At 73.1% G+C, this 56,871-nt stretch carries 44 protein-coding genes and 1 pseudogene; 23 read left to right on the forward strand and 22 right to left on the reverse strand.

Annotated features, from left to right (window positions below; translation table 11 throughout):
• Positions 1–164: 164 nt before the first annotated feature.
• On the reverse strand, positions 165–1,787 hold the full coding sequence (locus tag ACFWPT_RS00005; RefSeq protein ID WP_380478270.1) for an FAD-binding oxidoreductase: 1,623 nt from the start codon (positions 1,785–1,787) through the stop codon (positions 165–167).
• Positions 1,788–1,807: 20 nt separating this feature from the next.
• On the opposite strand from ACFWPT_RS00005, the gene ACFWPT_RS00010 reads away from it, so the two are divergent.
• Positions 1,808–2,422, forward strand: a complete 615-nt coding sequence (locus ACFWPT_RS00010; RefSeq protein WP_063349765.1) for a TetR/AcrR family transcriptional regulator — start codon at positions 1,808–1,810, stop codon at positions 2,420–2,422.
• Positions 2,419–3,984 (forward strand): glycerol-3-phosphate dehydrogenase/oxidase, encoded by a 1,566-nt coding sequence (locus ACFWPT_RS00015; RefSeq protein WP_380478272.1) that lies wholly within the window; start codon positions 2,419–2,421, stop codon positions 3,982–3,984. The genes ACFWPT_RS00010 and ACFWPT_RS00015 overlap by 4 nt, the downstream gene beginning before the upstream one ends.
• A 26-nt stretch (positions 3,985–4,010) precedes the next feature.
• On the opposite strand, the gene ACFWPT_RS00020 is transcribed toward ACFWPT_RS00015, so the two are convergent.
• Positions 4,011–4,304, reverse strand: a complete 294-nt coding sequence (locus tag ACFWPT_RS00020; RefSeq protein ID WP_063349769.1) for a hypothetical protein — start codon at positions 4,302–4,304, stop codon at positions 4,011–4,013.
• A gap of 226 nt (positions 4,305–4,530) precedes the next feature.
• On the opposite strand from ACFWPT_RS00020, the gene ACFWPT_RS00025 reads away from it, so the two are divergent.
• The gene (locus ACFWPT_RS00025) at positions 4,531–5,106 is read left to right on the forward strand and encodes a TerD family protein (RefSeq protein ID WP_063349770.1); all 576 of its coding nucleotides are present in this window, start codon (positions 4,531–4,533) and stop codon (positions 5,104–5,106) included.
• A 69-nt stretch (positions 5,107–5,175) separates the two neighbouring features.
• Here ACFWPT_RS00025 and ACFWPT_RS00030 read toward each other — a convergent pair whose 3' ends face one another.
• Complete coding sequence (locus ACFWPT_RS00030; protein ID WP_380478274.1) at positions 5,176–6,435, reverse strand: FAD-dependent monooxygenase; 1,260 nt, start codon at positions 6,433–6,435, stop codon at positions 5,176–5,178.
• 184 nt (positions 6,436–6,619) lie between these two features.
• Between ACFWPT_RS00030 and ACFWPT_RS00035 the strand changes: the two genes are divergently transcribed.
• The 3 genes and pseudogenes from ACFWPT_RS00035 (at position 6,620) to ACFWPT_RS00045 (ending at position 10,409) form a co-directional block, all read left to right on the forward strand.
• Complete coding sequence (locus tag ACFWPT_RS00035; protein WP_380478276.1) at positions 6,620–8,674, forward strand: FAD-dependent oxidoreductase; 2,055 nt, start codon at positions 6,620–6,622, stop codon at positions 8,672–8,674.
• A gap of 250 nt (positions 8,675–8,924) precedes the next feature.
• Positions 8,925–9,461: pseudogene (locus ACFWPT_RS00040) on the forward strand (PadR family transcriptional regulator); the annotation flags it as partial.
• Between the two features lie 195 nt (positions 9,462–9,656).
• A complete protein-coding gene (locus tag ACFWPT_RS00045; protein WP_380478279.1) occupies positions 9,657–10,409 on the forward strand; it encodes a hypothetical protein in 753 nt (250 codons plus the stop codon).
• Positions 10,410–10,541: 132 nt separating this feature from the next.
• On the opposite strand, the gene ACFWPT_RS00050 is transcribed toward ACFWPT_RS00045, so the two are convergent.
• A complete protein-coding gene (locus tag ACFWPT_RS00050) occupies positions 10,542–10,898 on the reverse strand; it encodes an HGxxPAAW family protein (protein WP_380478281.1) in 357 nt (118 codons plus the stop codon).
• Between the two features lie 92 nt (positions 10,899–10,990).
• On the opposite strand from ACFWPT_RS00050, the gene ACFWPT_RS00055 reads away from it, so the two are divergent.
• On the forward strand, positions 10,991–11,476 hold the full coding sequence (locus ACFWPT_RS00055) for a MarR family transcriptional regulator (RefSeq protein WP_380335800.1): 486 nt from the start codon (positions 10,991–10,993) through the stop codon (positions 11,474–11,476).
• 113 nt (positions 11,477–11,589) lie between these two features.
• Here ACFWPT_RS00055 and ACFWPT_RS00060 read toward each other — a convergent pair whose 3' ends face one another.
• A complete protein-coding gene (locus tag ACFWPT_RS00060; RefSeq protein WP_380478284.1) occupies positions 11,590–12,828 on the reverse strand; it encodes an alpha/beta hydrolase family protein in 1,239 nt (412 codons plus the stop codon).
• 446 nt (positions 12,829–13,274) lie between these two features.
• Between ACFWPT_RS00060 and ACFWPT_RS00065 the strand changes: the two genes are divergently transcribed.
• The 7 genes from ACFWPT_RS00065 to ACFWPT_RS00095 all read left to right on the forward strand — a co-directional run bounded on the left by ACFWPT_RS00065 (position 13,275) and on the right by ACFWPT_RS00095 (position 18,364).
• Positions 13,275–13,946, forward strand: coding sequence for a DUF4097 family beta strand repeat-containing protein (locus ACFWPT_RS00065; RefSeq protein ID WP_380335806.1), 672 nt, complete (start codon positions 13,275–13,277; stop codon positions 13,944–13,946).
• Positions 13,947–14,006: 60 nt separating this feature from the next.
• A complete protein-coding gene (locus ACFWPT_RS00070; protein WP_380478286.1) occupies positions 14,007–15,146 on the forward strand; it encodes a serine hydrolase domain-containing protein in 1,140 nt (379 codons plus the stop codon).
• Positions 15,147–15,587: 441 nt separating this feature from the next.
• Complete coding sequence (locus ACFWPT_RS00075; RefSeq protein ID WP_380478288.1) at positions 15,588–16,460, forward strand: Scr1 family TA system antitoxin-like transcriptional regulator; 873 nt, start codon at positions 15,588–15,590, stop codon at positions 16,458–16,460.
• Entirely contained in the window at positions 16,457–16,645 is a 189-nt protein-coding gene (locus ACFWPT_RS00080) for a DUF397 domain-containing protein (protein WP_380478290.1), read from the forward strand. The genes ACFWPT_RS00075 and ACFWPT_RS00080 overlap by 4 nt, the downstream gene beginning before the upstream one ends.
• A gap of 92 nt (positions 16,646–16,737) precedes the next feature.
• Positions 16,738–16,935 (forward strand): DUF397 domain-containing protein, encoded by a 198-nt coding sequence (locus ACFWPT_RS00085; RefSeq protein ID WP_380478292.1) that lies wholly within the window; start codon positions 16,738–16,740, stop codon positions 16,933–16,935.
• A 107-nt stretch (positions 16,936–17,042) separates the two neighbouring features.
• Positions 17,043–18,011, forward strand: a complete 969-nt coding sequence (locus ACFWPT_RS00090; RefSeq protein WP_063349778.1) for a DUF4331 family protein — start codon at positions 17,043–17,045, stop codon at positions 18,009–18,011.
• 116 nt (positions 18,012–18,127) lie between these two features.
• Positions 18,128–18,364, forward strand: a complete 237-nt coding sequence (locus tag ACFWPT_RS00095; protein ID WP_380368776.1) for a helix-turn-helix transcriptional regulator — start codon at positions 18,128–18,130, stop codon at positions 18,362–18,364.
• Positions 18,365–18,416: 52 nt separating this feature from the next.
• Here ACFWPT_RS00095 and ACFWPT_RS00100 read toward each other — a convergent pair whose 3' ends face one another.
• From ACFWPT_RS00100 to ACFWPT_RS00120, 5 genes are all read right to left on the reverse strand, one after another.
• Positions 18,417–18,791 carry a hypothetical protein gene (locus tag ACFWPT_RS00100; RefSeq protein WP_380335823.1) on the reverse strand — a complete coding sequence of 125 codons (375 nt, stop codon included), beginning with the start codon at positions 18,789–18,791 and terminating at the stop codon, positions 18,417–18,419.
• A gap of 176 nt (positions 18,792–18,967) precedes the next feature.
• Positions 18,968–19,366, reverse strand: coding sequence for a hypothetical protein (locus ACFWPT_RS00105; protein ID WP_380335826.1), 399 nt, complete (start codon positions 19,364–19,366; stop codon positions 18,968–18,970).
• Positions 19,363–27,381: a ricin-type beta-trefoil lectin domain protein gene (locus tag ACFWPT_RS00110; RefSeq protein WP_380478295.1), complete on the reverse strand. Its 8,019-nt coding sequence runs from the start codon at positions 27,379–27,381 to the stop codon at positions 19,363–19,365. The genes ACFWPT_RS00105 and ACFWPT_RS00110 overlap by 4 nt, the downstream gene beginning before the upstream one ends.
• Before the next feature lie 424 nt (positions 27,382–27,805).
• A complete protein-coding gene (locus tag ACFWPT_RS00115) occupies positions 27,806–28,666 on the reverse strand; it encodes a hypothetical protein (RefSeq protein ID WP_380478297.1) in 861 nt (286 codons plus the stop codon).
• A 4-nt stretch (positions 28,667–28,670) separates the two neighbouring features.
• Complete coding sequence (locus ACFWPT_RS00120) at positions 28,671–29,288, reverse strand: papain-like cysteine protease family protein (protein ID WP_063349784.1); 618 nt, start codon at positions 29,286–29,288, stop codon at positions 28,671–28,673.
• Between the two features lie 449 nt (positions 29,289–29,737).
• Here ACFWPT_RS00120 and ACFWPT_RS00125 point away from each other — a divergent pair, with 449 nt between their 5' ends.
• Complete coding sequence (locus tag ACFWPT_RS00125; RefSeq protein WP_363366734.1) at positions 29,738–30,697, forward strand: helix-turn-helix transcriptional regulator; 960 nt, start codon at positions 29,738–29,740, stop codon at positions 30,695–30,697.
• A gap of 61 nt (positions 30,698–30,758) precedes the next feature.
• Here ACFWPT_RS00125 and ACFWPT_RS00130 read toward each other — a convergent pair whose 3' ends face one another.
• Complete coding sequence (locus tag ACFWPT_RS00130; RefSeq protein WP_380478300.1) at positions 30,759–33,944, reverse strand: EAL domain-containing protein; 3,186 nt, start codon at positions 33,942–33,944, stop codon at positions 30,759–30,761.
• A 265-nt stretch (positions 33,945–34,209) separates the two neighbouring features.
• Between ACFWPT_RS00130 and ACFWPT_RS00135 the strand changes: the two genes are divergently transcribed.
• The 6 genes from ACFWPT_RS00135 (at position 34,210) to ACFWPT_RS00160 (ending at position 41,564) form a co-directional block, all read left to right on the forward strand.
• Positions 34,210–37,512, forward strand: coding sequence for an amino acid adenylation domain-containing protein (locus tag ACFWPT_RS00135; protein WP_380478540.1), 3,303 nt, complete (start codon positions 34,210–34,212; stop codon positions 37,510–37,512).
• Positions 37,509–38,264, forward strand: coding sequence for a leucyl/phenylalanyl-tRNA--protein transferase (locus tag ACFWPT_RS00140; RefSeq protein WP_380478302.1), 756 nt, complete (start codon positions 37,509–37,511; stop codon positions 38,262–38,264). Before ACFWPT_RS00135 ends, ACFWPT_RS00140 begins: the two co-directional genes overlap by 4 nt.
• A 67-nt stretch (positions 38,265–38,331) precedes the next feature.
• Positions 38,332–39,870: a hypothetical protein gene (locus ACFWPT_RS00145; RefSeq protein WP_380478304.1), complete on the forward strand. Its 1,539-nt coding sequence runs from the start codon at positions 38,332–38,334 to the stop codon at positions 39,868–39,870.
• A 207-nt stretch (positions 39,871–40,077) separates the two neighbouring features.
• Positions 40,078–40,677: a hypothetical protein gene (locus ACFWPT_RS00150; protein ID WP_380368803.1), complete on the forward strand. Its 600-nt coding sequence runs from the start codon at positions 40,078–40,080 to the stop codon at positions 40,675–40,677.
• Positions 40,674–40,733, forward strand: a complete 60-nt coding sequence (locus ACFWPT_RS00155) for a hypothetical protein (RefSeq protein WP_380369111.1) — start codon at positions 40,674–40,676, stop codon at positions 40,731–40,733. The genes ACFWPT_RS00150 and ACFWPT_RS00155 overlap by 4 nt, the downstream gene beginning before the upstream one ends.
• A 69-nt stretch (positions 40,734–40,802) precedes the next feature.
• The gene (locus ACFWPT_RS00160; protein ID WP_063349791.1) at positions 40,803–41,564 is read left to right on the forward strand and encodes a serine hydrolase; all 762 of its coding nucleotides are present in this window, start codon (positions 40,803–40,805) and stop codon (positions 41,562–41,564) included.
• Positions 41,565–41,639: 75 nt separating this feature from the next.
• Here ACFWPT_RS00160 and ACFWPT_RS00165 read toward each other — a convergent pair whose 3' ends face one another.
• The 6 genes from ACFWPT_RS00165 to ACFWPT_RS00190 all read right to left on the reverse strand — a co-directional run bounded on the left by ACFWPT_RS00165 (position 41,640) and on the right by ACFWPT_RS00190 (position 48,452).
• Positions 41,640–42,773, reverse strand: coding sequence for an FAD-dependent monooxygenase (locus ACFWPT_RS00165; protein WP_380478307.1), 1,134 nt, complete (start codon positions 42,771–42,773; stop codon positions 41,640–41,642).
• A gap of 39 nt (positions 42,774–42,812) precedes the next feature.
• On the reverse strand, positions 42,813–43,415 hold the full coding sequence (locus ACFWPT_RS00170; RefSeq protein ID WP_363366746.1) for an ATP/GTP-binding protein: 603 nt from the start codon (positions 43,413–43,415) through the stop codon (positions 42,813–42,815).
• A 3-nt stretch (positions 43,416–43,418) separates the two neighbouring features.
• Positions 43,419–43,901 carry a DUF742 domain-containing protein gene (locus ACFWPT_RS00175; RefSeq protein WP_380478309.1) on the reverse strand — a complete coding sequence of 161 codons (483 nt, stop codon included), beginning with the start codon at positions 43,899–43,901 and terminating at the stop codon, positions 43,419–43,421.
• A 5-nt stretch (positions 43,902–43,906) separates the two neighbouring features.
• On the reverse strand, positions 43,907–44,350 hold the full coding sequence (locus tag ACFWPT_RS00180) for a roadblock/LC7 domain-containing protein (RefSeq protein WP_380478311.1): 444 nt from the start codon (positions 44,348–44,350) through the stop codon (positions 43,907–43,909).
• On the reverse strand, positions 44,347–47,487 hold the full coding sequence (locus ACFWPT_RS00185) for a nitrate- and nitrite sensing domain-containing protein (RefSeq protein ID WP_380478313.1): 3,141 nt from the start codon (positions 47,485–47,487) through the stop codon (positions 44,347–44,349). The genes ACFWPT_RS00180 and ACFWPT_RS00185 overlap by 4 nt, the downstream gene beginning before the upstream one ends.
• Positions 47,488–47,759: 272 nt before the next feature.
• A complete protein-coding gene (locus tag ACFWPT_RS00190) occupies positions 47,760–48,452 on the reverse strand; it encodes a FadR/GntR family transcriptional regulator (RefSeq protein WP_380478315.1) in 693 nt (230 codons plus the stop codon).
• Between the two features lie 181 nt (positions 48,453–48,633).
• Here ACFWPT_RS00190 and ACFWPT_RS00195 point away from each other — a divergent pair, with 181 nt between their 5' ends.
• Positions 48,634–50,355 carry a 2-isopropylmalate synthase gene (locus tag ACFWPT_RS00195; RefSeq protein ID WP_380478317.1) on the forward strand — a complete coding sequence of 574 codons (1,722 nt, stop codon included), beginning with the start codon at positions 48,634–48,636 and terminating at the stop codon, positions 50,353–50,355.
• 116 nt (positions 50,356–50,471) lie between these two features.
• On the opposite strand, the gene ACFWPT_RS00200 is transcribed toward ACFWPT_RS00195, so the two are convergent.
• The 5 genes from ACFWPT_RS00200 to ACFWPT_RS00220 all read right to left on the reverse strand — a co-directional run bounded on the left by ACFWPT_RS00200 (position 50,472) and on the right by ACFWPT_RS00220 (position 54,379).
• Positions 50,472–51,251, reverse strand: a complete 780-nt coding sequence (locus ACFWPT_RS00200; protein ID WP_380478319.1) for a VOC family protein — start codon at positions 51,249–51,251, stop codon at positions 50,472–50,474.
• A gap of 349 nt (positions 51,252–51,600) precedes the next feature.
• Complete coding sequence (locus ACFWPT_RS00205) at positions 51,601–52,749, reverse strand: epoxide hydrolase family protein (RefSeq protein ID WP_380478321.1); 1,149 nt, start codon at positions 52,747–52,749, stop codon at positions 51,601–51,603.
• Positions 52,750–52,778: 29 nt separating this feature from the next.
• On the reverse strand, positions 52,779–53,366 hold the full coding sequence (locus tag ACFWPT_RS00210; protein WP_380368832.1) for a TetR/AcrR family transcriptional regulator: 588 nt from the start codon (positions 53,364–53,366) through the stop codon (positions 52,779–52,781).
• Between the two features lie 106 nt (positions 53,367–53,472).
• Entirely contained in the window at positions 53,473–53,910 is a 438-nt protein-coding gene (locus tag ACFWPT_RS00215; RefSeq protein ID WP_380478322.1) for a GNAT family N-acetyltransferase, read from the reverse strand.
• Positions 53,911–53,992: 82 nt separating this feature from the next.
• Positions 53,993–54,379 carry a nuclear transport factor 2 family protein gene (locus ACFWPT_RS00220; RefSeq protein ID WP_380368838.1) on the reverse strand — a complete coding sequence of 129 codons (387 nt, stop codon included), beginning with the start codon at positions 54,377–54,379 and terminating at the stop codon, positions 53,993–53,995.
• An 893-nt stretch (positions 54,380–55,272) separates the two neighbouring features.
• On the opposite strand from ACFWPT_RS00220, the gene ACFWPT_RS00225 reads away from it, so the two are divergent.
• Positions 55,273–56,820: an MFS transporter gene (locus ACFWPT_RS00225; protein ID WP_380478323.1), complete on the forward strand. Its 1,548-nt coding sequence runs from the start codon at positions 55,273–55,275 to the stop codon at positions 56,818–56,820.
• The last annotated feature ends 51 nt before the right edge of the window (positions 56,821–56,871 follow it).

Here is a 56,871-nt window from a genome sequence, read left to right on the forward strand (position 1 = left end):
GGGGTTGGGGGGGTGGGGGGGGTGGGGGCGGGGGGGGGTGTGGCGGGGGTGCGCGTGGGGGCGCGGGGGGGGGGGGGGGGGGGGGGGGGGGGGGGGGGGGGGGCGGGCCCCCGCCGCCGGGTTGCTGAGGACGGCCACTCGCCTGATGGCTCGCGGACCGCCGGTCACGGGATCAGCTTGCCGGGGTTGAGGATGCCCGCCGGGTCGAGTTCGGCCTTGACGGCGCGCAGGATGCGCACGCCGAGCTCGCCGATCTCGTCGCTCATCCAGGGCCGGTGGTCGGCGCCGACGGCGTGGTGGTGGGTGATGGTGCCGCCGGCGGTGACGATGGCGTCGCCGGCGGCGCGCTTGGCGGCGGCCCACCGGGTGAGCGGGTCCTCGCCGAGGGCGGCGACGACGGTGAAGTAGAGCGAGGCGCCGGTCGGGTAGACGTGCGAGATGTGGCAGAGGACGAGGGCGCCGGGCAGGGCGGTGGTGAGGGCCTCGGTGACGGCGGTCCGCAGCTGCGGGAGCCGGCTCCAACTGGTCGCGGTCTCCAGGGTTTCGCAGAGGGCGCCGGCGCCGAGCAGGGAGTCCCGCAGGTAGGGGGCGTTGAAGCGGCCGTGTTCCCAGGCCCGGGCGGGGGCCTCGCCGACAGAGGTGGCGCCGGCGGCGAGCAGGGTGTCGCGGGTGAGCCGGTGGCGGGTGGCGACCTGTTCGGCGGTGCCTTCGAAGACGGTGACGGCGAGGCAGCCGGTGATGGCGGGGGCGCCGCCGATCTGTTCGGTCGTGGCGAGGTTGACCATCGTCTCGGCCTCGTCGGAGAGCCGGATAACGGTGGGGCCGGTGCCGGCCTGTTCGACGGCGCGCAGGGCGGCGCTGCCGGTGGCGAAGTCGGGCAGGCTCCAGGCCTCGTAGGCCTTGACGGCGGGCAGCGGGTGAACACGCAGGCGGACGGCGGTGATGACGCCGAGGGTGCCTTCGGAGCCGAGGAAGAGCTCGCGCAGGTCGGGGCCGGCGGCGGAGGCGGGGGCGCGGCCGAGGTCGAGCACACCGGCGGGGGTGACGACGCGCAGACCGCGGACCATCTCGTCGAAGCGCCCGTGGCCGGCCGAGTCCTGGCCGGAGGAGCGGGTGGCGGCGAAGCCGCCGAGGGTGGCGTAGCGGAAGCTCTGCGGGTAGTGGCCGAGTTCGTAGCCGCGTTCGGCGAGCAGGGCCTCGGCGGCGGGGCCGGTGAGGCCGGCGCCGAGGACGGCCTCGCCGGAGGTCTCGTCGAGGTCGTGGAGCCGGTCGAGGCGGCGCAGGTCGAGCGAGATGACGGCGGTGAGGCCGCCGCGTTCGGGGTCGAGGCCGCCGACGACGCTGGTGCCGCCGCCGAACGGGACGACGGCGATGCGGCGTTCGGCGCAGAGCGCGAGGACGGCGGCGATCTCCTGCTCGTCGCCGGGCAGCACGACGGCGTCGGGCGCGTCCTGGGGGTCGCGGCTGCGGCGGCGCAGCAGGTCGGGGGTGGACTTGCCGCCGGCGCGGGGGAGCCGGTCGGCGTCGGCGGCGCTGACGTTGGTCTCGCCGACGGCGGCGGCGAGGGCCTTGAGGTCGTCGGCGGCGATCCGCGAGGGGTGCAGGACGACCTCGTCGGCGGCCGGTCCGGGGGTGGCGTCGCCGGTGACGCCGAGGGCGGCGGCGAGCAGTCCCTTGATGTCCGCGGACAGCTCCTTGGCGAGGGCCGGGTCGCCCCAGGCGTCCCACTTCATCGGGGGGAGCGGCAGCGCGGCGCCGGCCGGTCCCGCTTGCGTCTCAGATGCCATGCGTTACAGTTTCACACATCATGTCAAGTAGTAACGCCGAGCCCCCTGGCAGTCCCGCGCGCAGCACCGACGACGCGATCCTGGACGCCGCCGCCGACCTGATCGTCCATCTCGGCGTGCGCCGAACGCAGTTGGCGGAGATCGCCCGCCGCGCCGGGGTCAGCCGGCCGACCGTCTACCGGCGCTGGCCGGACGTCCGGGCGGTGATCGGCGCCCTGCTCACCCGGGAGATCCGGGCCACCCGGGAGGGCGTCGCCCTGACCCTCGGGGGCGACGGCGCCCCGATCGGCCGGGAGGCCTTCGTCGACGGGGTCGTCGAGGTGGCCGTCCGGCTGCGGGACCACCCGGTGCTCGGCGCGCTGCTGCGCTCCGCCGACTCCGACCTGCTGCTGGAGTACGTCGTCGAGCGGCTCGGCACCAGCCAGCGCGGCCTGCTGGAGGCGCTGCGGGCCGGCATCGAGCAGGGGCAGGCGCACGGTTCGATCCGGTCAGGGGAGCCGGTCGAACTGGCCGCCATGGTCCTGCTGATCGCCCAGTCCACCGTCCAGTCGCACCGCATGGTCGCCTCCCTGCTGCCGGAGGCCGCCTGGCGGCGCGAACTGACCAGAGCACTGAACGGATACCTCGCGCCATGACCTCGACGCCCGCCGGATCCTCCGCCACTCCTTACGCCGGCTCCAGCCGACTCGACGCCGGCCGGCGCCGGGCGGAACTCGAAGCGCTGGGGGACCGCCCGCGGGTCGACCTGCTGGTGATCGGCGGCGGCGTCACCGGCGCCGGGGTGGCCCTGGACGCCGCCTCACGCGGGCTGCGCACGGTGCTGGTCGAGTCCCGCGACCTGGCGTTCGGCACCAGCCGCTGGAGCTCCAAGCTGGTGCACGGCGGCCTGCGCTACCTCGCCTCCGGGCGGATCGGGGTGGCCCGGGAGAGCGCGATCGAGCGCGGCGTGCTGATGACCCGCACCGCCCCGCACCTGATCCGCGCGCTGCCCCAACTGGTGCCGCTGCTCCCGGGGTTGCTGCGCCCCGGGCAGGCCTCGCTGATCCGGGTGGGCTTCCACGCCGGGGACGCGCTGCGGCTCGGTGCCGGGACGCCGGGCGCGCTGCTGCCCCGGGTGCGCCGGATCGGCGCCGCGCGGACGCGGCAGCTGGTGCCGGGTGTGCGGACCGCCGGACTGTCCGGCGCGCTGGTCGCGCACGACGGCCAACTCGTGGACGACGCCCGGCTGGTGGTGGCGCTGGCGCGGACCGCGGCGCAGTACGGCGCCACCGTGCTGACCAGGGTGCGGGCGGAGTCCGTGACGGGCGGCTGCGCCCGGCTCACCGACACCGTCACCGGGCAGTCGCTGACCGTCGAGGCCGGCGCGGTGGTCAACGCCACCGGCGTCTGGGCGGGCGAGGTGGACCCGTCGATCAGGCTGCGCCCCAGCCGGGGCACCCACCTCCTGGTGGACGCCGCCGCGCTCGGCCACCCGACCGCGGCGCTCACCGTGCCGGTGCCCGGTTCGACCAGCCGCTTCGTCTTCGCGCTGCCCCAGCAGCTCGGCCGGGTGGCGATCGGGCTGACCGACGAGGACGCGCCCGGTCCGATCCCGGACGAGCCGCAGCCCGCCGAGGGGGAGCTCGCCTTCCTGCTCGACACCGTCAACGCCGCCCTGAGCACCGCGCTGACCAGGGCGGACGTGCGCGGCGCGTACGCGGGGCTGCGGCCGCTGATCGACACCGGGGGCGGCAGCACCGCCGACATCTCCCGGGAGCACGCGGTGCTGGAGTCGCCGTCCGGGCTGGTCACGGTGGTCGGCGGCAAGCTCACCACCTACCGGCGGATGGCCGAGGACGCGGTGGACGCCGCCGTCCGGCTGCGCGGCCTGCCGGCCCGGGCCTGCTGGACGGCCCGCCTGCCGCTGGTCGGGGCCCCGACCCACCGGGACAGCCGTCCGCTCCCGGCGGGCGCCGTGCCCGGCTCGCTGCTCGCCCGCTACGGCGGATCGTCCCAGGAGGTGGTGGCCGCCGGGGAGTTGACGCCGATCGCGGAAGGCCTGGACGTGACGCGCGCCGAGGTCGCCTACGCCGTCACGCACGAGGGCGCGCTGGACGTCGCCGACGTGCTCGACCGCCGGACCAGGATCGGTCTGGTCGCCGAGGACGCCGAGCGGGCCCGGAAGGCGATCGAGGAGATCGTGGCGCAGCGACTGTAGCGGGCAAGTCGCCCGGGAGGCGGCGCTCAGCGCGCCGCGCGCTCCGGCATCGGGTGCTCGGCTCCCGCGACCTCCAGGACGCAGGAGTACGGGTGCTCGGCCGCGCCCGTGCGGTCCAGCCGTACCGAGAGCGGCAGCGGCGGCTCCTCGGCGAGTTGGGCGGCGAGCGTCAGCGGGTAGACGCCGTGCCCGTGGACGCGGTGGAAGGCGCATTCCTTGCCGTCCACCAGCAGCTCGGTCTCGGTGATCCAGCCGGAGCGGACGTTGACGGTGACCGAGTGCCCGGCCTGGTCGAAGTGGAAGCTGTACCGCTGGCGCATGGGGAACCTCCCGCGCGGGGGCCGCCGGTCGGGGCGGACCAGGGGATCCACCGCCAGTCTAGGGTGGCCACCGGGTCTCGGCCCGGCGGGTGCGGCGGCCGGGGCGGCGGGTGGTTCCCGGTGGAGCCCCTGAGAAATCCCCGGGGTGGGCCCCGACCGCAGGTGGATTCCCGTGATCTCTACAGTGTTGTAGATTCGTCCGCAGGGAGAGATCGAGGAGGGCATTGTGGGAGTTTCGCTGGCCAAGGGCGGCAACGTCTCGCTGAGCAAGGAGGCGCCCGGTCTGAGCGCCGTGATCGTGGGTCTCGGCTGGGACGTGCGCACCACCACTGGCGCCGACTACGACCTGGACGCCAGCGCGCTGCTCTGCAACGCGCTCGGCAAGGTGGTCTCGGACCAGCACTTCGTCTTCTTCAACAACCTGCGCAGCCCCGATGGTTCGGTCGAGCACAGCGGCGACAACCTGACCGGTGGCGGCGACGGCGACGACGAGCAGATCAAGGTCGACCTGGCGCGGGTGCCGGCCGACGTGGCGAAGGTGGTCTTCCCGGTGTCGATCTACGACGCCGACGCCCGGCTGCAGAGCTTCGGGCAGGTCCGCAACGCGTTCATCCGGGTGCTGAACCAGGCCAACGGCCAGGAGATCGCCCGTTACGACCTCAGCGAGGACGCGTCCACCGAGACCGCGATGGTCTTCGGTGAGCTGTACCGCAACGGCGCGGAGTGGAAGTTCCGCGCCATAGGGCAGGGTTACGCCTCCGGTCTGCGCGGCATCGCGACCGACTACGGCGTCAACGTCTGATCGCAGCAGGTGGATCGCAGCAGGTGATCTGACGGGGTTTCGGCGGCCACGGGCCTGTGCGGCCCACGCTCACTCGGGACGCCCGAGGGCGTGGCCGCCGAAACCCCCGCTGCCGGTGAGCTGGCCGTGCCACCAGGCGACCATCCCCGGCTCGTCCATGGTCGACCAGTCCGGTGCGGCGGCGACCTGCTCCCGGCCGAGCCGTCGGCCCAGTTCCACCAGCTCCCGCCCGACCACGCCCCGCTCCTGGTCGTACGCGGCCAGCACGGACGGCCAGGAGTCGCCGTGCGCGGCGGCGGCCCGCCCGGCCTGCTCGAAGGCGTGCGCGTCCTGCAAGGCCTTCACCGCGCCGCTGGTGTTGTGCGGGCGGACGACGGTGGCCGCGTCCCCGCCGAGGAGAAGCCGGCCGGCCGTGCGGCGCGGGGTCTCCAGGTCGTAGACGGGCTGGAGGAAGGTCCGCTCGCGCGGGGTGAGGGTGACCAGGGCGGCCCAGTACGGCGGCAGGTGCCGTTCGGCGAGCCGGCGCAGGTCGTCCAGCTGCCCGTCGGTGAGGGTGCCCGCCGGGATGCTGGTCGGGCCGTCGAGGCGCAGCCAGGCGGGAGTGGGCGCGTAGAAGACCCAGTTCACCTGGGTGCTGCCGGGGGTGAGCCCGGGGATGCGGTAGATCACGACCTGGCCGCCGGGGTAGCAGACGGTGGCGCACTCGTCCTCCGGCCAGGCCGCGGACCCGCCGGGCAGCTCCGCCAGCAGTGCGGCGTCGTAGCTGCCGCGCCAGCACACGTACCCGGCGTATTCGGGCCGGGCCTGCGGGCAGACCGCCGCGCGGACCACCGAGCGGTAGCCGTCGGCGCCAATCACCAGGTCGTGCGGTTCGCGGGTGCCGTCGGGGCCGGCCGTCCAGGCGCCGTCCTGGTCGGTGCCGGCCGCGGTGACGGTGTGGCCTTGCCGGAACTCGATCCGGTCGGGGGTGCGTTCGCGCAGGGCCTGCCAGAGGACGGCCCAGTGGTGGGAGTGGAACGGCATCGGCTGGTTCCAGAGCACCCGCCCGCGCCCGTCCGGTCCGTCGCCGCCGCGGTCCTCGGCCGTCTCCCGGGTGACCCAGCGGCGGACGGTGAGGCGGTGGCGGCGGACGCCGTCGTGGAGGTGGCCGGCGCGGACCAGTTCGTCGAAGCGGTCGTCGTTGATGCAGATCCCGACGCCGCGGTCCTCCAGCTGGCCCTCGCTGCGTTCCAGGACCACGATCCGGTCCGCTCCCAGCCGGGCGGCGGCCCCGGCGAAGGCGCTTCCGGCGATGCTGCCGCCGATCACGGCTATCGAGCTATCCCGCATGGCGGTCCTCTCCCAGCTGCCCACACTATCGATCTGACAATACGCGGACCATGTCCGCGAGTTGGTGGGAACCGGCAGAGCGCGGGGCCCCGGCCCGCGACCCCGTTATGCAACTAGTTGCACATCGAGCCACCGTCCCCTACCCTGCGGTAACAACGACCCCCGCCGCCCCCAGGAGACGTCGATGAGCGCGTCGATGAGCACCACCCCCGGCAGCAGCCGCTACCCGCACCTGCTCAGCCCGCTCGACCTCGGCTTCACCACCCTGCCCAACCGCGTCGTCATGGGCTCCATGCACGTCGGCCTGGAGGAGGCCCCCGACGGCTACCGGCGGATGGCCGCCTTCTACGCCGAACGGGCCCGCGGCGGCGTCGGCCTCATCGTCACCGGCGGCATCGCCCCCAACGAGGCCGGGCGCCCCTGGGAGGGCGGCGCGATGCTCACCACCGAGGCCGAAGCCGACCGCCACCGCGTCGTCACCGACGCCGTGCACGCCGCCGGCGGGAAGATCGCCCTGCAGATCCTGCACTTCGGCCGCTACGCCTACCACCGCGACCTCGTCGCCCCCAGCGCCCTCCAGGCCCCGATCAGCCCCTTCGTCCCGCACGAGCTCACCGCCGCACAGGTCGAGCAGACCATCGAGGACTTCGTCCGCTGCGCCGAACTCGCCCGCCGCGCCGGGTACGACGGCGTCGAGGTCATGGGCTCCGAGGGCTACCTGATCAACGAGTTCGTCGTCGCCGCCACCAACCGGCGCGAGGACGAGTGGGGCGGCCCGTACGAGCGCCGGATGCGCTTCCCGGTGGAGATCGTCCGCCGCGTCCGCGAGCGGATCGGCGAGGACTTCATCATCGTCTACCGCCTCTCCATGCTCGACCTGGTGCCCGGCGGCTCCACCCTCGACGAGGTCGTCCGCCTCGCCCAGGCCGTCGAGGCCGCCGGGGCGACCATCATCAACACCGGCATCGGCTGGCACGAGGCCCGCATCCCCACCATCGCCACCTCCGTGCCGCGCGGCGCCTTCGCCTGGGCGACCAGGAAGGTGATGGGCACGGTCGGCATCCCGCTGGTCACCACCAACCGCATCAACACCCCGGAAATCGCCGAGCAGTTGCTCGCCGACGGCTGCGCCGACCTGGTCTCGCTGGCCCGCCCGCTGCTCGCCGACGCCGACTTCGTCGCCAAGGCGGAAGACGGCCGCGCCGACGCCATCAACACCTGCATCGGCTGCAACCAGGCCTGCCTCGACCACACCTTCAGCGGCCTGATCACCTCCTGCCTGGTCAACCCGCGCGCCTGCCACGAGACCGAACTCGTGCTCGCGCCCACCAGGTTGCGCAAGCGCATCGGCGTCGTCGGAGCCGGACCGGCCGGGCTCGCCTTCGCCGTCTCCGCCGCCGAACGCGGCCACGACGTCACCCTGTTCGACTCCGCCGCGGCGATCGGCGGGCAGCTGAACACCGCCCGACTCGTGCCCGGCAAGGAGGAGTTCGACGAGACGCTGCGCTACTACCGCACCCGGCTCGCCGAGTTGGCCGTCACCCAGCGCCTCGGCACCACCGCCACCGCCGAGCAGCTCGCCGCCGAGAACTTCGACGAACTCGTCCTCGCCACCGGCGTCACCCCGCGAACCCCCGCCGACCTCCCAGGAGTTGACCACCCCAGCGTGCTCGGCTACCTCGACGTCCTGCGCGGCGGCGCCCCCGTCGGCGAGCGGGTCGCCATCCTCGGCGCGGGCGGCATCGGCTTCGACGTGGCCGGCTTCCTCACCGACCCGGGCGACGCGGCCAGCCTCGACCCGGCCGTGTTCCAGGCCAAGTGGGGCATCGACCCGGAGTACCGCGAGCGCGGCGGACTGCGCCGCCCCGAGCGGCCCGCACCGCCGCGCGCCGTCCACCTGCTCCAGCGCAAGACCAGCAAGGTCGGGGCCGGGCTCGGCAAGACCACCGGCTGGATCCACCGCACCGAACTCCGGCACCGCGGCGTCACCATGGTCGCCGGCGCGACGTACGACCTGATCGACGACGCCGGCCTGCACTTCACCGTCGACGGCGAGCGCCAACTGCTGCCCGTGGACACCGTGGTGCTCTGCACCGGCCAGGAGCCGCGCCGCGACCTGTACGAGGCGCTGCGCGAGCGCGGCCTGGAGGCCCACCTGATCGGCGGCGCCGACGTCGCCGCCGAACTCGACGCCAAGCGGGCCATCAAGCAGGGCACCGAACTGGCCGCCGCGATCTGACCCTTCCTTGCGCGCTGGGTCCTGTTCGGCCGGACAGGACCTGGGCACGCCTTGGGCACGCCCTAGGGCGTGTCTTCAAACTCCCGTCGTCCGCCCGGAGGGCGGGCGTGGCGGCGTTGGGGTGCGTGCATCGCAAGGCGGAGGAGGGAGTCCATGCGGAGCATCGGCGACTGACGACAACGCGGCGAGGTGCGTGCCCCAACGCCGGCGCGCAGGCGGGAGTTTGAAGACGCGCCCTAGGATCGACGGCATGTCGCTGCCGCACGCCATCCTCACCGCCCTGCTGGAGAAACCGTCCTCGGGGCTGGAGCTGACCCGGCGCTTCGACAAGTCGATCGGCTTCTTCTGGCCCGCCACCCACCAGCAGATCTACCGCGAACTGGGCCGGCTGGAGGCCTCCGGACAGATCCGGGCCCTCCAGCCGTCCGGCCCCGTCCGCGGACAGAAGAAGGAGTACGAGGTCCTGCCCGAGGGCCGCGCCGAACTCGCCCGCTGGACGGCCGAGGGCGCCGCGCCGCGCGCCGTCCGCGAACCGCTGCTGCTACGGCTGCGCGCCGCCGCGGTGGTCGGTACGGACGGCCTGGCGGCCGAGGTGCGGCGGCACCTGGCGCTGCACCGCGCGCAGTTGGACGACTACCGGGAGATCGAGCGGCACGACTTCCCGGCCGAGACGACGGCCGGGGAGAACCGCCTTCAGCACGCCGTGCTGCGGGCGGGCATCGGACTGGAGGCCTTCTGGGTGCAGTGGCTCACCGAAACCCTCGAAACCCTCGAAACCCTCGAAGCGCTCGAAACCCCTGAAACCCCCGAAACCCCCGAAACCCTCGAAGCGCTCGAAGCGCTCGAAACCCCCGGACCGCTTCCGCCGGACCAGCCGGACCAGGGGGCCTGACCTGCGGTGATCCGCGCCCGCGAGCCCCGTAACAGGCCCGGTGGGACACTGGTGCCTGTCCCTGCCCGCACTCTCGACCGGGGGGCCCGCATGTCCCACCCGAAGCCGCTCCACGCCCTCGCCGCCGCCGCCCTCGCCGCGGCGGTCGCCTTGGGCCCGGCCCACCTCGCCGCGGCCGCGACGCCCGGCCAGCCCGCCCAGGGCCTGCCCACCTCCGAGCAACTCACCGCGGCCCTGCTCACCGTCGACGACATCGGCCCAGGCTTCACCCAGGTCCCCAGCACGGCCAGCCCCAGCGCCGGCCCCAGTACGATGCCGTCCCCGGCCAACGGCTGCGACGCCCTCAGCGACCTGATCAACATGCACACCGGCATCCCCGGCCCCGAGACCCCGCACGCCGAGGCCGAACTGGACGGTCCGGGCGGCAACCCGATGGTGACCGAGTCCCTGACCGCCGAGGACGCGGGAAAGCTCACCACCGACTTCGACGCCGCCACCGCGGCCCTCAAGAGCTGCCACACCATCACCTTCAGCGCCGGCACCAACGACTCGGTGACCTTCACCGTCACCCCGGTCACCCTCGGCGACCGCCAGGACGCGCCCGCCGTCCGCCTCGACGGCACCCTGGCCGGCGTCCAGCTGAACGCCTTCGTCGGCGTCGAGCGCTTCGGCACCGTCGGCATGGCCTTCGGCTTCTTCCAGCGCGGCGGCGACTCCTCCCAGCTGGCCTCCTTCCAGTACCGCGCCGCTGTCGCCAAGGTCCAGCGCGCCCTCGGCGCCACCGCCGGCAGCACCACCCCGCCCACCGCCACGGCCCCCGTCACCCAGGGCACCTCGGTCTGAGCCGGACGACGCGACGGCCCCCGTCGGGCAGGCAGCCCGACGGGGGCCGCGGCGTGCGGTGCGCGGGGAAGCGTTGCGGCCGGTGCTGGTGGGGCTGTATCGGGCGGGTGCGGAGCCGGCGGTGTCGGCCGGTCAGGCGCTGATGCGCCGCCGGTCCCGTGCGGGGGCCGGCGCCTGGATCGGGGCCGGGGTGCGGCCGGCGAGGCGGCAGCCGAGGCAGTGGGGGTGGCCCCGGCGGCCGGCCGGATCGGGGGTGCGCCAGTGCCGGTGGGCGGGCGGGCGCGGGCCGGTGGGCTTGCCCCAGCCGGCGAGGTGGAGCAGCCAGCCGGCGAGCGCGCCGAGGACGGTGAGGATCCCGCCGGCCCAGAGCCCGGCGGCAGAGCCGAGGGCGAGGGCCGTGCCCGCGACGGTGAAGCCGAGGATCGCGATGACGGAGCCGGTCCAGCCGGCGATGGTGTGCCCCATGTCGTGGTCGCCGTGTGCGCTCATTGCTCCTCGTTTGGTGTGATGGGCGGGTCGGGATGGACGGGTCGGCCGTTTATCTCACAAGCTAAGTAACTTAGATGCTAAGGAGATATCGAGTGAAGGGCAAGCCGCGCCCCCGGGCGACGCCCGAGCAGGCGCTCTACGCGATGGACCGGATGATCGCGCTGGCGCAGTTCGGTCAGCAGGACATCGCCGCCCGGCTCGGCCTCAACGTCACCGACCTGACCTGCCTCGGCTTCGTCATCGAGGCCGCGATGGCCGGGGAGCCGCTGGCCGCCGGCGACCTCGCCGAGCGCGCGCAGCTGACCACCGGCGCCGTGACCGGCGTGCTCAACCGACTGGAGAAGACCGGCTACGCCCGCCGCGAGGCCGACCCGGCCGACCGCCGGCGCGTCCGCGTGGTGATGGCGGAGGACGCGCAGCAGCGCATCCTCCAGGTCTACGGCCCGTTCTATGAGCGGATCGGCGCGCTGTTCGCCGACTACACGCCGGACGAGATCGCGGTGATCGCCGACTGGTTCACCCGGGCCAAGGGGGTGCTGGGGGAGTCGCTGGACGAGATCCGGGCCGACATGCCGTAGCGGCCGACCCCGGGGAGGGGCCGGCCGCCACGGTCTCGGAGCAGCGCCTCGGTGCAGCGTCGTGGAGCAGCGTCGCGGGGCGACGTCTTGGTGCAGCGCCTCTGGGCAGCGCCTCAGGGCAGGTACGTCACCTCGGGGAAGGCCGCGGACGGGCCGTCGAGGAGGCGGCTGGGGCGGCGGCGCAGGTGCAGGTCGAAGAAGGCCACCGGGTACGCCTGCTGGATCTTCACCGCGCGGACCGGGTCGAGGGTGCCGATCATGTCCCGGACCTGCTCGTCGGTCAGGCCGAGGAGCTTGGCGGCCTGCGGGATCAGCACCTGGTCGTCGCCGTACGAGACGTGCACGGCGCCCAGGGCCTGGACGTCGAGCCGCCAGCCGCGCAGGTGCGGCCAGAACTCGGCGACGGCCGGCTGGCCGGCCCGGGTGAACGCGGCGGTCATCATCATGAACGGCCGGTCCAGGTCGGTGGTGATGGTCGGCTGCATCGGGCCGTCCAGGCTCAGCCCGGCGCGGACGCGCCGGTCGGCGAGCATGGTGTAGGCGGTGGCCGTGCCGCCCTTGGACCAGCCGAACATGCCGATCCGGTCCGGGTCGAGGGCGTGCAGCAGGCCGGCGGGCAGCGGCCTGCCGTCGGTGTCGGGGTTGCGCCCGGCGGCGAGGGCGTCGACCTGGTCGAGGAGGAAGCGGATGTCCGCGGCGAAGTCCTTCGGCCCCATCGGGATGCTCCGGTCCGGGGTGAGGACCAGGCCGTCGGGGAACTCGGTGATCGCGTCGCGGGTGTGGTCGACGGTGACCACCACGTAGCCGTGGCTGGCGAGTTCCTGGACCATCACGGTGTGGTCGGCGCGGTGGCTGTGCGCGCCGTGCGAGTAGACGACGACGGGCAGGCGGCGGCCCGCGCGGTGGACCGGGGCGCCCACGCGGCCGGAGGTGAGCGGGGCGAGGGCGGGGTCGATGGCGAAGCCCGTGTCCGCGAGGAACGCCCGCAGTGCGCCGTCGGCCATCCAGGGCGCGAGCGGGTACTCCCCGGCCTCGCGGGCGGGGTACCAGACGCTCGCCATCAGCTCGCGGAACCGGCCCGGGCCGGCCAGCGGGTCCGGGCGGGAGGCGTCGAGCAGGTGCAGCGGGACGGTGCCCACGGGGTGCGGCCCGGTGGGCTCGGGCAGGGTGAGCCGCGCCGGGCCGCCGGCGGCGGTGGTGACGGTCCCGGGGGTGGCGGACCCGCCCGCCGCCCACGCGGGGCGGGCGAGGGCGAGCGGTGCGGCGGCCCCGGTGGCTCCGGCGGCCAGTGCGGCCCCCAGCAGGCGGCGGCGCGTCATGGCGTGTCGGCTCGTGAACGGCGTGGTGGTCATGGGCCCTCCCTGGGTGTGCTGGACAGGACCGGGCCGAGGCGCGCGGTCTTCGCAGGTGCGGCCGTCGTTCGACACCGGACGGCCGGGGAAGCGCCCCTGACGGACCGTCCGATGGATCTCCGTGCACCTGAACGGAAGGCTGTCATCGCGGCGTACCCGGCCACATCCGACCACCGGATGACGGTGCGGCCGCGCGCATTGGCCCGGGGGTTTACATCCGTGGGCTGATGCGGCGGCGTGCCGGGGCGGGGTGGCGCATAGCGTTCACGCTCAACCCAACGCAACGGATAGCGTGACTGACGTTGCGTTAAATCCGTAACTGTTGCAACGATAATGAGGCGCTGACCTGTGATAATGCTGATTGTGCGCAACGTGCCTGTTGCCGTGAAGCGTGAAGGCAACGTAGCGTTTCCGTTGTCAGAAAGAACGAGCCACAGGAGAGCATCATGCAGAAGTTCGCCACCCCCGCCCCGGTCTCCGCCGTCCTCGACATCCCCGCCGGGCGCATCCGGCTCATCGCCGCCGACCGGGCCGACACCACGGTCGAGGTCCTGCCCGCCGACGCCTCGAAGAGCCGCGACGTGAAGGCGGCGGAGCGGACCACCGTCGAATACGCCGACGGCGTCCTGCGGATCGAGGCGGCGGCGGCCGAGAACCGGATCCTCGGCCAGTCCGGCACCGTCGAGGTGACCGTCCAACTGCCCGCCGGCTCCCGCATCCAGGCGAAGACGGCCAGCGCCGAACTCCGGGGCGTCGGACGCCTCGGCGACGTCACCTTCGAAGGCGCGCAGGCCTCGGTCAAGCTCGACGAGACCGCCGGCGCCCACCTCGCAGTCCTCGCCGGCGACATCTCCGTCGGCCGCCTCGACGGCCCCGCCGAGATCACCACCGCCAAGGGCGACATCCACATCACCGAAGCCGTGCACGGCACGATCACGCTGCGCACCGAGGCCGGCGACGTGTCCGTCGGCGCCGCCCGCGGCGTCTCCGCCTCCCTGGACGCCGGCACCACCTACGGCCGGATCCACAACACGCTCAAGAACACCGACGGCGCCGCCGCCGGCCTGAGCATCCACGCGACCACCGCCTACGGCGACATCACCGCCCGCAGCCTCTGAAGCCCCAGCCCCGGCCCCAGCCCGCACCCGCACACTCCGATCGCGAGACAAGGAACAACCATGAGTGAATCCCGCCACGCCGCCGAGATCGCCGTCGAGGACGCCGCAGGTCAGGACCGCCCGGAGCTCCAGCAAGCCATCCAGGAGTTCGTCGACGCCGGTTTCGCCGGGATACAGCTGCGCGTGCACGACGAGCACGGGGAGTGGGTCGGCAGCGCCGGGGTGCGCAAGCTGGGCGAGGCCGCGAAGCCGTCGGTGGACGGGAAGTTCTGGGTGGGCAGCACCACCAAGACCTTCGTCGCGACCCTGGTGCTGCACCTGGTGGCCGACGGCGCGACCGGGCTGGACACCCCGGTGGCCGACCACCTGCCGCAGTTCGGGCTGGACCGGCGGATCACCGTGCGGATGCTGCTCCAGCACACCAGCGGCCTGGCCAGCTACACCGGCGACCTCGAACCCGACGGGACGTTCGTGCCGGGGATCCCCGCGATGGGCAAGGAGTGGGTGGACAACCGGTTCCACAGCTACCGGCCCGAGGAGCTCGTGCAGTTCGCCCTGTCCAAGCCGGCACGGTTCGAGCCGGGCACCGACCAGAGCTACTCCAACACCAACTACACGCTGGCCGTGCTCCTGATCGAGCAGGCCGCCGGCCGCCCGTACGCCGAGGAGATGCAGCGGCGGATCCTTCGGCCGCTCGGACTGCGGGACACCGTGGTGCCGGGCGACTCGCCGGAGCTCCCCGCGCCGCACGCCCACGGCTACTACCGCTACCAGGACGGCGACCAGTGGAAGCTGGTCGACGTCGCCCGCCAGAACCTCTCCCTCCTGGTCGGCGCCGGCGACCTGATCTCGACCACCCGGGACCTCCACACGTTCTTCGCCGTACTCCTGGGCGGCAAGCTCCTGCCCGCCCCCCTGCTGGACGAGATGCGCACGCCGCACGGGATGCTCGGTTACGGCCTGGGCCTGTTCATCCAGGACCTCGGCCCCGACGGCGGCACCATCGTCCACCACAACGGCGGCGCCCCCGGCGGCTACGGGGCACTGATGATCGGCACACCCGACGGCAGCAAGACCCTGACCGCCGGGCTCACCACCGGCGACTCCGCATCCGACCCGGCACAGGAGTTCCCCAAGGCGCTGGACCGGCTCATCACGGCGGTGTTCGGCGGCGGAGGCGGCGTGCGGGCCGAAAGCTGACGGCGTGCGGTTTCGGCGTAAGGAGTGGGAAGTCGGCGGGGCCGACTTCCCACTCCGTTCGTTGAAGGGGTGGTGCCCCGGCGCGCAGCGGTGGTGAGGTGGTGGTGAAGCGCGAAGTCGCGCTCCGGAAGGTGGTCGGCGTCGTCGCGTTAGCAGCGCGTTCCGCGATGGTGAAGCGGCGTGGCGTAATGCAGTTCCATGTCAGGCAAATTCCTTCCCCGAAGCGGGAGTTGGCTTCTGTTTACGCGCCGGAGGATTGTTGAGCTCCGGAGGTGGTGGTGCGGGCCGTCGAGGGGGACTTCGACTGGCGCGGGAAAACCCGCAGCGCCCTGGACGTACGCTGACCGTGGATTCGACGAGCACCGAGAGTGCTGGTTCGGATGCGGAGGGTTGGCCCGCAGGTCGGCCCGAATCAGTCGGTCGAACGGGTGGGTGATTATCGTGGGTGGCGTCGAGCGCACGGTCTTCGATGACGGCGAGACGGTGGAGAACTCCGACGGGGTCGCGGAGTTCTACGCTGCGGTGGGCAAGTTGATCAGGCTCTTCCGAGAGCGGGCCGGGATGACGCAGCGTGAGCTGGCCGACAGGCTCGGGTACAGCGAGGACCAGCTGGGGGCGGTCGAGCGCGGCAAGCGGACGCCGAGAATCGAGATCCTGACGAAGGCGGACGAAGTCCTCAACGCGGGTGGCGCGTTGAAGATCGTCGCGGACGACGTGATGAGGGCGAAAGTCCGGATCAGCACGCGGCACCCGGCGTTCTCCAAGGCCTTCACGTTCGAGGAGAACCGGGCGATCGAGATCCACGACTACAGCACGATGGCCATCCCGGGGCTTCTCCAGACCGAGGCATACATCCGAGCCCTGTACGAAATGCGTCGACCGCTGCTCTCCGAGAAGCAGATCGATGAGTGGGTGGCCGCGCGGTTGGCTCGGAAGGCGATCCTCGAACGATGGCCTCTGCCGGTCGTGAGCTGGGTCATCGACGAGAGCGTGTTGAGGCGCCCGCTGGGTGGGTGGGATGTCCACAAGGAGCAGCTCCAGCACCTTCTGAAGGTGGGGCAGATGCGAGGCCCGGAGTTGCAGGTCATGTCGCTGGACAGGATGCAGCACTCCGGCATGGGGGGCTCGTTCACCCTCCTGACGCCGCCGGGTCGCTCGCAGATCGCGTACGTGGCCGTTCAGCACGTCAACCGGCTGATCACGGATCCCGAGGAAGTCCGTAATATGGCGGCACGGTACAGCAGTATCCGCGCCCAGGCCCTGGGCCTGAGGGAGTCCCTGGCCCTGATCGAGAAGATTCTGGGGGAAGTATGAGCACCCAGCTGGCATGGTTCAAGAGCAGTCACAGCACCAATGAGGATGCCAACTGCGTCGAGGTCGCCGAGACGCCCGGCACTGTTCACGTGCGTGATTCCAAGGACAAGAGCGGCCCGCAGCTGACGTTCGGGCCGACTGCGTGGCAGGCGTTCGTGGCGTTCGCTGCGGCCGCCGAGGTCTGATTCAGCCTTCTCCCGACGGCTCGCCGCTTCCGCGCGGCGAGCCGTCGGCGTACCGTCGAACTGTTGGCGCTGTCCGACGTTTTGGGGGAGCAGTGAGTAGCGAGCTGGCGTGGTTCAAGAGCAGCTACAGCACGAACGAGGAAGCTCAGTGCGTCGAGGTCGCCGAGACGCCCGGCGTCGTCCACGTGCGTGACTCCAAGGACAAGGGCGGCCCGCAGTTGGCGTTCGAGCCGACCGCGTGGCAGGCGTTCGTGGCGTTCGTGGCGTTCGCCGCAGCCGCCGAGGTCTGATTCGGCGTCGGCGTTCCGTCGGGAGATGACGGCCAATCGGCGGACGGGCGGGTGGAATGCGGGTGTCGTCGGGCCGGTGTCGGGTGGGGGCTGCTACCAACGGTCCCATGTCCCATCACCTCAGCGGCCCCAACCTCCGCTCGCCCCGAGGCGACTCGCGGCTCGACCTGACCGACGTGTTCGCCTTCCCGGCCGCCGATGCGCCCGGCCGGACCGTCCTGATCATGAACGCGAACCCCTACGCCCCCACCCAGGCGGCCGAGTTCCACCCCGACGCCGTGTACCGCATCAACATCGACACCGACGGGGACCACCGCGCCGACGTCGCCTACTCCTTCACCTTCTCCGCCCCCACCCACACCGGCGCCCAGACCGTCACCGTCCACCGGGCGACCGGCGCCGCCGCGCAGAAGCACGAGCCCACCGGGGACGTCCTGTTCTCCGAAGCCCCGGTCGCCTTCGGGGACGCGCCCGACGTCATCGAGGCGAACGGCCGCAAGCTCTCCGTCGGCCTGCGCAGCGATCCCTTCTTCGCCGACCTCGAAGGGATCGTCAACGACTTCACCTGGACCGGCAAGGACGCCATGGCCGACGCCAACGTCTTCGGCATCGCCCTCGAAGTCCCCGACACCGACCTCGGCCCCGACCCGACGATCGGCGTCTGGGCCCGGGTCAGCCTCCGCCAGGACGGCCGGCTCGTCTCCGTCGACCGTGGCGCGCACCCCTCCCTCACCGCCTACTTCAACAAGGAGGAGGTGAAGGACGCGTACAACGCGGGTGAGCCGGCCGACGACTGGGACACCTACCGCGAGGCCTGGACGGCCGTCCTCCAGCACACCGGGGACTACACCACCGAGGCCGCCACCGAGACCTTGAAGCTCGTCCTCCCGGACATCCTCCGCTACGACCGCTCCCGCCCCGCCGCCTACCCCAACGGCCGCACCCTCGTCGACGACGTGACCTCGGCCCGCCTCACCATGGTCTCCGGCGGCAAGATCACCAGCGACCACATCCCCCCGCACACCGACGTCCTCCCCGTCTTCCCCCACCTCGGCCACCCGCACCCCGTCAAGTAGCGAGTCAAGTGGCCGGACGACAAAGCGGCGGTCAAGAATCCTTGACCGCCGCTTCGCACTTCCCGCTGTGATCACGTGTCAGGCTGTGCGCCCCCGCCCGGCAATGAGGAGGTCCGGTGAACCGCGCGCGCCCACTGATCGAGGACTTCCCCGCCCACCCGGACGGCGACCCGGCCGGCGCCCTCGCCCGCGCCGTCCGCGAGCGCCGCACCGCCCTCGGCCTCTCCATCGCGGACCTCGCCAAGCGCGCCGACCTCACCGACGCCCAGATCCGCGCCATCGAAGCCGGCCACGCCGCCCCCACCCTCCCCCTCCTCACCGCCCTCTCCCGGGCGCTGAACGTGGAGTCGTGAGGGGCTCAGGACGGGCAGGGCCCCTGCGGCTGGTGCATGTCCGCTCCCACCGTCAGCGACGTTCGATGACGCTCTTCTCCCAATCCGAGAGATCGTCGGCGAATCGGCGCCGATCGGCCCAGGTCCCTTCGGGTAGGGACACCCGCAGGACCAGTTGCCGCCCGAACCGCGTGGGCGAGAGGTCGACCTCACCCCGTGCCACCAGGTCCACGAAATCCAGGACCCGATGGGCGGGGACGCCGTCGAACACGTAGTCCTCGTAGAGAACTCTGGCTTCGCCGAGGTCTTCCCTCAACATCACCAGATACTCGTGCCCGGACAGGGCCTCCAGATGGAGGTCGACCAGCCTCGGCTCGGCCGCGACCTCGACCGCCTCGATCCCGGCGAACCGCCCGGACCGATGGGCCGCCGCCACGAGATCCTCCACCGAGCACCCCGGGGGTAGTCCTTCCTGTCCCATCCAACTGCCTCCACTCTGCAGGTCGATTCCCGCTCTACCAGGCGCGTCCAGTGACACGGTGACCGGCCACGGCAGAACGTGGAACGGCCCCCGCGACCGGCTCTCGGCCGATCGCGGAGGCCGGGGGCTCCCTCAGTTCGGTGCTACGCCGCGAGCGGCCGCAGCGCCACCTCCCAGGCCCGGAACTTCAGCCGGAGCGTGGAGGCGACGATCTCGAACACCGGTGGCAGGTCGGCCCCGTACTCGTAGTACGTGACAGTGTCGATCCCGTCCGGTTCCTCCGGAGGGTCACCCTGCCAGCCGTCCGAGCTCACCGCGGTCTGCTGCATGACCAGTTCGCCGGCGTCGTGGAACTCCAGCGCGAAGCGACCGCGGGTCGGGTGCCTGAACTCCAGGCTCACCGTCGCCTTGGGGTAGCCCACCAGGGCGACGCCGTGAAGCTCGCAGTCGTTGTGGAGGTCGATGAAGCCGCCCGGCACGTCGAGCTCGACGTAGTCGCCCGGGGCCTCCCATGCCTCCAGACCGCTGAATCGGGCCTTCACTTGATTCCCTTCTTCTTCGGCTTCATCAGATGGAACTGGGCCCGTCCGATGTCACGCCAGGTCATGCGCTGGGTGTTGTTCCGCTGGAGCGGACCCCAGCCGCTCGGTGCCCGGGGCTCGCGGTAGCTCGGTACCTTGTGCGGGGTCGGGACCTTCTCGGTCTTCCCGCCACCGAGTTTGTTGGTGTGGGTCTTCCCACGAAGGTCGTAGTACCACTTCGTCTTCCGGCCCTCGACGATCACCCGGCTCTTGCCGCCATTGTACTTGTCGGCCAACTTGCTGGCGTAGCGGGCCTTGGCCTCCGTGTTCTGGATCCGCGCGTATCGGTAGACCACCTTGGCCTTGGTCGCTATCCGATCCACCCGAGCCGCGGCCCGTACGGCCTTCACCGCTGTGATGGTGGCCTTGGCAACGGCTCCACCGCCGACGACCTGAGCCACCGCGACCACCGCCATCTCGGCGGCCTTCGCCGTGTCCCCGGCCACTGCGTAGGAGACCGAGGAGACGGCTGCTGCCACCGCGCCGATGGGGCCGGGGATGTAGGCGGCGACCTCGGCGACCTTGGCGACGACCTCGACCGTCTTCTTCAACCACTTGGGCATGCCCCAGTTGCCGTCGAGGTCGGTGCAGTTGACCGGGTCGCCGGTGCAGTAGTCGTACGGGCTGGCGTTGCCTCCGGGGACCGGGTCGATCTGGAGGAAGCGGCCGAGGGCCGGGCTGTAGAGGCGGGCACCCATGAGGATGTCGCCGTCCTGGGCTTCTGCGGAGCGCTGCTTGCCGCCGAGCCAGCCGTAGCGGACGTTGGCCTGGCCGTCCTGCGGGATGCCGAACTCGTCGAAGTCCAGCACCACCGGCTTGGTCAGCGCGGTATCGGTGGTGACGACCACCGAGCCGAACAGGTTGGTCAGCTGGAGCTGGACGTCACCGGTCTTGCTGGTGGTGGCCGTCAGATCGGCGTCCGGGCCCGAGACGTTGCGGGTCAGGGTGCCCTGGGCGGTGTCCTCGACGGTCCAGCGGACCTCGTCGGAGTCGTCGCTGTAGTGGTTCAGCTTCGACGTGGCGTTGGCCCAGGAGCCGTCGGCCTGCTTCTTGCTGGTGGTGAACGCGGTCAGGCGGTGGGCGGCGTCGACGGCCCACTCCTGCTTGGTGTCCCCCTTCTCCTGGGCGGCGACGCGGTCGTTCGCCCAGTAGGTGTTGGTCGCGCCGGTGGCCGTCTTCACGGTGCGCCCGAAGGCGTCGTAGACGAAGCCGGGGTCGGTGAGCCGGTCGGCGCTGTCGTAGGTGTGGTTCTCCGCCGTGGCCCCGGCCGTGCTGCACTCGCCGGCCGCCCCGCGCGGGGAGGTCTGCTTGGACAGGCGGTTGGAGTGGGCGTCGAAGGCGTACTGGCGGGTGACGCAGCCGGCCGCGACCGTGGTCTGCTCGGCCTTCACCAGCCGGCCGAGCCGGTCGTACTGGTAGGAGCGGGTGGCGGTGGAGCTGGTGTCCTTGGCGACCTGGCCCTGGGTGGACATGTCGGTGGTCTGGGCCCAGACCACCGTGTTGTCCGAGGTGCGGGTGTAGGTGCGGCCGGTGGCCTCACCGACGGCGTTGAAGGTGTCCTTGCGGACGATCCCGCCGGGGTAGGTCTGCTCGACCAGCTGGCCGTCCGGACCGTACTTGGCGGTGAACTCGCCCGCCACGCTGTCGGTCACGGAGGTGACCAGCCCTCGCGGCTCCTTCGCCCGGTCGTAGGCGTAGGTGGTGGACCCGGTTTGGTCACTCACCTTCGCCGGCTTGCCGAACCGGTCGAACTCGGTGGTGGTGGTGGCACCGTCGGCGTCCGTGTAGGAGATCAGACGGCCGAGCGCATCCAGGACGCGGGTGAGCGACTTGCCGCCGGCGGTCGTCTTGACGATGTCACCGGTGGCCGGGTCGTACTCGGTGGTGACCTTCGGCAGCGGCTTGCCCTCGTCCGAGGTGATCTCGGTCGAGACGATCCGGTCCAGGGCGTCGTAGACGGTGACGGTCTTGCGGGACTTGCCCGCGTTGGTCTCGGTCGTCTCCTCAGGCTCGTTGAACGCGGAGTAGCGGGTGACCCGCTTCACCGGCAGCGTGGTGGACATCCGCGAGGCGTCCGCCCCGGTGACGGCGCCGCCCGGCATGGTGACGCAGGGCAGGCCCGCCCACTCCGGGCGGTTGGCGCACGCGGCGTCGTCCGGGTTGGTTCCGGCGGTGTAGAACACCGACTTGACCGTCCCGGCGTCATTGCCGGTGGAGCCCGGCTTGCGGGACTCCAGAGCCCGTCCGGAGGCGTCGAGCTTGACGTAGGCGGTCAGCTTGGCGCCGAGTGCGTCGGTGGTCACCGAGGTGGCCGCCTTCAGCGTCCAACCGGAGGTGCCGCCGATCGGCGTGTCGTAGCCGGTCTTGGTGACGCGCAGTTCGACGTCGTCGGCGTAGCCGTCGATGCGGGCGCCGTCGGTCGCGGTGGTGACCAGGTGGTAGGTCTGGCCGTCGGGCTTCCCTTCGTCGTAGGTGTTGGTGTTGTGGTCGCGGGCGACGACCGGGGTCCCGGCGGCGAGCGTCGGGTTGACGGTCGCCTTGGTGAGGGTGACGGTGTCGATGCCGGTGTGGAACCGCTCGCCGCCGCTGGCCGCGTTGGTGTCGACCACGGTGAGCTTCAGCTCGTGGTCGCCGCGCGTGAGCTTCACGGGTGCGCCGGTGGTGTACGGGGCCACTGCGCCGCTGGCGCTGTAGGTGTCGATCCGCTGGCCGACGTCCTTGCCGTCGATCGCCCACTGGATGACGCCGTGGTCGCTGTTCTTCGTCAGCTGGCCGGAGAGGACGTACTCGCCCTCCTCGGGAACGGTGACGCGCATCGCGTCGAACGCGCCCGCCGCCGTGCCGCGGATGCCCAGCTGGGCACCGCCGGACCAGGTGACGCCGCAGCAGTCGTTGTCGATCTGGACCTTGGCGTTGGTCCCGAGCTGCGGCAGCTTCTCGGCCTCGGCCGTGACGACGGCCGGGTTGGTCTGGCCGTTGACCTGCTCGGCGAGCGAGGCACGGTAGACCGGACCGAGCGTCTCCGTCACGTCCAGGCCGTCGGCGGAGTACGTGGTACGTGAGTCGAGCAGGCGCGCGCGGGAGGCGGAGTCCGCCGGGAGGTTCAGCTCGGCGGCGAACTTGTCCGCATCCGGGTACGTGCCCAGCGCGATCGAGCGGTTGGCCGCCCCCAGACCGCGCACGACATGGCCGTAGCGGTCGTACTCCTTGGTGTCGATGTCACCACCGGGGGTGACGGACGGGATTGCGGTGTTGACCACATTGCCGGAGGCGTTGAGGTAGTGGATGGAGGCCGACTTGTAGGCGTCCGGGCCCGGCTTGGCGGCCGAGGCGGTGTTGGTGCCCGGGTCGTCCTCGGGGCCGAACACGGCGGTGGCGTCGGTCGGCGCATCGGTCTGCGCCCACTTGGCCACGTCCGCACCCGCCAGGTCGTACGGACCGCCGGCGCCGCGGGTCAGCGGCACGTCGTAGACGACGCTGGATGCGGCTTCGCCGGTGACCTGGTCCTTGCTGCCCGGCGCGAGCATGCCGCGACGGACCTTGAGGAGACGGCCAGGGTCCTGGTCGGCCGCCGCCTTGCCGTAGTCGAAGTTCCACGGCAGCTCACCGGCGCTGCCGATCCGGGTGACCCGGCCGGCGTCGTCGTAGCCATAGGCGGTCTTCAGCGGGGTGGCCAGGCGCGGGTCCCAGACCTGGGTGAGGCGGCCGCGGTCGTCGTACGAGTAGTGCGCGACCTCGACGGCCTCCTGCTTGGAGGTGGCCGGGTTCCACGTCCAGACCTTCACCCCGCGGACGCGGTCCAGGTAGTCACCCGGGGTCGCGGCCGTGGCGGTGGTCACCTTGGCGTAGTCGTACTCCATCACCTCGCAGCCGCGCGGCAGCGGGTCGACGGTGCAGCCGTTGACGTCGTCGATGCCCGGCTCGACGGCCGGGACGATGCGCTTGACGAGCGAGCGGCCGTCGGTGGTGTCGTACTGGTAGCGGGTGGTCGAGGCCGCGTCGGGCCCCGTCTCGCTGACCACCTGGTAGATGTTCGAACCGGCCTGGCGGGCGAAGACGGTCTTCGAGCCGTCCAGCTCGCTCAGCTCGTAGGCGGTGCCGGCGGTCTGGATGTCCCAGACCTGGTTGGGGCCGGCCCAGCAGACCCAGATCGAGGCGCCCTTGTCGGCGTCCAGGCACTGGCCCGAGTGGCGGTTCATGACCGTGCCGTTGGTGCGCACCTCCCACTGCTGGTTGTCGCCGCCGTTGCAGCCCCACAGCGTGAGCGGGGTGGCGTTGCCGGTCTGGCCCCAGGGGTTGTCCAGGCAGTAGCCGAGCAGGCGCAGGGTCAGGTCGTCGCCGCGGGTCCACTGCTGGTTCGACGCGCCCGTGCACGGAGCGGGCTGCAGCCGGGCGCCGTTACCGGCCGCGCCGTTCGGGACCTCCAGGCACTGGCCGCTGGTCGACAGGACGATCGCACCGGACTTGGCCGGAACGGCCTTGAGCGACAGCGACTCGGCGCCCGGCTCGGGGAAGAACGTTCCGTCCGTGCCCTTGGCGAAGGTCAGCGAGGTGTCGTCGTTGTCCTTGATCTCGACCAGGTCCGACTGCGGGAAGGACAGCGCCCGGTAGTCCGAGCCGGTGCCCGCGTCCGGGCCGCCGGCCCACTGCGGGCCGAACGGGGCGACGATCTCCTTCAGCGACAGGTCGTCGAAGAAGACCTCCTTGCCGCTGCCGGCGGTGTTGCCGTTGTAGAGGCGGAACCAGGCCTCGGTGGCGTCCTTGGGCACCGTCAGGTCCAGCGTCAGCTGCTGCCAGCCGTCGGTGAACGACGCCTTCGGAGAGGCGGTCTCGCCGTAGCCGGCCGGGGTGCGGTAGACGCCGACCATCCGCAGGCCGCGGTTGGCCAGCGGGTTGTCCAGGCCGGTCGCGCCGGGGACGTAGATCCAGCCGGTGAGCCGGTAGGTCTTGCCGGGCTGCATGCCCTGGCCGAGCGTGTACTCGGGGCCGAGCGCGGCGAAGGAGTCCCAGCCGGAGCCGGCCGGGACGACCAGGAGCGAGTCGGGCGAGTTGTCGTGGCCGCGGACCGTGGAGCGGGACAGCGTCGCCTGTCCGGCGGTGAAGCCGGTCAGGTCGGTGCCGACCTGGCGCTGGTTGAGCGTCAGACGCTCGCCCTGGGGCTGCCAGCCGCGGCCGAGGTCACGTGAGGAGGCAGTGCGCTTGACCGACAGACCGCGCTCGTCGGCGTCGGTGACGTCGGTCGAGTAGTCGCCGGTGAGCAGGTTGACCGAGCCGGGGCCGATGTTGGCGCCGGTCGCGCCGTCGGCGTTGCGGTCGACCGTGATGGTGTTCCAGACGGTGGCGTAGCCGTTGCCGGAGCCGTCCTCGGGGAAGAGGAGGGCGCGGACCTGGACGACGCCGCCGACCTGGCCGAGCGTGTCGAGGACGCTCCAGTTGGCGTGCGGGCCGAGGTCCGCGAGCCGCGGCTTGTCCTCGGTGACCGCGGTGTTGTCCGCCTTGGTCAGGTTGGTGCGCGGGACGTTGTACTCCGCGGCGCCGGGGCCACGGCGGTACTGGTAGACGACGCGCTGGAACTGCGCCTGCGCGTCGACCGCGAGCTTGACGCGCTTCGCGGACTGGGTGCCGTTGACCGGCGAGCTCATGCCCGCCTGGCCGACCTGGAAGGTGTACGTCGCGGGCGGGGACAGGTTGCCCGCGCGGTCCTTGGACTGCACGCTGAGCACGCGCCGGCCCTCGGTGGTCGGCGTGATCGACGTGGTCAGCGCGCCGGTGGCGGCGACCGTCACCGGGGTGCCGCCGTCCAGGGTGTAGACGTAGGCCGCGGTGTCGTCGGTGCCCGGGGCGGGGGAGAAGGTGAACGACCCGGCCTGGTTGGCGGTGCCGTGCCAGAGCCCGTCCGCCGGGTAGTCCGCCGAACTCACGAACGGCGTACCGGGCTTGACGGTGTCGGCGATGACGTTGGTGCCGACCCAGCCGGAGCGGGACTTGCCGTCGTCGAGCATGGCCCAGATCGTGTACTGCACGCCCTCGTCGAGCTTGGCGATGCCGTAGTCGGAGGGGCGGACGGTCGCGATCGCGCCGTTCGGGGTGTCCCGGACGATGCTGCCGATGAACGTGCCGCCGCGCCACAGGTCCAGGTAGACCTTCAGCGGGTCGCCGTCGGGGTCGGCCGCCTGCACCTGGAAGCGCGGGTTCGCGTCCGAGGTGTAGCGGGGGTTGCCCTGCTGCGAGGGCTGCACCTCCACCGTCGCCGGGGTGGCCGGGACGGTGTTGTAGGTGATCGAGAGGAACGGAGGCCAGTAGCCCTCGGCGGAGCTGAACTTCTTCCAGGACAGGTTGCTCGACTCGTCGGCCGCCTTGAGGGCGAACCCGTATTCGTTGTGACCGAACCCGGCGAAGTACCGGATCATCTCGGTGACGTCGGCCTTGGCCCAGAACGTGCCGTCGGAGGCGTAGCAGTCGTGGGTGTCACCGTCGTTCGCCACGTCGTACGTGTCGTTCGAGGTGGCCCACTTGCGCTCCATCGCGGGCTGGTTGCCCCAGCGGGTCCACCAGGCCGCGCCGGGCGCGTTCCAGACCTCCCACTGCTTCGGGATGCAGGACGAGGAGTGATGGTTGGCGAGGTTGAGCGTGGCGCCCAGGATCTGCTTGCCGTTGAACGACCCGCCCGGGACGGTCAGGAACGACCGGGCCACGACCTTGCCGTCGTAGCTGCCCAGCTTGAGGTCCGTCGACGAGGAGGCGTCGATGTTCTCGTTGGTCTGGACGTAGGTGTCGAAGGTCGTGCCGACGTCCACCACCGGGTCGATGGTGACCGGGAACTGGGTCTTCGGGTCCGCGAGGAAGGCGGCGTCCGGGGTGAACACCAGCTCGGTGTCCGAGCCCTGGCCGTGCACCTCCATCGTCACCGGGCCGCGGTTCAGGTGCTCCTGCGAGGCAGGATCGACCGCGGCGTCCCACATGACGGGGGTCGGGATCTTGACCGTCGCCTTGCCGGTCGCCTTGTCGAGCAGCTGGATCGAACCGTCCTGCTGCGGCGAGACGGTGAGCCCGGTGGTGTCCAGCGGGAGCGTCACCGTGCCGGTCTGGGCGACGGCGGAGCGGTCCTTGACGATCAGGAACTGCTCGAAACCGGTCCGGGTGGCTTCGAGGACCAGGTCGACGCCGGGGCGGGCGTTGACGTAGGTGGCCTTGTTGCCCTCCAGCTTGGGCTTGGGCAGCTTGCCCAGCCAGCCGAACTTGACCTGCTGCTCACCGGAGCCGATCTTGACCAGCTCGCGCTCGGCGGGGACCGGGGCGGCCGGGGTGGACTGCGGGTCGGCGGCCGGGGCGGCGGCGCGGGCGCCGCTGCGGGAGGCCCGGTTCGCTTCGGCCGAAGCCGAAGCCGAAGCCGAGGCGGACGGAGACGACGACGGGGACGACGACGGGGACGCGGAAGCGGGGGCCGTCGGTATCGCACTGGGCGACGTCGCCGGCGCAGTGGCCGGCGCAGTGGTGGCCGCGGCGCTCGGAGCCGTGGCCGGAGCAGTGCTCGGTGCGGCCGTCGGTATCGCGGCGCCCGGCAGGCTGTCGCCGACCGTCACCCCGGCGTCGCCGCCCTCGAAGACCACCCCGCCCGGGTGCGCCTTCGGCGCCACCTTGCCGTCCGGGGTCTGCACCAGCGTGGTGTCGACGGGCACCCAGGCCTCGCCGACCTTCATCCGGATCGGCCCGGTGGAGCGGTCGGAGGTCAGCGTGCCGTCCGGGTTCGCCCACAGGGTGGTGAACTCCGTCCGGGCGTTGGTGACCTCGATCCGCCGCTTCTGCAGCCGGGCCGAGAGCAGCGCCGAAGCCTCGTCAGGTGCCTCGGTGGCCGGAGCGGCGGGCGGAGTGGCGGGTGCGGGTGCGGCGGTGGCCGGAGCGGCTGTCACCGCGTCCACCACCACACCGGCCTGCACCAGCAGGCCGAGCGTCAGGAGCGCTGATACGGGGCGCATCCGACGCGTAGAGAAGGCCCCGCCCGCAAAAGCGGACGAGGCCCGAGACCGTCGTTTCATCAAAGACTCTCTCAAGAGATGTGCATTGTTTTGAATGGCTTGATCGAAGCCGAAGCACAATCTCTCACCCCCAGCTGACTCCCAGCGACCAATCAGGATGACGATTGCGTAACAGATCGCCTACGCTGAGGAGTCGTGAGAAATGGAGTCATTTCGATGACATCACCCCAGGTGGGCGAGGTGTCCGAGATGCGAAGAGGGACCCCGATCGCGTGCGCGAAAGGGCCCGGATGGTCGTGAATTAAGAATTGATGTGCCGTCAATTACCGTGCGGGCTTTCCGTCGCAAACCGCCGACGGCGGGACACCCGAAGGTGCCCCGCCGTCAGCGCCGTTCGCAGTGTGGAAGCCGAACGGCGGTGCCGTCAGGCGGTGCTGCGGCCCGCCCGGCGGCGGCGCAGCAGCGCGGTGCCGAGTCCGAGGGCGGCGAGGAGGGTGCCCGCCCCGGTGAGCAGGGCGGCGGTCGGGGTGGAGTCGCCGGCCGGCGCCGCGACGGGGGCCGTTCCCCGGTCGAAGCCGCCGAGCAGGTGCGCCTTGGCGTAGTCGGTGCCGGGCAGCTTGTCGGCGTACCGGTCGTGGACCACCTGCTGGTACTGGGCGAGGGTGATGCCCGCGTCGCCCACGGACCGGACCGCGTCCGGGTTGAGCGGCCGTACCTGGCCGTCGACCAGGGCGTACCAGGCCCGGATCTGCGGTTCCTCGAAGGCGACGGCGCCGCGGCCCAGTGCTGCCGCGGCGGCGGCGTGGTCGGTCTCGTCGCTGCCGGAGGCTATGTTGATCTCGGCCCAGGACCTGCTGTCGTGCGGGTCGGGGGCCGTCCACACCGAGGCCTTGCGGCCGTCGGCCGCGTCGGCCTCGGTCGCCATGAACGCGAACTTCGCGACCGGCGCCCCGGCGGAGGCCGCCGCGACGAAGTCCGGGTTGAGGTAGTACACGGGGACGGTGTCGCCGACCACCCGGGCCGGGGCGGCGGCCTGCGCCTGGCGGGCGTCGGAGGAGCCCTGGCCGGAGCCGTGGGCGAAGAACCCGCCGAGGGTCTGCACGACGGGGGCGGCCTTCGCCGCCGCGGCGGCCGCGGTGACGTCGGCCGCGGACGGGGCGGACGGGGCGGACGGGACGCCGGCTGCCGTGGCCGGGGTGGCGGCGAGGGCGGGGGCGGCGGCGAGCAGTCCGCTGCCGGCGAGGGCGATGGCGGCGAGGGCGCGCGGGGCGCGGAAGTGCGTCATCGTGTCACGCCCCGATCCGGTACAGCGAGTCGTTCCAGTTGAACTGGCCGTTGTAGCCGGCGTAGTAGCTGTACGACGCCAGGTTGTAGCGGTTGCTGCTGGGCCACGGGTCGCCCCAGTAGATGGACTTGTTGCTCTGGTCGTAGCCGTAGATGACCTGGGCGTGCCCGCCGCCGGCCAGCCAGGAGATGCCGGTCTCGATCGGCCGGCCCGCGTTGATCTCGCTGACGATGGTGTTGAAGGACAGGGCGCCGGTCTCCTGACCGGGGGACACCCCGAGTGCGGAGAGTGCGTTCTGCACCCAGGAGAGCTGGCCGGGCTGGTTGGGGCACTGGTACGAGGTGTCCTGGCCGTAGGCGAGGTCGCAGAACGAGTTCTGGTCGGTGCCGTGGCCGAGGAAGGTGGCGATGGTGTTGCCGGAGGCGGCCCAGCACCACTGGTCCTGCTCCTGCGCCTGCATGGAGATGTTGAGCCGGGAACTGGCGGCGAAGGTCTGGGAACTGCCGGCGGCGGCCTGGGGGGAGGCCGCGGCGGTGCCGGCGCCGGTGGTCACGACGGCGGCCAGCATGCACAGCGCGGCCAGTGCGGCGCGCAGGGACGACCCACGGATGGGTCCGCTCATGGGGGAACTCCTTCGTGCGGGGGCACGGGCGGCTCCGTGTGCACCCGGCGCCGCCCTGGGGTGTGCCTTGTGTGGGGGTGTGCTGTGTGGGGGGTTGCCGCGCGGCCGACGCGGCGGGCCCGGACCGGGGTTGCTAGGAAGCGTAGGCAGCCCGCCGGGCCGCTCCCAGACCCCCCGGAGGGGAGCGGGCGGTGCTGTGAACGGGGCTGTGAAGAGGGGCGGTGCGGCGGAGGTGCTGCGCCGCAGACGGGTGGCCGGGAGCGGGGCTCCCGGATATGGACGCGGCCGGGGTAAGCCGGTAATTTCACAGCGCGCCGCGTCCCCCCGTACCGCGTCCCCCTCCCTCCGTACCGCCGCCGTCCGCACCCTTCGCCCCCCGCACCGCCGCCGTGTCCCCTCGGCCCCGCCGCCGCCGCGCGCCGGCCGGGCCAGTAGCCCCGGGAGCCCCGATGGCCAGTCGTCAGGAACCGCCGCCCGGTGCTGCCCCGGAGAGCGCCGCCGTGCTGGCCGCGCTGCGGAGCGGGCCCTTCGGCCTCGCGCTGCGCACCGCGATCGAGGCCCGCGGGCTGCCGCTGGAGCGGCTGCGCAGCCGGCTGGCCGAGCGCGGACTGCGGATCGCCGTCACGACCCTGAGCTACTGGCAGCGCGGGCTGCGCCGGCCGGAGCGCCCGGAGTCGTTACGGGTGGTGGCCGCGCTGGAGGAGATCCTCGGGCTGCCGGCGCACGCGCTCACCGCCCTGCTGGGTGCGCCGCGGCCGCGCGGCGGGGCGGACCGCGACGGCGGCGGGCCCCGCCCGTACCCGCAGATGGTGCGCACCCCCGGTGATCTGGGCGGGCTGCTCGCGGATCTGGACAGCCCGGCGGCCGGGAAGCTCCAGGTGGTCACCGAGTACGCGACGGTGACGGTCGGGCCGCGTCGTGAACTGGCGGCGCTCAGTTCGATGGTGGCGGTCCGGGCCCGTCAGGACGGGGTCGACCGGGCGCTGCTGATCTACGACTGCGACGAGGGGGTGGACGAGGGGGCCGTCGAGATCGTGGCGGGGGACAGCTGCCGGCTGGGCCGGGTGCGCCGGGATCCGGTGGCCCGGGTGGTGCTCGCGGAGCTGCTGTTCGACCGCTCGCTGCACTGCTCCGAGACCCAGGTGTTCTCCTTCGAGGTGCGCCCGCACAGCGCGGCCGAGTGCTGCCGCTACCGTGCGGCCTTCCGCTTCCCGGCGGACCACTACGTCCTGCGGGTGCGCTTCGATCCGGGCGAACTCCCGGTGCAGTGCCAGTGGTTCACGGCGAGTGACTCGGAGGGTCCGGACGACAGCCTGGCCGACCTCACCCTGGACAGCCACCACCTGGCGCACGTGGTGGCGACCGCGCTGGGGCCCGGGGTCGCGGGCATCCGCTGGGCGTGGACCTGAGGCGTGGACGTGGGGCGCGGCCCTGAGGCGTGGACGTGGGACGTGGCCCTGAGGTCGGGGGTCAGGCCGGTTCGTGCGCGGTGCCGCCGACGAGGGCGCGGGCCTGCGGGGCGGTCATGGGGTGGGCGAAGAGGTAGCCCTGGCCGAGCGGGCAGCCCATGGCGGCGAGGAGGTCGCGCTGTTCGGGGTGTTCGATGCCTTCGGCGATGACCCGGACGCCGAGGGTGTCGGCGATGCGGGTGATGCCTTCGACGAGGGCGTACTGCTGCGGGGAGAGGCCGAGGCCGTCGATGAAGGACTTGTCGATCTTGAGGATGGAGATCGGGAACTCGCGCAGGTAGGAGAGCGAGGAGTAGCCGGTGCCGAAGTCGTCGATGGCGATGCCGACGCCGAGGTCGCCGAGGGTGGCCATGTCGGCGTGGACGCGGTCGTCGCGGCGCATCAGGACGGATTCGGTGAGTTCGAGGACGAGGGTGTGCGGGTCGATGCCGGAGCTGCGCAGGGCGCCGCGGACGACGTCGACGAAGCCGGCGTCGCGGAACTGGCGGGCGGAGACGTTGACGTTGACCCGCAGCGGGGGGAGGCCGGCGGCGGCGCGGTCGGCGGAGCTGGCGGCGTGCCAGGCGGCGGCCTCCTGGGCGGCGCGTTCCAGGACCCAGGCGCCGAGGGGGACGATCTGGCCGCTCTCCTCGGCGAGGGCGATGAACTCGTCGGGCAGCACCATGCCGCGCCGCTGGTGCGGCCAGCGGACGAGCGCCTCGAAGGCGACCAGGTCACCGGTGCGCAGGTCGACGATCGGCTGGTAGTACAGCTGGAAGGAGGATTCGGCGATCGCCGCGTCCAGGTTCTCGTTCAGCTCGTGCCGCTCCACCAGCCCGGTCTGGAGGGCGGGCTGGTAGTGGCGCCACTGGCGGCGGCCGGCCGCCTTGGCGGAGTAGAGCGCGAGGTCGGCGTGGGTGAGCAGTTCGGCCGCGTCCACGCTGTCCTCGGTGGTGGCGACGCCGATGCTGGCCGTCACCCGGACGGCGCCCGCGCTCAGCCTGAACGGTTCTGCGAACACCGTCAGCACGGTGTCCGCGATGGCGTCCACGTCGGCCGGGCGCAGCGCGTCCTCGACCAGGACGGCGAACTCGTCGCCGCCGAGCCGGGCGGCGGTGTCCGAGCTGCGCAGCGCGGTGGAGACCCGCAGCGAGACGGCGATCAGCAGTTCGTCGCCGACGGCGTGCCCCTGGGTGTCGTTGACCACCTTGAAGTCGTCGAGGTCGAGGAAGAGCACCCCGGTGACGGCGCCGCTGCGCTCGCCGCGGGACAGCGCGTGGCCGACCCGGTCCAGGAACAACACCCGGTTGGCGAGGCCGGTGAGGGAGTCGTGGAAGGCCCGGTGGGTGAGTTCGCGCTCCATCCGGCGCTGCTCGGTCACGTCGCGCAGGGTGAGCACCAGGCCGCCGACCGTCGGGTCGGCGCGCAGGTCGTTGAAGCGGACCTCGGCCTCGATCGGGGTCCGGTCCTGCCGCAGCAGCCGCCAGTGCTCACGGGGCTGTTCGCGCAGCGGTTCGCGCGGCGGCGAGTGCTCCGGCGCGTGTGCCGGGGCGGCGTCCACCGGGCCGCGCATCCGGGCCAGCGCCTTGCCGACGGCCCGGCTGTCCTCGGGCGGGACGAGCTCGGTGAGCAGGGTGCCGTCCAGGCTGGGGTAGCCGAGGACCCGTTCGGCGGAGGAGGAGGCGTAGCGGACGCCGTCGTCGGCGTCCAGGATCAGGATGACGTCGCTGGCGTTCTGCACCAGGGTGCGGAAGTACAGCTCGCTGTTGCGGCGGTTGACCTCCTGGCTCAGCACGACCCGTTCGACGGCCAGCGCGGCCTGCGCGGCCAGGATCTCCAGCGAGCCCCACAGGCTGGTGAGCTCCTGCGCGGTGCCGGTGACGATGAGCGCGCCGATCAGCGGGTCGCCGGAGGGGCGCTCGTCGAGGGTGAGCGGGCACAGCAGGGCGGAGGGCATGCCGTCGAGGCGGGCGGCGAGGTCGCTGCCGATGTCCTCGACGGGCAGCAGCCGGGTCTCCCGGTAGGCGGCGAGGGCGAGCGCCTCGTCGGAGTCGGTGACGGGGCCGAGGTGGTGCTGGGCGGCGCCGCGTTCGGCGTGCCGCACGTGCAGGACGCCGGCCTCGGTGACGGCGAGCAGGGCGACGTGACCGGGCTCGGTGGGCATCAGGGTGGAGGCGGTGGCCTGGACGGCGTCCGCGACCTCCTCGACGGTGACGGCCGCGGTGAGTCTGGCGCCGGCCTCGCGCAGGGCCCGCTCGCGGGCGATCGCCTGCCGGCGGGCGACCACGACGACCGCCAGTCGGGCCAGCACCAGCAGGTACAGGAGGGCGGAGAAGGCGCCGATCACGCCGGCGTTGCTGGTGTTGCCGTTCAGCGACTCGATGATCAGGATCGCCGGGGCGATCAGCGAGGCCAGGGTGAGCAGGGCGAGGCGACCGGCGCTCAGGTCGGGTTGCTGGGTGGGGACGGGTCTGGTCAGCTCGACCATGGACGGGTGCAGCGCGGCCGCGCCCCAGGCGGTGTAGAAGGCGGCCCAGCCGAAGTCGACGGGGGTGCCGATGTGCCAGTTGCCGTGCAGCTGGATCAGCCCGTACAGGGTGTCCGCGACCAGCATGCCGGCGGTGCCGACGGTGAGCAGTTGCAGCGCCCGGCTGGTGCCGCCGCGCGGGGTCAGCAGTCGCAGCAGCAGGGCGAGGACGACCACGTCGCCGAGCGGGTAGCCGATCGAGACGGCCTTCTGGAACCAGGAGAGGTCGGGGTTGCGGGCGTACGGGAGGATCAGGTAGATCCAGGCGAGCAGCGCCAGGCCCATGGTGAGGATCAGCGCGTCGAGCAGGCCGGCGCGGTCCTGACGGGCCGTGCGCCAGCGGATGAAGCCGAGCACGCCGGCCGCGTACAGCACGAACTCGGCCAGGTAGAAGCCGTCGGCGACGGACGGGAACGGGTTGTGGAGGTGCAGGAACTGGGTCTGGACGACCTGGACGACCTCGCCCGCGGTGAAGCTCAGGTTGGCGAGCGCCAGCACGTACCAGAACAGCGCGTGCGCGGGGCGGTTGAGGCGGACGCCGGCCACGATGGCCGCGCTGCTGCCGAGTCCGATGCCCGTCCACCAGATGATCCGCTGCGAGGGGTTGATGTAGTAGACGCCGGTGAACAGCACCATCCACAGCAGGTAACAGACCATCAGGCGTTGTCGCCGACGTGTCAACGGGGCTACCTCCTCCGCGTCGCCACCCGGCCGGTGGGACGGGGGAGTTCGGGCGAGGACGGGTCTCGGCGGTCGCGGGGTCGTCTCGTCCCGGGCTGACGGGCACACGGCAGCGTCGCGTCCGGTCGGGTTGCGATCGGACGTTCGTCCTGTGCCCTGAGTGCGTATAGTCGGAAATGTCGCACCTCCCAGGAAACTGCCGCCACAGCACGAGGTCAAGCCGGTGGACGACGCAGCAGACAGCGCACAGGGCGTACGAACGGATGTGAACTCCGGGCGTCACGCCGTGGTTCGCAACGACAGCGGTCAGTACGCGATCTGGCCCGGCGACTTGACCGTGCCGGGCGGCTGGCACCTGGTGTACGGGCCGGCCGGCCGCGACGACTGCCGGGCCCACGTGGCCCGCGAATGGCGCCCGCCCGGGCTCGGCTTCTCCGGGCTCGGCTCCCCCGGGGAGCGCGGCCGCGGGCGGGCCGCGGGCGGCGGCGGCACCGTGCACGGACTGCTGCGCTCCCGCGCCGCGCAGCACCCGGACGCGGTCGCCGTCGCCGCAGACGACGCCACGCTGAGCTACCGCGAGCTGGACCGGCGCAGCGACCGCCTGGCGCGGGCGCTGCGGGCCCGCGGGGTCGGCCCCGAGGAGGTGGTGCCGGTCTGCCTCGAACGCGGCGCGGGCCTGGTCGTCGCCTGGCTCGGCGTACTGAAGGCGGGCGCGGCGCTGCTGCCGCTGGACCCGGCGTACCCGGCGCGGCGCCTGGCCCGGCTGGTCGAGGACAGCGGGGCGCGGGTGGCGGTCACCGAGGGCGGGGCGCTGCCGGGCGTCGAGCCGCTGCCGGTGGACGGCGTGGACGGTGCGGGCGGGCCCGACGGCGCCGGTGAGCCCGACGGTGCCGGGCCCGACGACCTCGCCTACCTGATCTACACCTCCGGCACCACCGGCACCCCCAAGGGCGTCCCCGTCACCCACCGCGCCCTGGTGTTCACCCTCGACCGGGTCGTCCACGCCTACGGCCTCGCCCCCGGCGAACGCGTGCTGCAACTCGCCGCGCTCGGCTTCGACACCGCACTGGAGCAGGTCTTCGCGACCCTGCTCGCCGGGGCCACCCTCGTCCTCGGCGGCGGCCGCACCTGGGCGCCCACCGAACTCGTCCACCGGATGCGCGGACTCGGCCTCGCCGTCGCCGACCTCACCCCCGCCTACTGGCACCACGTGCTCACGCTGCTCCCGCCCGGCGGGCCCGGCCCGGAGGGGCTGCGGCTGGTCGTCGTCGGCGGGGACGTCGTGCACGCCGACGACTGCCGCAGCTGCCTGGACCGGCTGCCCGGCGTCCGGCTGGTCAACGCCTACGGGGTCACCGAGGCCGCCGTCACCTCCACGCTCTGCGAGGTCACCCCCGCCCTGCTGGACGCCGGCGGCCCGGGCGGCCCGGGCGGCCCGGCCGCGCCGGTGCCGATCGGCCGCCCGCTGCCCGGCGTGCGGGTGCACGTCCTGGACGCCCGGCTGTCCCCCGTACGGCCCGGCGAGAAGGGCGAGATCCACCTCGGCGGGCCCGGCCTCGCCCGGGGCTACTGGCGCGCCCCCGCGGCGACCGCCGAGGCCTTCGTCCCCGACCCGTACGCGCCGGTGCCCGGCGAGCGGATGTACCGCACCGGCGACGCCGGGCGCTGGCGGGCCGACGGGCAGCTGGAGATCCTCGGCCGCTTCGACGACCAGGTGAAGGTGCTCGGCCACCGCGTCGACCCCGCCGAGATCGAGGCCGCCCTCGCCGCCCACCCCGACGTCCGGCAGGCCCGGGTCGCCGCCGACGGCGGCGACCCCGACGGGGGCCGCGCGCTCACCGCCTACTACACGCTCGCCGACCACGCCGACGCCGCGGCCGGTGCCGGGGCCCGCCGCGACCGGCTCCGTGCCTACCTGGCCGAACGGCTGCCGGAGTACATGCTCCCGGCCGCCTTCGTGGCGCTGGACCGCATGCCGCTCACCCCGGCCGGAAAGGTCGACCGCCGCCGGCTGCCGCACGCCGAGCCGCGCACCCCGGGACGGGCCGACGCGGGCGGCACCGGGGCGGCGGGCGGCGGGGGAGCCGTCGAGGACGCCATCGGGCAGCTGTGGGCCGAACTGCTCGGCGTCGAGGACGTCGGCCCCGCCGACGACTTCTTCGCGCTCGGCGGCAACTCGCTGCTGGCCATGGAGATGCTCGCCCGCGCCCGGATCATGCTCGGCCTCGACGTCACCCGCGTCCGCGCCCTCACCCGCGTCCTGCTGCGCGACGCCACCCTGCGCGCCTTCGCGGCCGCCGTCCAGGCCGCCCGCGCCGCCCGCGCCGCCGGCGCCGGCCCCAGCCCCGGCTCCGCCGAGGCCGCCGTCGACTGGGCCGCCGAAGCCCGGCTCGCCCACCCCGTCCAGCAGTCCTGGAGCCCGGCGCCCAGCCGCGCCGAACCCGCCGAGATCCTGCTCACCGGCGCCACCGGCTTCTGCGGCGCCCACCTGCTGCACGCCCTGCTCGCCACCACCCGGGCCCGGATCCACTGCCTGGTCCGCGCCCCCGACGAGGAGCACGCGCTGGAACGCCTGCGCGCCGCCCAGCAGCGCTTCCTGCGGCACGACCTCACCGACACCCGGGTGGTGCCGCTGGTCGGCGACCTCGCCGCACCCCGGCTCGGGCTGACGCAGCGTCAATTCGACGGGCTGGCCGGGAGTCTGGACGCCGTCCACCACCTCGGCGGGCAGGTCAACTTCCTCTACCCGTACCACCAGCTGCGCGCGCCCAACGTCGGCGGCACCCGCGAGATCATCCGCCTCGCCGGGCACAGCCGGGGCGTACCCGTGCACTACCTGTCCACCCTCGCCGTGCTGGCCGGCTTCGGCGCGGCCGGCGTCCGCGAGGTCACCGAACGGACCCCGCTCGCCCATCCCGACCGGCTCGGCGTCGGCTACGTCGAGAGCAAGTGGGTCGCCGAACAACTGCTGCACGAGGCGGCCGCCGCCGGGCTCCCGGTCACCGTGCTGCGCACCAACGACGTCACCGGGGACCTCGCCACCGGCGTGATGAACACCGGCACCGAGATCTGCGCGCTCATCGCGTACCTGGCGGACAGCGGCACCTGCCCGGACGTGCTGCTGCCGCTCGACTTCGTCCCGGCCGACCGCTTCGCGCGCGCCGTCGCCCACATCGCCGCCCACGCCCCCGCCGACGGCGAGGTCTATCACCTCACCTCGCCGCGCCCCGCCGACCTCGCCGACCTCGCCGAACGGCTCCGGGCCCGCGGCCACCCGATCGCCGAACTCCCGTACGGTGACTGGGTGCAGGGCCTGGTCCGGTTCGCCGCCGGGCACCCCGCCCACCCCGTCACGCCGTTCGTCCCGCTGTTCGTCGACCGCGCCCCCGGATCGGCGCTGTCGATCAGTGAGCTGTACTTCCGGCCCGTCTTCCCGCTGTTCGACCGCGCCAACACCAATGCCGCGCTCGCCGACAGCGGGATCGACCTGCCCGCCGTCGATGCCGGCCTGCTCGACCACTACCTGGGGCGGCTGGCGGCGGAGGGCTTCCTCGGGCCGCCGGCATGAGCCCCTTCGACGGGCTGGACGTCCAACGCGGGCCCGGTGGCGGGCCGGTGGCGTTCGGCGCCGGTCTCGGCGCGTCGGACCTGCTGGCGGCGTACCGTCGGGGCCTGTTCCCGATGCCCGCGGCGGACGAGTACGCCGGCGCCTACAACGAGGCGCGCTACGAACAGGCCGTCGAGGCGGGCGAGGTGGTGCTGCTGCCCGGCGGCGACGACCCGTACGCGCTGGCCTGGTGGTCGCCCGACCCCCGGCCCGTCCTGCCGCCCGACGGCGTCCGGCTCGGCAGTCGCCTCGCCCGGCGGCTGCGCCACCGGCCGCAGTGGTGGACCAGCGCCGACCGGGCCTTCGGCGAGGTGCTGGCCCGCTGTGCCGAGGGCCGCCAACCAGCCTGGCTGACGGGTGAGTTGAGGGCCGCACTGGAGCAGCTGCATGTGCTCGGGGCCGCCCACAGCGGCGAGGTGTGGGAGGGCGAGGAGCTGATCGGTGGGGTGTTCGGCGTCGCCGCCGGGCCCGTCCTCAGCCTCGACTCGATGTTCCACCGCCGCCCCGACGCCGCCCGTGTCGCCGTCGCCGACCTCGGGGTGCGCTTCGGCGCGGCCGGCGGGCGGCTGCTCGACGCCCAGTGGGACAGTCCGCACATCCGCAGCCTCGGCGCCGAGCCGGTACCCCGCTCCCGGTACCTGGCCGAGCTGGCGGCGGACGCCGTGGTGGGCCCGCTGCCGGGAGCTCCGCTGCCCGTGGCCCGGCTGGTCTGACCTGCGCCTTTTACCTTGCTTGGCCTGTCTTCGACAAACTTATTCCCCGTCAGTAACATGACGCCGCGTGTTCAAAAGCTCCATAGGCAGGGCCCTCGGCCCCGCCCTCCTCACCCTCGCCCTCGCCGGGGTCGCCGCCTGCGGGCCGACCACCTCCGGCACTCCGCAGGCCGCCGCCGGCACCACCGAAGCGGCCGTCACCACCGGCACGACCACGACCACGACCACGACCACGGCCGCCGCCGGCGGCCAGGCCCCGACAGCCCCGGCCGCCGGCACCCCGCGCGCCCGGGCCGCCGCCGCCCCGACCACCGCGGCCGCCACCGCACGGCCGACCGGTGCCGCCGGCGCCGCCGGTGCGCCGGTCACCGCCGCCCCGGCCGGCGACCGGCAGGCCGCCGTCGCCGCCCCCGCCAAGGACGGCGGCGCGGCCACCCCCGCCGGGCAGAACCTCCAGCTCACCGCGTACGACCCGGCGGGCGGCACGGCCGTCCTCTCGGCGCCACCGGCAGCCGGGCCCACCGCGACCGCCGGCGCGACGCCGACCCCCGCCCCCGCCGTCCAGCCCGGGCAGCTCATCGCCAGCCCGCCCACCGCCGCCGCGCCCCAGGGCGCGCTGGTCGCCGTCACCGGCGTCCGCCCCGGCGCGGGCGCCAGCCTCAACCTGACCACCCGCCCCGCCACCCTCGCCGAACTCCTCGGCGGCACCGAGGCCGACGGCCAGGTGCCCGTCGACCCGCACGGCATCACCGTCACCCCGCTGGTCAAGGACCTCAAGGCCGTCGTCGGTGCGGACGGCGGCGGCGTGAAGGCCGACGCCTCCGGCACCCTGGAGGTCGACGTCAAGGCCCCCGTCCCGCTGCCCGACGGCGCGAGCGTGGACGCCTCCGGCTCCCTCCAGCTGCACCCGGCCGTCCACTTCGCCTACCACGGCGCCGCCGCCGGCAGCCCGCGCACGGCCTCCATCGGCTTCGACCTCGGCGCCCACGCCCAGTGGAAGGTCACCGGCGACGTCGCGCGCAGCACCGGCGCCGCGCCCGTCCGGCTGCCCTTCGCCACGTTGCAGGCCAGCCCGGTGCTCACCGTCGCCGGACTGCCCGTCGTGGTCAACCTGAAGCTCACCTGCTACCTGGAGGTCAGCGCCGACGGCCAGGTCCACCTGGAGGCCGAACAGGAGGCCACCGGCACCTGGGCCGTCCGCGCCGACTACACCGGCGGCAAGGGCTGGACCCCGACCACCGACGCCGACACCAAGGTCTCCCCGATCCGGGTGCGCCTCACCGGCAAGGCCGGCGTGCGGGCCGCGCTCGGCGCCGAGGTCTCCGTCGGCCTCTACGACACCGTCGGCGTCCAGACCACCGTCGCCCCCTACCTGCGGGCCCAGGCCGAGGGCTCACTGACCGCAGACTCCTCCGGCAACCCGCCGCAGGCCCAGGGCAGTTGGTCGCTGGTCGGCGGTGTCGACCTGACCGGCTCGCTGCTCGCCCACCTCAAGGTCTTCGGCACCCCGGTCATCGAGGGCACGTACCCGCTGCCGCCGTTCCACCGCGAATGGCCCCTGGCGGCGGGCTCCGCGGCCCTGCCGTCCCCGCGCCCGAGCAACTGACCCGGGCACGCCCCGGGCTCGGGGTCCGGTTACTGCTCGGGCGGTACGCCGGGCAGCGGGGCCACTGCTCCCGACGTACCTCTGACGCACCGACAGGTCGTGTCCCAGGGCGATGATCCGGTGCCGGGTGCGCTGGAAGGCTGACGCGCAGGAAGTCGGCCTGACCGACTTCCTGCGCATCCGCACCCATCACCGCCAGGAGACCGCATGACCACCCCCAAGGCCCTGCGCCGCGTCGCGGCCGCGGGCCTCGCCCTGACCGCCTGCCTCGCCACGGCGCCCGCCGCCACGGCCGCCGCCGCCGAGCGCGACGACGGCCCCGCGAGCGCCGCAGCCGGACTCGACCGCTACCACCACCAGCGCCTCGACTGGCGCAGCTGCGTCCTGGGCCCCGACGACGAGGTCGGCCGCGGCCTGGAGAGCACGGGCGCGCGCTGCGCCGACTACGGCCTCGGCGACACCCGCGCGCAGGTGCGCGCCACGATCGACCGCGTCGTCGCGGCGGCCGAGCGGGCGCCGCTCACCGTCGGCACCGCCCCCGACGTCTTCCGGCTCGACGGCAGCCAGGTGCCCGCCCTGCTGTTCGCCGGGCTCGCGAGCGACCTCGACCCGGCGCGGGCGGGCCTCGCCGAGCAGCTGTCCGTCCTGGCCAAGGCCGCCGACGGGCAGCCCACCCGGGTGTCGCCCGGCTTCGCCGCCTTCCTGCGGGAGGCGTTCACCAGCGCGGGTTCGGCCACCGGCTCGACGGCGCCTTCCAGCACGCCGGCTTCGGCGTCTACGGCAACGCCTGCGTCGACGACTCGGTGAACACCTACCTGGCCACCGGCCACCTCCCGGGCAAGGACCGCACCTGCGCGAAGTAGCCCCGAGAAGCCGTGGGCAGCCGTGGGCAGTCCTTCCTGATCAACCGAAGGCTGCCCTAGGCTGCGCCCATGCTCTCTGTGGTGGTGGCCCCCTGGGCGGGTGAGGCGGAGCCGGTGTTCGTGCGGGCGCCGGACGAACTGCATGATGCCGCGAGCACGATGAAGGTCGCGGTGTTGGCGGCGCTCGCCCGGGGCGGGGTGGATCTCGATGCCGAGGTGCCGGTGGTGAACCGGTTCGAGTCCGTGGTGGGCGGGGAGTTCGGCAACGATCCCGACTGGGACAGCGATCCGCTGCCGTGGGAGCTGCTGGGCACGCACGTGCCGCTGCGGCTGCTCGCCGAGCGGATGATCACGCACTCCTCCAACCTGGCCACCAACCTGTGCCTGGCCCGGGTCGACCGGGCGGCGGTGGCCGAGGCGTGGCGGCGGGCCGGGGCGACGCGCAGCGCGAGCCCGCGCGGGATCGAGGACTACGCGGCGCGCGACGCCGGGGTGCACAACCTGGTGAGCGCGCGGGACCTGGTGCGGCTGCTGCACTCCCTGGGCGGGGAGCCGGAGTTGCTGGCGCTGCTGGAGCGCAACGCGTTCCGGGTGGATCTGGCGGCGGGCCTGCCGCCGGACACCCGGATCGCCTTCAAGAACGGCTGGGTGCCGGGCGCCCGGCACAGCGTGGGCCTGGTCCACCCGCAGGACTGCCCGCCCTACCTGATCGCGGTCTGCTACACCGGCCCGCTGGCCTCGGGTGAGGACCGTACGGACCCGGCGGCCCGGCTGCTGGCCCGGGTCTCGGCGGCGGTGTGGCAGCGGCGGCACGAGCTCGCCGGCGCGTGAGCCGACGCGTGAGCCGGCGCGTGACCCGGCCGCCGGCCTGCTGCACGGGGCTGTGCAGCAGGCCGGACAGGGGCTTTAGTACGGCTGGACGAGGACGTGGGCGGCGCCGGGGATGCCGACCTTGAGGAGTTCGTCCTCCTCCGGGGCGGTGGGTGTGCCGGTCTCCTGCTTGAGGATGGCCCGGGAGAGCGCCTGGACCCACATGGCGCGGGGTCGGCGGCGCTCCTCCCAGGTGGTGAGCGCGGCGGGCACGGTCTCGGCGGCGTCCAGGCTCTGGGCGAGGACGAGGGCGTCCTCGACGGCCATCGCGGCGCCCTGGGCGAGGTGCGGGGTGGAGGCGTGGGCGGCGTCGCCGGCGAGCGCGATCCGGCCGACGTGCCAGGGCTCCTCGACGCTGACCTGGGAGATCCGGGAGTAGACCACGGCGGACGGGTCGGTGACCTGGGTGAGGGCCTCGGCGATCGGGCCGCCGAAGCCGGCCAGGCGTTCGGCGAGCTGCTCGTGGGCGTGCCCGGGGTCGGGCCGGAAGTCCTCGGCTTCGGCGAACACCGAGCCCAGGTACATGAGGTCGTCGCTGATCGGGGTGAGCAGCGCCTTGGCCTTGAGGTTGCCGGTGGACATCACCACGCCCTGGACCTCGGGCGACCGCGGCAGGGTGACGCGCCAGTTGGCGAAGCCGGTGTACTCGGGCGCGTACTTCTCCCCGTAGAGGCGCTTGCGCAGCGGGGAGCCGATGCCGTCGAAGCCGACGACGAGGTCGTAGCGGCCGCGGTGCCCGTCGGTGAGGGTGGCGTCGATGCCGTCGGCGTCCTCGGCGAGGTCGGCGATGGTGGTGCCGAAGCGCAGGGTGGCGCCGGCCCGGGTGGCGGCGGTGGCGAGCACCTGGGCGAGGGCGGGGCGGGGGATGCCGTTGTTGGAGGGGGCGTCGCCCATCCGGGGCTGCGGGATCTTGGCGAGGGTGGCGCCGGTCGGGTCGCAGATGGTCAGCACCTCCCATTCGAAGCCGGCGGCGAGGCAGTCGTCGAGGACGCCGATCTCGCGCATCACGTGGAGGGCGTTGGAGGGCTGGATGATGCCGACGCCGAGGGCTTCCAGCTGGTCGCGCAGTTCGGCGACGTCGACGTGGTGGCCGCGCTTGGCGAGGGCGGTGGCGAGGGTGAGCCCGCCGATGCCGCCGCCGTGGACGAGGACGCGCAGGGGTGAGGTCATGGGGTGGCTCCTGGGGAAGGGAGGTGGTTCAGCCGACGTTCAGCCGACGGGGGCGGCGGAGAGGTCCATCAGGTGGTCGACCAGGGCGAGCAGCAGGTCGCGTCCGAAGGCGCGTTCGCGGACGTCGCCGAGGAGCATCGGCACCTGCGGGTCCAGGTCGAGGGCGGCCCGGATCTCGTCGGGGGTGCGGGTGTTGTGGCTGTGGAAGCAGTTGATGGCGACGACGAAGGGGATGCCCCGGCTCTCGAAGAAGTCGATGGAGGCGAAGCTGGTGTCGAGCCGGCGGGTGTCGGCGATGACGATGCCGCCGAGGGCGCCGTTGACGAGGTCGTTCCACATGAACCAGAAGCGTTCCTGCCCGGGGGTGCCGAACAGGTAGACGACGAGGTCCGGGCTGACGGTGATCCGGCCGAAGTCGAGGGCGACGGTGGTGGTGTCCTTCTGGTCGACGCCGGACAGGTCGTCCACGCCGACGCTGGCCCGGGTCAGGTACTCCTCGGTGCGCAGCGGGGTGACCTCGCTGACGGAGCCGACGAGGGTGGTCTTGCCGACGCCGAAGCCGCCCGCGATGAGGATCTTGACGGCGGCCGGCGCGGTGGCGACGCCGGCGTCGGCGGCACTGCTGGGGTGGGGTGTTGCCATGGTTCAGAGTCTCCGGAGTCCTTCGCGAACGGCCGTGAGCAGGCCGAGGTCCACGCCTCCGGCGGCCCGGGCCACCGAGAGCGGTGCCCGGGCCCGCAGCAGGCCCTGGGCGACCAGGTCGCCCAGCAGGATCTTGGTGACCGAGACCGGGAGGTCCAGGCCGGCCGACACCTCGGCGACGGCGGCGGGCCGCCGGCAGTGGTCGAGGATCATCCGGTGCTCGGGCTGGAGGCCGCGGGCACCGGCGCGGCTGCCCCGCGCCAGGGCCCGGTCGGCCTCGTCCTCGACGGTGGTGAGCACGGTGATCAGGGTGAGGTCGTCGCGCTCGGGGGCGGTGCGGCCGCGGGTGATGGTGTACGGGCGCACCATGGCGCCCGACTCTTCCTCGGCGTCCTCGTCCGGCAGTTCGCTCCAGTGCGGGACCCCGCCGCGCTGCCCGTTCCCGTTCCCGCTACCGCTACCGCTCCCGTTTCCGTACGGGCCCACCGGTGTCAGCTCCGGTTCCGGGCGGCGAAGGCGTCGAAGCCGGCGCCGGCCTCGGCCCGCACCGGGGTGGTCATCTTCTGGCCGACCTGCTGCACCAGGGTGTGCATGGCGACCGACATGACCTCGGCGTCGACCTCCTGGGAGGCGACGACGGCCAGGTGGGTGCCCTGGGCGGCGGCGATGATGAACAGCCAGCACTCGGCGAGTTCGACGATCACCTGGTGGACGGCCCCGCCGTCGAAGAGCTGGCCGACGCCGCGGGCGAGGCTCTGCTGGCCGGTGGCGACGGCGGCGAGGCGCTCGGCGTCGGCCCGTTCGATGGTGCGGGAGTGGCTGACGACCAGGCCGTCGTCGGAGAGCAGGACGGCGTTCCTGGTCCCGGGCACCGAGTCGACGAGTCCGTCCAGCAGCCAGTCCAGGTCCTGGTGGGTGGCGATCGTTCGGTTCATGACTGGTCATCCGTTCGTGTGGTTCGGGGGTCCGCGGCCGGCAGGGCCCAGGGGGAGGGGCCGGGCGCGGGCGTCGGGGAGCCGGCGGGGGCGGTGGGGGGAGCCGGTGGGGTCACGGCCCCGGGCAGCGGGTGCTCGCCGCTGTCCTGGGCGCGGGCGGCACGGGACTGGCGCTGGAAGGCGCCGATCGTCGCACCGGAGCGCTTCGCCGGGCGCTGGAAGGGGCCGCCGGCGGGCTCGGTGCCCTGGGCGGCGGGTTCGGCGCGGGGCCCGGCGGCGGGCTCGGCCCACTGCGGGCGGGGCGCCGGCGGGACGCGCAGTTCGGCGGCCAGGCTGGCCTGCCGGACGCGCTGGGGCAGCGGGGGCTGCTCGGTCTCGGTGGGGCTGAGCGGCACCGCGGAGGCGTACTCGCGGCGCCGACGCCGTTCGGCCAGCCGGTAGTGGTCGGCCGGGCGGTACTGCTCGTCGGCGTAGGGGGCCTCGGCGTCGGTGACCCGGGCGTAGGCGATGTCCGGGTAGGCGGGCACGTCGTGCGAGGGCCGCTGGTCGGCCGGGGCGTCGGGGGCCGGGGAGCTGTGCTCGATCGGCTGCTCGGCATACGGGGTGGGGAACGGGGTGGGGAACGGCGCGGGCTCGGCGGCGGGCGCGGCCTCGGGCTGGACGTACTCGACGTGGCCGAAGGCCTGGACGGGGGCGGTCAGCGGGTCGTGCGGGAACTGCTGGGTCTGCGGGAGCTGCTGGGTCTGCCCGAGCGGTTCGACGTGCCCGACCGGTTCGACGTACCCGAGCGGTTCGGCGTACCCAGGCTGCTCCACGTGCTGGACCTGCCCGAAGGCCTCGACCTGCCCGAACGCCTCCACCGGCGGGAAGGACTCCACCGGCGGGAAGGAGTCGGCCGCGGCGAAGGCCTCCACGGGCGGGAGGGGATCCGCCGGCGCGAAGGACTCTCCCGGCGGGAAGGAGTCCACGGGCGCGACCGGCGGCCCTGCCGGCGCCGGCGCCGGGGCCTCGTTGGAGGCGGTGAGCAGCGCCTTGCGGGAGCGCCGCACGAGCGGGATCGGTTCGACGGGGGCGTCGTCGGGCAGTCCGGCGTCGCCGTCGATGACGAGCTCGTCGGGGACGAGCACGACGACCCGGGTGCCGCCGAAGGCCGACGGCCGGAACTCGATCTTGAGTCCGTGGTGCGCGGCCAGCCGGGCGATGACGTAGAAGCCGAGGCGGACGTCGTCCGCCCGGGCGAGCACGTCGGTGCGGGGCGGGCGGCTCATCAGTTCGTTGGCGGCGTCGTACTGCTCGGGGTCCATGCCGAGGCCGCGGTCCTCGATCTCGACGGCGAGTCCGCGGCCGACCATGGCGGCCCGGACCTCGACCGGGGTGGGCGGCTTGGAGAAGGTGGTGGCGTTCTCCATCAGTTCGGCGAGCACGTGCGCGACCGGGCCGACGGCCCGCTCGGACAGCCACGGGTGGCCCTCGACGTCGATCATGATCCGGCGGTAGTCCTGCACCTCGCCCTGCGCGGCGCGCAGCACGTCCAGCAGCGGGACGGGCTTGCGCCAGCGCCGCTGCGGCTGGCCGCCGGCCATGATGACGAGGTTCTCCTCGTAGCGGCGCAGGCGGGCGGTGAGATGGTCGAGGTCGAACAGGCCCTCCAGGACCTCCGGGTCCTCGTGCTTGCGCTCCAGCTCGTCGAGCTTGCGCAGCTGGCGGCCGATCAGCAGCTGGGTGCGGCGGGCGATGCGCTGGAGCAGCCGCTCGAAGCCGCGGTGCTGTTCGGCCTGCTTGACGGCGGCCTCGACGGCGGAGGCGCGGGCCAGGTTGAGGGCCTGGCCGAGGCGGGCGAGCTCGTCGGTGCCGTTGCCGTGCGGGCCGGCGGTGATGGTGCGGGAGTCGGCCTCGACGTCGACCTGCTCGCCGCGGCCGAGGCGTTCGACGACCTCGGGGAGGGTGCGCTCCATCTCCTCGGCCTGGGTCTGGAGCTCCTTGATGCGCCGGCGCAGCGAGCGGCTGAGCCGCCAGGAGGCGATGATCACCGCGACGACGGTGATCAGGCCGACGACGGTGGTCAGCACGACCGTGGTGAGGAGGGAGAGGATGGTGCCCTTGCCGACGTCGACGATGCCGCTGGTGCGGGTCTCGATGACCTTGACCAGCTGCGGGTTGAGCTGGTCGAGGGCCTGGCGCCACTGGTCCTGGGCGGCGGGGAGTCTGACGGTGCCGTTGGCCTCGGCCGCGGTGGGCTTGGTGAGCGACTGCTCGACGACGGCCTTGGCCTGCCAGGCGGGGCTGTTCATCAGGTCGTGCCAGGCGGCGGACTCGCCGTCCGGGATGTACGGGACGACCTGGACGGCGAAGAGGTGCTCCTGCGCCCCGACGGACTGCTGGACCTGCTGGTAGTCGGTGACGGTGAGCCGCCCGGTGGGCCAGCCGCGGGCGAGGATGGCGTCCTCGCGGGCGAGCATCTCCTTGGCCCAGAAGGCGTTCACCAGGGTCTTGGAGATCCAGGTGACCTCGCCGGTGTCGACGTGGCTGAGTGCGGTGAACAGCCGCAGGTCGACGGCGATCAGGTCGGTGTAGTACGTGTAGAGGGTCTGCTGGTCGATCGAGCCGTGGTCGACGGCGGCGCGCTGTTCGGCGAGCTTGCCCATCGCCTGGCGGGCCTCGGTGACGGCGGTGCGGACCTCTTCGGGGGCGCTGTCGGCGGTCTCGCCGGAGAGGACCTGGAACTGGCGGACCGCGTCGTCGGTCTGCTGGCGCTGGCGGCGCAGCTGGTCGGTGTTGCCGCCGGGCCGGGCGAGCGCCTCGGCGCTGAGCCGGCGTTCTTCCTGGAGGCTGTAGTAGACGATGTTGGACGGCTGGCCGGCCTTCTGGGCGAGCAGGCCCTGGGCGGCCTGGCGCTGGAAGGCGAAGACGGTCTCGCCGCTGGTGACCGCCCACAGGGCGGCCAGGGCGATGCTGGGGACGACGGCGAGGACGAGCAGCGCCGTCCGCAGTGACAGGCGCGGACGCCTGCGGGGGGCCTTCGGCGTCGGGGGCCGCCGATTCGCACGCGCGCGCAGAGCAGTCTCCTTGGGGATGGCGGCCGGCCTGAGCGGGGCGGGCCGTCCGGGGCACGGGCTTGACGAGGCGATACTAGTCATACCGTGTGATTGGAGTGAAAGTGCGTTCGCCGCCTGGACCGTGGTCACACACGCTCCGGACACAATGTCATCTGACGGTTGATCGTACGTGCTCGAAGCATCCCAGTTCGGAGCGGGTTGACGAGGCGTCGGCCGCCGGAGCGGGCGGCCGGGTGGCCGCTGTGTGAAAACTGTGTGCCCGCGCTCCGGATATCCGCCCGGTCGGTCGGTCGGCTGCCCGGTCGGTTGATCGGCTGCCGCCCCGCCCGCCCCGCCCGCCCCGCCCGCCCCGCTCAGTCGGCCAGCAGGCGCGACCGGGTGGCCTCCAGCTCGGCCGCCAGCACCTGCCCGGCCTCCTCGGGATCACCCCGGTGCAGCGCCCCGACGAGGTCCGCGTGCGACGCGTAGCCGTGGTTCGGGTCCCCGCTGCGCAGCCCCAGCACCCCCACCAGGGCCACCAGGTGCTCCCTCAGGACGGGCGCGAACTGGGCGAACAGATCGTCCAGCACCGGATTGTGCGCGGCCGCCACCACGGCGGTGTGCAGCGCGATGTCGGCGTCCACGAAGGCCGCGTCGTCCGCGCCGCCCGCCGCCAGCCGGGTGGCCAGCGCCGCGTCCACGGCGGTGAGGTCCGCCTCCGTGCGGCGCGCGGCCGCGAGCCGGGCCGCCTGTACCTCGACCATGGTGCGCACCTCGTAGACGTGCGCCAGCTCCGCCCGGCGCAGCCGGGTCGGCCAGTCCAGGGCGGGCCGGTCCGCCGTCACGAACACGCCCGACCCCTGTCGGCTCTGCACCATCCCGGCGCCGGCCAGCGCGCGCAGCGCCTCCCGGACGGTCGAGCGCCCGACGCCCAGTTCCTTCGCCAGGGTCACCTCGCCCGGCAGCTTCCCGCCCACCGGCCAGTGTCCTGCGGTGATCTGCTCCTCCAGGCGTCGGGTGGCCTGGTCGACGAGGGGGGAGCGGTGGAGGGGGCCGAGCGGGGACATTCGCGTTCACCTGTCAGCTTGTCTGAGGACTTGGTTCGTGGTTAGTCTACCCGGCATGCAGCCGTGGAGTCTCCCTCTGGGTGGCCTTCTTCTTGGTGGCCGCAGCGGGGCGTGACCGGACCGGCACCCCGCTGCGGGGCGCCGTCCTGCCGGTCCACCGGTACCTCCGTAAGGACTCATCATGCGATTCCCGACCCTGCGTACCCCCGCCGGCCCCGTCCCGGTCACCGCCCCCGCCTGGAACCCGCAGCGCCCGGGTGCCATGCCCTCCCACCGCTACCGGCCCGCCCACGAGCGCGTGCACGTCCCCGCACTGATGCGGCGCTGGCCCGGCCGACGGATCGGCCACGCCCCGCTGTGGGTCCCCGTCGACCTGCGCGACGGCAACCAGGCACTGGCCGAACCCATGGACCCGGCACGCAAACAGCGGATGTTCGACCTGCTCCTGGCCATGGGCTTCAAGGAGATCGAGGTCGGCTACCCCTCCGCCAGCCGCACCGACTTCGACTTCGTCCGGCAACTGGCCACCGTGCCCGGCGCGGTGCCCGAGGACGTCACCGTCGTCGTCTTCACGGCGGCGCGCGCCGACCTGATCGACCGCACCTTCGAGGCCGTCGAAGGCCTGCCCCGCGTCGTCGTCCACCTCTACACCGCCACCGCCCCGCTCTGGCGCGAGGTCGTCCTCGGGCGCGACCGGCACGAACTGCGGGCCCTGATCACCGAGGCCGCCACCCACCTGGCACGTCGGGCCGACGGCCGGCCCGGGGTGCGCTTCCAGTTCTCGCCCGAGGTGTTCAACCTGACCGAACCGGACTACGTCCTGGAGGTCTGCAACGGCCTCACCGAACTGTGGGACGCCAGCCCCGACCGGCCCGTCGTCCACAACCTGCCCGCCACCGTCGAGATCGCCACCCCCAACGTCTACGCCGACCAGATCGAGTACCTGCACCGGCACCTGGAGCGCCGCGAGTCGGTGATCCTCTCCGTCCACCCGCACAACGACCGGGGGACGGGCGTCGCCTGCGCCGAACTGGCCGTGCTGGCCGGCGCCCAGCGGGTGGAGGGGTGCCTGTTCGGCAACGGTGAGCGGACGGGCAACGTCGACCTGGTGACGCTGGCGCTCAACCTGCACACCCAGGGCGTCGACCCGATGCTCGACTTCTCCGACCTCGACGAGATCCGCCGCACCGTCGAGCACTGCAACCGGCTGCCCGTGCACGAGCGCCACCCCTACGCGGGGGACCTGGTGCACACCGCCTTCTCCGGCACTCACCAGGACGCCATCAAGAAGGGCTTCGCCCACCACGCCAAGGTGGCGGCCGAGTCCGGCGTCCCGGCGCGCGAGGCGCCCTGGTCGGTGCCGTACCTGCCGATCGACCCGGCCGACCTCGGCCGCGACTACGAGGCGGTCATCCGGGTCAACAGCCAGTCCGGCAAGGGCGGCATCGCCTACCTGCTCCAGACCGGGCACGGGCTGGAACTGCCGAGGCGGCTCCAGATCGAGTTCTCCCGGGTCGTGCAGGAGGCCACCGACGACAGCGGGCGGGAGGTGACGGCGGAGGAACTGTACGGGCTCTTCCGCGCGGAGTACCTGGACGCGGCGCCGGACTGGCCGTGGCAGGCCGGCGACGACTGGGCGGAAGTGGACGGCCGGCGCGGCGAGGGCGCCGGGCCGCTCGACGCGGTGGCCGACGCGCTGCGGGTCGACATCCTGCACTTCAGCGAGCACGCCGTCGGTGCGGGTGCGGGTGCGGGTGCTGGTAGCGACGCTGTCGCCTACGTCGAGGCCCGGGTCGGCGGGGTCGGCGGACAGGTGGTCTGGGGCGCCGGGCGGGACGGCTCGGTGCTCACGGCAGGCGTGCGGGCGGTGCTCAGCGCCGTCGGCCGCGCGCAGCGGGAGTGACGGCGGGGGTGACGGCCGTCGCGCCGGAGTGACCCGTACGGGCGGGAGTTGTACGGACGGGAGTCGGACGGAGACGGCCCACCGCGACACCGTGCGCGGTGGGCCGTGCCGTCCACCTACATCGGTTTCGGTGTGATCACCGCGAACGGCGCGCCCTGCGGGTCGGCCACCACCGACATCCGGCCCGCCACCATGTCGAACGGCGGGGCGAGGACGGTGCCGCCGTGCTTGACGAGGGCGTCCACGGTGGAGTCGACGTCGTCCGTCGCGAAGTACGTCAGCCAGTGCGCGGGCGTGCCGGGCGGGTCGTTGGCGAGCAGCGAGACCCCGCCGACGGCCCGGCCGCCGACCCGCAGCTCCCAGTACTGCTCGGCGCCCTGCGCCGGCTCGATCTCGATGCCGAACGCCGCGCCGTAGAAGGCGGTGGCGCCGGGCACGTCGCTGGTGTGCAGCTCGTTCCAGATCAGCGCGCCGCTCTCGTTGACGACCCGGGCGCCGAAGAACTCGCCCGGCTGCCAGACGCCGAACACCGCGCCCTGCGGGTCGGCGGCGATCAGCATCCTGCCGAGCTCGCCGACGTCCATCGCCGGGACCAGCAGGGTGCCGCCCGCGCCGACGATCGCGTCCTGGGTGGCCTGGGCGTCGGTGGTGGACAGGTAGCTGGTCCACACGGTCGGCGGGGTGGGCATCCCCTCCGGGGCCATCGCCGGGCCGATCCCGGCGGACGGCTTGCCGTTCAGCTCGCAGACCGCGTACCCGCCGAACTCGGCCGGGCCGACCTGCCCCTGCCAGCCGAACAGGTCGCGGTAGAAGTCCAGTGCCGCCTGCTGGTCCTGCGCCATCAGATCGACCCAGCACGGGGTGCCGGTCGTGTACGGGGTGGTGACTTCGGGCATTCTCGCTCCTTCAGGTGAGGTCCTGCGTCGGTCACCCTCTCGTCGCGGATCGCGCTCCGCCACTCGACACGCTGTCACGACCCGGCAGGTGGCGCCGGTCAGCACCGGTCAGCGCCGTCGAAGCGGGCAGGGCGGGTTCGACTCTGAAGGGAGGCGGCCCCCAACCGGCATTGGCCGATGGGGTGCCGTCAGATCGACAGCAGGAAGCTGACGATCACCCATGGCGGCCGTCGTGTTCCGGACGCCGCGGCAGATCTTCCGCATCCGGGTCGGGAAGATCGCTCGGCTGCGTGGCTACTTCGCGCCTGAGATGGTGAGTCGATGAACATCTGGCCGACCACGGCCGGCGTCAGGCCAGGGAGCGGAAGAAGGTCCGGATGTCGGCCACCAGCAGGTCGGGCTGTTCCAGGGCGGCGAAGTGGCCGCCGTGGTCGAACTCGGTCCAGTGCACGATGTTGTCGATGCGTTCGGCGAAGGCGCGGACCGGGAGGGTGATGTCGTGGGGGAAGACGGCCATGCCGGTGGGGACGGTGGAGGGGGCGGCCTCGGTCCAGCCGTTGCGGGCCGACTCCTTGTACAGCCGCGCGGAGGAGCCGGCGGTGGCGGTCAGCCAGTACAGCATCACGTTGGTGAGGAGGTGGTCCCGGGGTACGGCGCCTTCGGGAAGGCCGCTGTCGCAGTCCGTCCATTCGCGGAACTTCTCGATGATCCAGGCGAGTTGGCCGACCGGGGAGTCGGTGAGCGCGTAGCCGACGGTGTGCGGGCGGGTCGCCTGGACGGCGGTGTAGCCGGAGGTTTCGGCCTGGTGGCGGGCCCAGGTGTCGAGCCGTTCGCGGTCGAGGGCGTCGAGGACGGCCGGGTCGCCGGTGGGGAAGGTGGGGGAGGTGTTGACGTGCACGCCGATGACCCGGGCGGGGGCGGCGAGGCCGAGTTCGCGGGAGATGCCGGAGCCCCAGTCGCCGCCCTGGGCGCCGTAGCGCGGGTAGCCGAGGCGGTCCATCAGTTCGGCCCAGGCACGCGCCACGCGGCGGTAGTCCCAGTCGAGTTGGCGGGTCGGACCGGAGAAGCCGTACCCCGGGATGGAGGGCGCGACCACGTGGAAGGCGTCGCGCGGGTCGCCGCCGTGGGCACGGGGGTCGGTGAGCGGGCCCAGGATGTCCAGGAATTCGGCCACCGAGCCGGGCCAGCCGTGCGTGATGATCAGCGGGGTGGCGTCGGGTTCGGGTGAACGGACGTGCAGGAAGTGCACGTTGGCGCCGTCGATGGTGGTGGTGTACTGCGGGAAGGTGTTGAGCCTGGCTTCGTGTTCGCGCCAGTCGTAGCCGGTCCGCCAGTACTCGGCCAGGTCCTGGAGGTAGTGGAGCGGGACGCCGTAGTCCCAGTCGGTGCCGGGCAGCGAGTCGGGCCAGCGGGTGCGGGCGAGGCGGTCGCGCAGGTCGTCGAGCTGGTGCTGTTCGATCGCGATGCGGTAGGGGCGGATGTCGGTTTCGGCGGTCATGGCGGGGCCTTTCAGAGCTCGGGGAGGGGTCAGGTCGTCGGCAGGATGTGGGCGAGCAGGGCCGCTTCCAGGTCGCGCAGTGGGAAGGCCGGGTCCTCGGCGGCGAGGGTGAGGCCGCCGCGGATGCCGGCGAGGAGGAGCAGGCGGGCGGCAGCGGGGTCGGGGACGCGGCAGGCCGCCAGGGATTCGTCCAGGGCCTGGAGGAGGTCGGCGGAGGCGAGGTCGGCGCCTGCGGCGACCAGGACGGCGCGGGCTTCGGGGTCGGCGAGCAGGGCGGAGACGGCCCGGCTCTCCTCGACCTCCTCGGGGGCTGCGTCCAGGCCGAGCAGGGCGGAGCGGACGAGGAGTTGCAGGGTGGCGGCGGGGCTGTCGGCCGGCTGGGCGGCGAGCGCCGCGCGGGTCCGTTCGCGCCAGCCGTCGGCGATGTCGATCAGCAGGCCGTCCTTGCTGCCGAAGTAGCGGGAGGGCAGTCCGTCGGCGACGCCGGCCCGGGTGGCGACTTGGCGCAGGGTGGTGGCGCGGTAGCCCTGTTCTGCCATGAGCAGGACGGCGGCGCGCCGGATCTTGGCGCGGGTCGCTTCGCGGACGGCCGCCGAGGCCTCAGGCGTGCGGGGCATGGGGGTGTCCGGTTTTTGGTTGAACCATTGTTCAATATAAACACACGGCAAAGGTCCGCGTCACGCCCGGCGCGGGCCCGGGGAGTCGGAGGTGGCAGGGCAGCCGCTAGCCCAGCTGGTAGTGGACGATCTCGTCGGTCACGGTGGTCACGACGAAGCCGGTCTTCACCAGGACCCTTCCCGAGGCGGGGTTGCCGACGCGGTGCTCGGCGGTGACCCGTGGGGTGCGGTGGTGGGCGAGGAACCGGCGCACCGCTGTGGTGGCGTAGCCGTGGCCCCAGGCGTCCTCGCGCAGGATGTAGCTGAGGCTGCCCGTGCGGCCGGTGATGCGGAGTCGGACGATGCCGATCAGGTCGTCGTGGACGTCGATGCCGAGGACGCGTGCGGTGCGCGGCCGCTGCGCGTCGGCCTCCCGGGCTTCGCGTACGTAGTCGTGGGCCTGGGCGGCGGTCATCTGGCCGAACCACAGGTCGGCGACCGACCTGCCGCTGTAGATGCGGCGGACGGCGTGGGCGTCGGCCGGCCGCAGCTCGCGCAGGTGCACCCTTCCTCCAAGTCGCGGCGCCGGTCCGGGACTTCACCCTGTCGAACGGGAAGCCGACGGGAAGCCCCGGACCCTGGGCGGCTCAGGCGAAGATGAGGCGGAAGATCTGGTTGTAGACGAAGAAGCCGCCGGGCTGGCCGGGGATCGGCTGCAGGTTGAACGTCTCGGCGAATTGCAGCGGCTTGTCGAAGGCGTTGTCGATGGCGAGGCCGCCCGTGACGGTGACCAGTACGCCGTTGCCCGGGGCGGGCTGCGCGTCGGTGGTGTTCACCTTGTGCTTGACGGCGGCCAGTTCGGGCGTCGTCAGCTTCGCGAGGATGTTCTGCTGCCCCTGGAACTGCTGGCTTTCCCACGTGAGCATCGACTCGGGTCGGTAGAGGCTGGAGAGGTTCCCGCGTCCCTGGCTGCCGGAGTCGAAGGTGGTGTAGTAGTGGCCCACGAACGAGTTGGCAATGGCGTTGAAGTCCATGCGCGGAACGTACCAGTCCGCTCACAACAGGTGTGCGCTGTTTGACAGATCCGGCTGGGGCTGCCAGAGGGGCGGCCGGCTCGCCTTCCGGGTGACGGGTCCTCGGCGGTGGCGGTGTGGCCGCCGTCCGGGATGCCGCGCGGGGCGTCGCCCAGGTTGCGGCGCAAGCGAATGATGCCGGAGGGTGGTCGCATGGATACTCTTCGTGTGCGACCCTCGCGGCCCGCCCGTCGGCGGCGTCTCGCGCTCCTCGCGCTCCCCGTGACCGGTGGCCTGCTCGGCGCTGCCCCCGCCTCCGCGCCGCAGCAGGTAGCCCCGGTGGACCTGAGGACCGTCGTGACGGCCGCCGCCGCCCATGGGCAGCAGGTGTTCTCGGAGGCCGGCACCTCCTACTTCGCGGTGCCCGCCGGGGTGACCGAGGTCCTCGTCCAGGCCTGCGGCGGTGGGGGCGGGGGTGCCGGAGGGGGTGGCGGCGGCGAGGACTCCACCTTCGGGTCGGACGGGGTGGTGGAGGTGGGGCCGCGGGGTCGGGTTCGGGCGGGGGTGGCGGCGGTGCGGACACCGAGAACGGCGGCAGCGGGGAGTCGGGCTCCGCTCGCCCGGTGGGGTCGGGGGTCCGGCAGTCGGCTCTCCAAGGGGGCGCCGACGCGTCGTCGTCAGCGGTAGGGGGCCCGCGTGGCGGTCGCACCCGGCGCGGTGGGGGCCACGCGCCGAGCGCATTGGCGCCGGGTTCCTCTCCGGCGCGGTCTGTTACCGTGGTTCGGTAGTGACGCGCGAAAACACGGTTCCCGGTATTGGTTAGTCCGGGCGGGGCTTGCGCTCTCAGCACACCGGTTCCCGGTAGTGCCCGGTGCGTCTCTTTCTCTCGTGATCTTTCTGAGAAAGGGACCTCTGTGTCTGACTTTCCCGTGGACGGCGTCGCCGTCCGCACCCCCGTTCCCGCCGCCCGGGATCAGGTCGCCCGCGCACCGTACCGGTGGCGCTGGGTCGCTCTGTGGGTGTTGCTCGCCGCCGAGGCGATGGACATGCTGGACGCGTTGATCGCCAATGTCGCGGCACCGTCGATCCGGGCCGACCTGGGCGGCGGCGCCGCCACGGTGCAGTGGCTGGGAGCCGCGTACGCGTTGGCGATGGCGGTGGGCCTGATCACCGGCGGTCGCCTCGGTGACATCGTGGGCCGCAAGCGGATGTTCCTGATCGGCGCGCTCGGCTTCACCGCCGCGTCCCTGCTCTGCGCGGTGTCCTGGTCACCGGGGATGCTGATCGGCGCACGCGGGTTCCAGGGCCTGTTCGGCGCGGTGATGATCCCGCAAGGCCTGGGCATCATCAAGGAGATGTTCGACGGGCCGGAGATCGGCCGGGCGTTCGGTCTGTTCGGCCCGGTGATGGCCCTGTCGACGGTGGGCGGCCCGGTCCTGGCCGGCGCTCTGGTCGACGCCGACCTCTTCGGCTCCGGCTGGCGCATGATCTTCCTGATCAACCTGCCGCTCGGCCTGCTCGCCCTGCTGGGCGGCTGGAAGTTCTTGCCGGAGTCACGCTCCACGCAGCGCCCCCGGCTCGATCTGGCGGGCGCCGGGCTGGCCTCGCTGGCCGCGTTGCTGCTGGTGCTGCCACTGGTCCAGGGGCGTGAACTGGGCTGGCCCACCTGGACGTTCGTGTCGATGGCGGCCGGGATCGGGCTGTTCGTGGTCTTCGGCCGGTACGAGGCCCGACTGGCCGGGGCGGGCGGCGATCCGCTCGTGGTGCCGGGCCTGTTCCGCAAGCGGGCTTTCTCCGGGGGTCTGGTGACCGGTGCGGTGTTCTTCGCGGCGGTGGCCGGCTTCTCGCTTGTGCTCAGCTTGTTCCTGCAGTCCGGCCTCGGTCTCACACCGCTGCGGGCGGGGCTGGCGAGCCTGCCCTGGTCGCTGGGGATGGTGCTCGGCTTCGCCGCGATCCAGGTCGCCGAACGGTTCGGCGCCGTCGAGCGGTTCGGCCGCCGGGTCATCCAGGCCGGAATCATGGTCATGGCCCTGGGCGTCGCCACCCTCGCCGTCACCCTGAACGCGGCCGGTACGGGTATGACGGCGTGGCACCTCGCCCCGGCGCTGATCGTCACCGGCCTGGGCACGGGCCTGGTCATGGGACCGTTCTTCGACACCGTGCTCGGTGCCGTCGAACCGCACGAGAGCGGCTCGGCCTCCGGGACCATCACCGCCGTCCAGCAGCTCGGCGGCGCGCTGGGCGTCGCGGTCCTGGGCACCGTGTTCTTCGGCGCACTCGGCGGGCGGATCGCCGGCGCCGCCGACCAGGACGCAGGGACCGTCGTGGTGGCCGGCTACAGCGCGACCCTGCAGATCACGCTGTGGGCCGGGGCCGGACTGCTCGCAGCGGCGCTCGCGGCCTCGTACCTGTTGCCCCGTCCCGTCCTCGCCCGGGAACCCCGAACGCGGGACGACGGGTAGGCCCCGGAACGCCCTCGGGCTCCTGGTCGGCGCTCCGACGTACTGTCGGTG

This window comes from Kitasatospora sp. NPDC058478 (assembly GCF_042720345.1).
In the GTDB taxonomy this organism is placed as follows: Bacteria; Actinomycetota; Actinomycetes; order Streptomycetales; family Streptomycetaceae; genus Kitasatospora.

What these genes read in the sequence shown, in the direction of transcription:
- ACFWPT_RS00200 (WP_380478319.1), bottom strand. Translation starts at nt 51,251, where the DNA reads ATGCCCGAAGTCACCACCCCGTACACGACCGGCACCCCGTGCTGGGTC.
- ACFWPT_RS00185 (WP_380478313.1), bottom strand. Translation starts at nt 47,487, where the DNA reads ATGACTAGTATCGCCTCGTCAAGCCCGTGCCCCGGACGGCCCGCCCCG.
- ACFWPT_RS00010 (WP_063349765.1), top strand. Translation starts at nt 1,808, where the DNA reads ATGTCAAGTAGTAACGCCGAGCCCCCTGGCAGTCCCGCGCGCAGCACC.
- ACFWPT_RS00035 (WP_380478276.1), top strand. Translation starts at nt 6,620, where the DNA reads ATGAGCGCGTCGATGAGCACCACCCCCGGCAGCAGCCGCTACCCGCAC.
- ACFWPT_RS00210 (WP_380368832.1), bottom strand. Translation starts at nt 53,366, where the DNA reads ATGCCCCGCACGCCTGAGGCCTCGGCGGCCGTCCGCGAAGCGACCCGC.
- ACFWPT_RS00170 (WP_363366746.1), bottom strand. Translation starts at nt 43,415, where the DNA reads ATGGCAACACCCCACCCCAGCAGTGCCGCCGACGCCGGCGTCGCCACC.
- ACFWPT_RS00180 (WP_380478311.1), bottom strand. Translation starts at nt 44,350, where the DNA reads ATGAACCGAACGATCGCCACCCACCAGGACCTGGACTGGCTGCTGGAC.
- ACFWPT_RS00150 (WP_380368803.1), top strand. Translation starts at nt 40,078, where the DNA reads ATGACCACCCCCAAGGCCCTGCGCCGCGTCGCGGCCGCGGGCCTCGCC.
- ACFWPT_RS00160 (WP_063349791.1), top strand. Translation starts at nt 40,803, where the DNA reads ATGCTCTCTGTGGTGGTGGCCCCCTGGGCGGGTGAGGCGGAGCCGGTG.
- ACFWPT_RS00165 (WP_380478307.1), bottom strand. Translation starts at nt 42,773, where the DNA reads ATGACCTCACCCCTGCGCGTCCTCGTCCACGGCGGCGGCATCGGCGGG.
- ACFWPT_RS00115 (WP_380478297.1), bottom strand. Translation starts at nt 28,666, where the DNA reads ATGACGCACTTCCGCGCCCCGCGCGCCCTCGCCGCCATCGCCCTCGCC.
- ACFWPT_RS00120 (WP_063349784.1), bottom strand. Translation starts at nt 29,288, where the DNA reads ATGAGCGGACCCATCCGTGGGTCGTCCCTGCGCGCCGCACTGGCCGCG.
- ACFWPT_RS00110 (WP_380478295.1), bottom strand. Translation starts at nt 27,381, where the DNA reads ATGCGCCCCGTATCAGCGCTCCTGACGCTCGGCCTGCTGGTGCAGGCC.
- ACFWPT_RS00005 (WP_380478270.1), bottom strand. Translation starts at nt 1,787, where the DNA reads ATGGCATCTGAGACGCAAGCGGGACCGGCCGGCGCCGCGCTGCCGCTC.
- ACFWPT_RS00050 (WP_380478281.1), bottom strand. Translation starts at nt 10,898, where the DNA reads ATGAGCGCACACGGCGACCACGACATGGGGCACACCATCGCCGGCTGG.
- ACFWPT_RS00015 (WP_380478272.1), top strand. Translation starts at nt 2,419, where the DNA reads ATGACCTCGACGCCCGCCGGATCCTCCGCCACTCCTTACGCCGGCTCC.
- ACFWPT_RS00090 (WP_063349778.1), top strand. Translation starts at nt 17,043, where the DNA reads ATGTCCCATCACCTCAGCGGCCCCAACCTCCGCTCGCCCCGAGGCGAC.
- ACFWPT_RS00205 (WP_380478321.1), bottom strand. Translation starts at nt 52,749, where the DNA reads ATGACCGCCGAAACCGACATCCGCCCCTACCGCATCGCGATCGAACAG.
- ACFWPT_RS00065 (WP_380335806.1), top strand. Translation starts at nt 13,275, where the DNA reads ATGCAGAAGTTCGCCACCCCCGCCCCGGTCTCCGCCGTCCTCGACATC.
- ACFWPT_RS00220 (WP_380368838.1), bottom strand. Translation starts at nt 54,379, where the DNA reads ATGGACTTCAACGCCATTGCCAACTCGTTCGTGGGCCACTACTACACC.
- ACFWPT_RS00020 (WP_063349769.1), bottom strand. Translation starts at nt 4,304, where the DNA reads ATGCGCCAGCGGTACAGCTTCCACTTCGACCAGGCCGGGCACTCGGTC.
- ACFWPT_RS00070 (WP_380478286.1), top strand. Translation starts at nt 14,007, where the DNA reads ATGAGTGAATCCCGCCACGCCGCCGAGATCGCCGTCGAGGACGCCGCA.
- ACFWPT_RS00045 (WP_380478279.1), top strand. Translation starts at nt 9,657, where the DNA reads ATGTCCCACCCGAAGCCGCTCCACGCCCTCGCCGCCGCCGCCCTCGCC.
- ACFWPT_RS00190 (WP_380478315.1), bottom strand. Translation starts at nt 48,452, where the DNA reads ATGTCCCCGCTCGGCCCCCTCCACCGCTCCCCCCTCGTCGACCAGGCC.
- ACFWPT_RS00060 (WP_380478284.1), bottom strand. Translation starts at nt 12,828, where the DNA reads ATGACCACCACGCCGTTCACGAGCCGACACGCCATGACGCGCCGCCGC.
- ACFWPT_RS00125 (WP_363366734.1), top strand. Translation starts at nt 29,738, where the DNA reads ATGGCCAGTCGTCAGGAACCGCCGCCCGGTGCTGCCCCGGAGAGCGCC.
- ACFWPT_RS00080 (WP_380478290.1), top strand. Translation starts at nt 16,457, where the DNA reads ATGAGCACCCAGCTGGCATGGTTCAAGAGCAGTCACAGCACCAATGAG.
- ACFWPT_RS00195 (WP_380478317.1), top strand. Translation starts at nt 48,634, where the DNA reads ATGCGATTCCCGACCCTGCGTACCCCCGCCGGCCCCGTCCCGGTCACC.
- ACFWPT_RS00140 (WP_380478302.1), top strand. Translation starts at nt 37,509, where the DNA reads ATGAGCCCCTTCGACGGGCTGGACGTCCAACGCGGGCCCGGTGGCGGG.
- ACFWPT_RS00030 (WP_380478274.1), bottom strand. Translation starts at nt 6,435, where the DNA reads ATGCGGGATAGCTCGATAGCCGTGATCGGCGGCAGCATCGCCGGAAGC.